Source organism: Amycolatopsis sp. CFH S0740 (genome assembly GCF_004522315.1).
Taxonomy (GTDB): Bacteria; Actinomycetota; Actinomycetes; order Mycobacteriales; family Pseudonocardiaceae; genus Amycolatopsis; species Amycolatopsis nivea.
In genome coordinates this window covers 562,096-604,305 of record NZ_SDLS01000002.1, presented here as the reverse complement: position 1 = coordinate 604,305, position 42,210 = coordinate 562,096, and the positions used below count along the sequence as shown (strand labels likewise).

Here is a 42,210-nt window from a genome sequence, read left to right as displayed (position 1 = left end):
CCAACTTCTGCCGACGAATTTCTGACGCAGGACACTAGCCATACTGCGTTGGTTGGGGTTTGGGTTCGTTTGTTGATGTTGTGCCAGATCTTCGAGCCCGGGATCGCGCCGTCGCGAGCGAAGGCATAGATCATGCGGGAGTTCGCGGTCACGGAGGCCATGCCGCAGAACAGTTGGGCGCCGATGCAGATCAGGAGCAGGAATTTTCCGGTCACCGCGCCGGTCGCGTCGATGAAGATCTGGGCTGGCGGGACGCCGGTCGCCGAGTTGACGGCTCCGTCGTAGTCCTGGATCGCGAACGTCAGGCCGATCAGCAGGATCCAGCCCGCGACCAGGGACACGAGGATCGAGTTGATGATTCCGCGCGGGCCCGCTTTCGCGGCGTTCTTGGTTTCCTCCGTCATGTGCGCCGAGGCGTCGTAGCCAGTCAAGGTGTACTGCGCCAGCAACAACCCGAGCAAGAACACGTACGGCGCGGAACCCCAGCCGGTTTGGTTCACGAAGCTGCCGAAGACGAACGACGCTTCCTGATGCTTCGCCGGCACGAACACGAGTACGCCCACGATCACCAGCACGCCAACCAGATGCCACCACACGCTGACGCTGTTCAGCACCGCCACCACTCGCACGCCGAAGGTGTTCAGCACCCCGTGCACGACAAGAATGATGGCCAGCAACAGAATCGTGTGACCCGGCGTCGCGCTGAAGCCCCACTGCAGATCGAGGAACGCGTTGAGGAAGAGCGCGGCTCCGAAGTCGATGCCCGCGGTGACCGCGATCTGCCCGATCAGGTTGAACCAGCCGGTGAACCACGACCACGCCGGGCCGTTGCGGGTCGCCAGTTTCGCGGCCCAGTAATACAGTCCGCCCGCGGTCGGGTAGCTCGAGCACACCTCCGCCATGCCAAGCCCGACCAGCACCACGAACAGCCCGACCAGCGGCCAGCCCCAGATCATCGCCGCCGGGCCGCCGGTTTTCATGCCGAAGCCGTACAGCGTGAGGCAGCCGGACAGGATCGAGATGATCGTGAACGACACGGCGAAGTTCGAGAACGCCGACATCGTGCGTTTGAGTTCCTGCGCGTAGCCGAGCGCGTGCAGGCGAGCGCTGTCTTCGTCGGGTTGTCCGGTCTGCTGGTCGGAGACATCCATCGGGCACCCACCTGAAAGGTATGCGGACAGACCATTGAGAGTGCGCAGAAGTTAGCCCTCTCCGTTCACGGGTGTCAAGGTTTCGCTGGTCGCTGGGCGGAAGCTCCTCCGAACGGCGCAGGGCGGTCCGGGTCTGAGTGATCAACATGAGTCCAGTATCTCGAACGAATGTTCGAGAGAGCATCACTCGAACCGGTCGTCTCTGGGGTGACTGAGCGCGCAGGCCATGATCAGCGAGTGAGCGCCGAAGAGCTGGTCGCGATCGAGCTGGCCGACGAAGAACGCGAAGTACTGCGTCGCGGAGTGAATGAGTGGCGTGGGCCAGCACATTGCACTGAGGCGCTTGCCGTGGCGATGGGCTTCCGGAACGTGGCTGATCTGCACGAAGAAGGAAACCATCTGCATGCGGCGCTCACCGCGCACTCCATCGGCACGACGATTGAACAGCCGCGAAAAAGCCCGCCGGAGACGCGAAGGTCCCCGGCGGGCTGGGAGAAACGAAGAAAAACTCAGCGACCAGCGAAGTCCCGCACCGATTCCAGCGCAGTATCCGGCTGGTCGGCGAAGAATCCGTCGACCCCGGCCTTCAGGAACGCCGCTTCCTCCGCGAACACGTTGCCGAACGCGCTCGGGCTCGCCGAGGAGCGCAGGTTCGCCGGAAGGAACGGGTTTTCGTTGCGGAAGGTGTAGGGCTGCACCTCAAGACCGGCGCGGTGCGCGTCGGCGATCAGGGTGGTCGGCTTGCCGAGGTTGTCCTGCGCGTCGCGCGGGATGATCTGGCCCTTCTCCGGGCCGAGGTACTTCGCGTACTTCGCGATCTCGCGCAGGCCGGCGGGCGTGATCAGGTCGGCGTACGTGCGCTTGTCGCCCTTCGCGACGAAGTCGGCGGGAGCGCCCTTCGCCTCGGTCAGCTGCAGCAGCGGAACCCGCACCTGCTTGTGCAGCTCCTGGAGGTTCGACACCTCGAACGACTGGATGATCACCGGTGCGTTCGGCCGGTTCAGGCCGTTGCGGTTGAGGATCGACACGAGCTTCGGTTCGGTCGGGTTGCCGATCGAGCTGAAGTACGTCGAGTGCTTGACCTCCGGGTAGGTGCCCAGCGTCCGGTGCAGTTCGTGGCCGAGTCGCCGGGTCAGGTCGAGCACCTCCTGGTAGGTGGCGATCCGGTAGCGGCCGTCGTAGAGCTGGTTGTTCGGCCGGTTCTGCGGGATCCGCTCCTTGGCGTAGAGCGTCTTCAGCTCGGCGAGGGTGAAGTCCTCGGTGAACCAGCCGGTCATCTTTGTTCCGTCGATGACCTTCGTGGTCTTGCGCGAGGCGAACTCCGGGTGGGCCGCGACGTCGGTGGTGCCGCCGATCTCCGGCTCGTGCCGGGCGACGAGCTGGCCGTCCTTGGTCGGCACCAGGTCGACGTCGACGTAGTCCACGCCCATCCGGTAGGCGAGTTCGTACGACGCGAGCGTGTGCTCCGGGCGGTAGCCGGGCGCGCCCCGGTGTCCGACGATCACCGGGCCATCGTGCCGGGGACCGTGCGCGGCCGCACCCGCGGCCGTCTCCTCGCTCGCGGAGGCCGGGCCGATCGCGAGACCCGCGACGCCGAGCAGGGCCAGACCGGACAGGGCGAGCACGCCGAGGCGTTTGCGCTTCATGGGGGACCTTTCTCTACCGGGCGATCCGCAGCTCGCCACGACTACCGCGTCACCCTCACCGCCGCAAGCGTCGGGCGCGCGGCACCAGCCGGACGGGCGGTTGACAACCGGGTAAACGGTGGATGGCGGGCGAATCCGGACACCCGGGCGACCGGCGCCGGACCAGTCGTCCATCTGGTCCGGGCCGGGGTCGCGGACGGCGCGCTGCCGCGGCGCGACACGCACCGTTACGCTGTCCGGCGTGCGCGTACTGGTAATCGGCTCCGGCGCCCGGGAGCATGCACTCGTCCTCGCGGTGGCAGGCGACCCCGCGGTCACGGCGCTCGCTTGCGCCCCCGGCAATGCCGGCACGACTGCGGTCGCGGAGCAGCTCGGGGTCGAGCTCGCCGAGCCGGAGGCCGTCGCTGCCCTGGCCAAGGAATGGAAGGCCGATCTCGTCGTGATCGGGCCGGAGGTGCCGCTCGTCGCGGGCGTCGCCGACGCGGTGCGCGACGCTGGCATCGCCTGCTTCGGACCGTCTGCCGCGGCTGCGCGCATCGAGGGGTCGAAGGCGTTCGCGAAGGACGTCATGGCGGCCGCGAAGGTGCCGACAGCCCGCAGTGAGGTCGTCGACACTCCCGCGCGCCTCGACGCCGCGCTTCAGCGCTTCGGGCCCACCTGGGTCGTGAAGGACGACGGTCTCGCCGCCGGCAAGGGGGTGGTCGTGACCCAGGACGTCGAGGTCGCGCGCAAGCACGCGCTGATGCTGCTCGACGGCGGGCACCCGGTCCTCCTGGAGTCCTTTTTGGACGGCCCGGAGGCCTCGCTGTTCTGCTTCGTCGACGGCCGCACCGTGGTGCCGATGCTGCCCGCGCAGGACTTCAAGCGCGTCGGCGACGGCGACACCGGCCCGAACACCGGCGGCATGGGTGCCTACGCGCCGCTGCCGTGGGCGCCTGCCGACCTGGTGGACGACGTCGTCGCGCGGGTCGTGCAGCCGGTGGTGGACGAGCTCGCCGACCGGGGCAGCCCGTTCTCCGGCCTGCTCTACGCCGGTCTCGCGCTCACCTCGGAAGGCCCGCAGGTGATCGAGTTCAACTGCCGCTTCGGCGACCCCGAGACGCAGGTTGTGCTGGCGCTGCTGCGTACGTCGCTGGCGACAGTGCTGAACGCGACGGCCACCGGGAAGCTGGCTGAGCTACCGCCGCTGGAGTGGTCGGGCGGGGCCGCGGTCACCGTCGTGATCGCTGCTGACGGGTACCCGGGCAAGCCGCGCACTGGTGACGTCATCACCGGCGGAGAGATCGAAGGCGTGCTTCACGCGGGTACGCGGCGTCGCGACGACGGTGCGGTGATCTCGGCTGGCGGACGCGTGCTGTCCGTCGTCGGCACTGGTAAGACGCTTAAGGCGGCGCGTAAGCACGCGTACGAGACTGTCGAGCGCGTACACCTCGCTGGCTCGCACCATCGCACCGATATCGCACTGCGCGCGGCCAACGGGGAAGTAAGCGCTCCCGTCTAAGCAGCTTCTCCACGAAGTTCGCCTCGGGTTCACGCGCCGGTTGGTAGCCTCGAAACGGGTCCGTACGGTCACTGTCCGTATCACGGGAGGGGTTAGCGCATGCCGGGAAGCACACCGCTCACCGACCTGGCTTCGTCGGTTCCGGCAGCGCCGGGTGTGGCGGACATCGTGGTCGAGCCGGCGAAGCTGCTCGAGGTCGCGCGAGTGGTCGACGAGCAGGTCAGCGCGCTCGAAGACAAGCTCCTCACGCGGCTGGGCGAGTTGCGCGTCGACACTCCTTCGTCGGACACGGTGAGCGTCAACGCGATGGCTGCGTGGAACACCGTGGTCGCCGAAGGTGATCAGTCGTACGCCGCGCAGGTGCGCGCGTACGTCGCCAACCTGCACAAGCTTGTCGGACAGCTGCGCGAAGCAGCGAAGACGTACGAGGCCAGCGACGCGGACAAGGCTGCGGCGTTCGGGGACCGCGGTGCGCACGGCATCCACTAAGCCGCTCCTCGCCGTCGTCGCGGTGCTCGGGGTCGCGGGCTGCTCGTCAGGCGAGCAAGGCACCGCGTACCCCGTACAGCCCGCGATGAGTTCCCTGGCGCAGCAGACGAAAGCGGCCGCATTGCCGCCGAGGCCGTCGGACTTGCCGATCGCCGGTACCGATCCGTGCGACCTGCTGGGCCAGGCGCAGCTCGACCTGCTGAAGGTCACGAGCGTGCCGCGCAAGGCCGCCGACCCGAAGGACGGGCCCACCTGCGTGTTCGATTCGGACAAGACCGAGCCGTTCCACGCGCTGCACCTGCGGATCGTCAACGCGGACGTGCAGGAGTGGCTCACCGGATCGCGGCGCAAGAACAGCATGACCACCGCGGCCACCAGCGTCGAGGGCTATCCGGCGATCACGAACTACCGCGCGGCGGGCACCCCCGCTGACTGCGAGGTGCTCGTCGGCGTCGCCGCGGGACAGACCATGGCGGCACAGGAGTTCGCGGTCACCGCGGGCGCGTTCAGCCAGCCGCAGTTGTGCGACATCGCCACCCAGGCCGCCGGCCTGGCCGTGCAGGGCCTGAAGAACCGGACCTAGGGAGGGCGCGTGGAGATCTCCGAACTCGCGGGCAGGATCCGCGACCACCGTTTCGACGGGTGGACCGACACCGCCATCGCCGACGAGATCGAGAAGTTCGGCACCGGCGACGGCATCGCCAGCATCGCCACCGCGGTCGAGGCGCTGCGGGAAATCGCGACCGCGCTCGCGAGCACCGACCACACGCTGCGCGACCAGCTCGCGAAGCTCGGCGTCGAATGGCAGAGCCAGGCGGGCGGACAGGCCGGGCAGGTGCTGTCGGACCAGGCTGGCTTTTCGCAGGACGCGATGCAGAAGGTCACGCACACCGCGGAAATGCTTTTCGCGCAAGGGGAAGCGTTCAACCGCACCAAGTACAAGCTGCCCGACCCGGCCGCGGTGCGCAAAGGCGCGGAGAGCCTCACGCTCGTCGATTCGGTGGCGAGCTTCCTCGGGTTCGAGACCGATCACGCGGCTCAGGTGCAGGCGGCGGACAACGCGCGCGGCCAGGCGGTCGAGGCGTTGAACGCCTACGCCCAGCAGAGCGGTGAAAACCTGCTGTCCACCGAACCGTTGAGCCAGCCGCAGTCGCTCGCGATGGCCCAGCCCGGCAGCGGTCCGAGCCCGGTTGACCGCGCGGCCGCGGCGGTCGAGGTGACGCCGGACGGTCAGGTGCAGCCCGCCGCGGCGTCGGTGAAATCGCAGTACGTTCCCCCGCCGCCACCCCCGGCCCCGCCGGTCGTGGATCCGCCGACGCCCGCGTACGGCACGGCTTCGCAGGCACCGGCTCCTCGGCCGGTCGCGCCGGTGGTCGCGGCCAGCTACGTGCCGCCGTCCTCGCCGCCTCCTGCGGGCTGGGAGACGGGACCGGCACCGCACGGCAATCCGCCGCGCTCGGTCGGTTCGACCAACGGGCCGGGAATCCCCAGCGCGCCAAGCACTTCGGGTGGTTCCGGCGCGACACGGGTTCCGGGCGGGCCCGGGCAGTCCGGCACATTCCTGCCGACTGGTCCGCGTGGGACGAGCAGCGGATCCGAGAGCGGTCCGGTTAGCCGCGGAACCGTGGGCAGTTCCGAAAGTCTTGGCGGCACAAGCGGATCCGGTCGTTCGGCGTTCGGCGGTCAGGGCGGAAACCTCGGCGGTGCCGCGGGCGGCAGCTATCCCGCTGGCGGGCAGGAAAACCAAGCGCTGCAACGAGGCCGTCTGGTCGGCAGCGTCCCGCAGGCACCGGTGCCGCCCGTCGCCGAAACCCCCGGCAACGCCCCGGCCCCGCGTGCGGGAGGCGCGTCTGCCGGAGAAATCGGAGCAGGGGCCGCTGCTTTGGGCGCGGGAGTGGCCGGTGGCGCGCTTTCCGGCGACCGCGAACGGCAAGGCCGCGGGCAAGACGGTCAGCCGAAGGGCCCGGTCCGGCCGTTGCCGGTGGACGAGCTTCCCGAGGAAGAAGCCGTCGCGCTGCGGAAAGCCGAGCAGATCGCGCCGAAGTCGGGTGGCGGCGACGCCAAGTACCTCTCCGAAGCCGCGCCGCAGGAAAGCGACGACGAGCACGTGCGCCGCTTCGGCGTCGACGACAAGGACCTGTTCGCCGACGGCCGGATGGTGACGCGCGACGTCCTCGGCGACGGCACGGGAGACGTGCGCCGGCCGTGAATCTGGTACTGACCGCCCTCGAATTCGATGTGCTGTGGGAATCGCTTGACCTGGGCGGGCGTCCGGCCGCGCTCGCGGTTCCGTCGCCGGGACGCACGCACACCGAACGGGCCGAACTGATCGAGTCCGTCTGGGATTCGCTCGCGCAGCGACGGCTGGCGCGCGGCCGCCGTCCTTCCGGGACGGTGCTCGACCAACTGCATTTGCTGGCGCGTCCGCGGGAAGCTCTGGACGTCTGGGTGTGGGCGGACCGCGAGATCCGCGGCCGTGCGGTGAGCCGGGGCAGCCAAGCCGTGCTCGCGGTGGTCGACCGGGACGAGGTGTGGCTGATCCCCGCCGACGCCAGCGCGCTGGCCGACGCCGCGGTGACGGTGGCCGGATCGCTCGACCCAGGCGTCGGCCAGTCGGTCTCGGTACCGCACAGCACGCTCGTCGCCGCCGACGCGGCTGCCGCGGGTGATCCGAAAGCGCTGGTCACGGCCTTGGAAGACCGGGGTGTGGCGTTGTGGGAAGCGCAGGAACTGGCGGGCATGCTGATGGGACAGGCAGCCCGCGGCCAGTTCTGCGCGGAACGGGTCCTGCGGGACGGCACGGTGCGCCGCTCGCCGCACGTGGCGGCGTTCTACGACACCGATTCCGGGCGGTATCTGTTCCAGCTCACCGACGATTCGGACGGACACACCTGGGCGACGGTGAGCCCGGCGGACAACGCGGTGCTGGCGGAGCGGGTGCGGGAGTTGCAAGCCGCGATTTGACGCTTTCGGCTGACCGTTTTCTCCCGTTTCGACCACGTGCTAACCCGGTTCGGGGGTTCGCGGCCCGAAGTCGGACAGAACTGCACACGGCACGCGTCCGAAGTCTTAGAGTAAGCAGGGGAACCGAACCGGTCAGAGGAACGTCCGAACTGGTCGGGAAGCGAGTGTCGCGAAGGGGATGACGAACGGTGCCTGTCTACGACCCGGATTCCATGGCCATTGCCGCCAGGAACGTGGAGAAGCTGAAGGACGAGTTCGAAAAGTCCAAGAAGCACCTCACCGGCGTTGACGACGAGCCGGAAAGCCCGTTCGGCACGATGGGCGGCTCCAAGGACGTGCACGGCGCGGTCGGCACGTTCAAACAGGGCGTGCACAGCGAGTTCGACGCGGCCGGGAAGCTGATGGAGGCGACCAGCTTCATCATCAAGAAGGCCGCGGGGCTGATCCAGGAGACCGATCAGGTCCACAAGACCGACCTGACCGTCCACGAAGACCGCTGAGCAGGCACGAGGGGGCAAGAGCATGGCGCTGATCGACTACCCGCCGAACTGGAACGGCGTGGTCGAAAAAGCACAGAAGGTCGACAAGATCAACCCGGACGCGATCAGCAAAGCCGGGCAGCAGTTCAGCGACGCCGCGAAGCAGGCGGGCGACCACAGTGCCGCGCTGAACAATTCCACGAAGTCGTTGGCAGGCGGGGTGTGGGAAGGTCCGGCTGCGGACTCTTTCGTCGAGTACGTCACGCAGATCACCAAAGCGGGCGACAAGGTGCAGGGGCATCTTGACGAGGTCGGCAAGGACCTCACCCAGCTGTCGAGCGACCTCGGCGGGATCAAGAGCAAGGTCACCGAGGCCTTCAACACCGCCAAGTCGAACATCGACAAACGCATCAAGGAAGAGTCGGACAAAGCGCAGAAGGCGCAGGCTGCCGAGGCGGCGTACGCCAACGACAAGTCGGACAAGAAGGGCCCGCCGCCCAGCCCGACGTCGGCGAAGATCATCTCCGACGCGAACGAGGCGAACCAGAAGGACGCGACCAATGCCGAGCAGACCATCGACCCGCTGCTGAAGCAGGCCGACGACATGGTCAAGAAGTCCCAAGACCTGATGAAAACCCAGATCGAGGGCGGCTATTCGAAGGTCCCGCTCCCCAACTCGGACGGCACCGTTCCGCAGAGCACCGGCGGTCTGCACACCGGACACGGCGGCGGAGGTGGCGGCGGGGGCGGTCACCACGGCGGCGGTGGCGGTGGTGCCAGCGGTGGCGGCGGCGGTCTTGGCCCGAGCGGCGGTCCGCCCTCCTCGCCTCCGCCTGGCAACGTTCAGCAGTGGATCCAGGAAGCGATCAAGGCACTGCAGGCCGCGGGCGTGAACGTGACCGACGCGGACATCAAGAACATCTGGGCGATCATCCAGCACGAGTCCGGCGGCAATCCGAACGCGATCAACAACTGGGACTCGAACGCCGCGGCCGGGCATCCGTCCAAGGGGCTGATGCAGTGCATCGACTCGACGTTCAACGCGCACAAGCTGCCCGGGCACGACAACATCTACAACCCGGTCGACAACATCATCGCCGGCGTGCGGTACTCGCTCGACCGGTACGGCTCGATGTCCAACGTCCCGGGCATCGCGGCGATGGCGCACGGCGGCGCGTACCGCGGTTACTGACGGCACACCCCGCACGCGGTTCCGCCGGTTAGCCTGGCCGCATGGTCGACATCGGTGCTTTCGGCGGGCCCGCGTTGCGGGCAGGCGTGCCTCCTTTCCACGTGATGGACGTGCTGTCCGCGGCGCAGGCCCGGCAGCGCAGCCACGGCGACCTGATTTCGCTGGCCGCCGGGCAGCCGTCCGTGCCCGCTCCGGCGGCGGTGCTGCGGGCGGCACAGGAAGCGCTGGGCAAGCACACCCTCGGCTACACCGAACAGCTCGGCATTCCTGAGCTGCGCGAAGCCGTCGCCGGGCATTACCGGCGCACCTACGACATCGACGTGTCCGCCTCCGACGTCGTCATGACCACCGGTTCGTCCGGCGGGTTCCTGCTGTCGTTCCTCAGCGCGTTCGATCCCGGCGCGCGGGTCGCGATGGCTCGTCCTGGCTACCCGGCGTACCGGAATCTGCTGAACGTCCTCGGCTGCGAGGTCGTCGAGTTCGCGACCACGGCCGAGACGAATTTCCAGCCGACCGTCGAGCAGCTCGACCGGCTCGGGCCGATCGACGGGCTCATCGTCGCGAGTCCCAGCAACCCCACCGGGACCGTGCTGCCGCCGGGCGAGCTGGCCGCGATCTCCGGCTGGTGCGCCTCGCACGGCGTGCAGTTGATCAGCGACGAGATCTACCACGGCATCTCGTACGGCAAGCAGCTCGATTGCGCCTGGCAGTACGGCCGGGAAGCGCTGGTCCTCGGCTCGTTCTCGAAGTACTTCGCGATGACCGGCTGGCGGCTCGGCTGGATGCTGGTGCCGCAGCGCCTGCACCGCGCGGTCGACGTCCTCACCGGCAACTTCACCATCTGCCCGCCCGCGGTTTCGCAGTACGCGGCCGTCGCGGCGTTCACGCCGGAGTCGTACGCCGAAGCGGACGCACACGTCGAGCACTACCGGCGCAACCGCGACCTGCTGTTCGCCGGGCTGCGCGAGATCGGTCTCGACAAGCTCGCCCCGGCTGACGGCGCGTTCTACGCCTACGCCGACGTCTCCGACCACACCACCGACAGCCTGAGCTGGTGCCAGCGCTTGCTCGCCGACACCGGCCTCGCGATCACCCCGGGAATCGACTTCGACCCGGTCGACGGCGGCCGCTACGTGCGGTTTTCCTTCGCGGGCGCGACCGAGGACGTGACCGAAGGGCTGCGCCGGCTCGGCGGCTGGCTGGGGTGAATCCGGTCAGGGGAACCCGGAGATGTCCCTGAACGTTGGGCCAGCGTAGAGAGTTTCCGTCGCACGGATGGCACGCTGGAGGGCACCGGGCCGACGTGGCGCGGAAACGGCATCGGAGGAGCCATGTTCTGGAAGATCGTCGGAGCGCTCGTCGTGGCCTGGATCGCCTTCATGGTGATCGGGTCCGTGATCGGCTTCCTGTTCAAGGCCGTGCTGTGGATCGGCATCATCGGCGGGGTGCTGTTCCTGGGCACAGCGGCTTACGGGGCGATCACCGGGAAGAAGCAGTCGAAGCGCATCAGCCGCTGACCGGCGCCGAACCATACTGAGCAGACGAGACGGCTCCCGCGCCGGGAAGGTGCGGGAGCCGTTCGCCGTTCAGGCCAGTGCGGCGCGGGCGGCCTCGGCGCCGTCCCACAGGTGTCCGCGGATTCCGACCGCGCGGGCGCCGTCGATGTTGACCTGGCGGTCGTCGAAGAACAGGCACTCGTCCGGTTGGGCACCCAGTTTGTCCAGCAGCAGCTGGAAAATCTCGGCGTCCGGCTTGGCGACCTTCACGTCGCCGGAGAACAGCGTGTGCTTGAACAGCTTCGACCACTCCTGCTCGCGCACCCAGACGCCGAACGCCGACGGCGCGTTCGAGAGCAGCGCGAGCGAGGCGCCGGCGTCGGACAGCGACTGCAGCAGGTCGAGCGATCCCGGCGCGAGCTGTCCCCAGCCCGCGACGTCGAGCGCGGTCAGCTCGGCCGACAGCGCGTCGTCCACCTTCGCGCCCAGCTGGTCGCCGATCGACGTCCAGTACTCCAGGTCAGGGCAGCCGCGGTCGTACGGATCGCGCACGCTCCAGTACACCGGCTCGAACGTCTCGAGCGAGACGCCCATCGCGGCGGCCAGCTTCGGCACCGCGGCGGTGCGGAGGCTGAGCACCTCGCCGTAGTCGAACACGATCCAGTTGGTCACCCGAGTCCCCCAGGGTTTCAGGCGCCGGCTTTGATCCGGCGCAGTGCTTCGGCGATGTCGGCGGACGACAGGTCGCGGTGCGTCACGAACCGGACCTTGCCCGCCATGGGCAGGGCCTGGATGCCGAGCGAGCCGAGCCAGTTCAGCGCGGTCGGCACGTCAGGCACCCCGGCCAGAACGATATTGGTGTCCGGCGCCGGCACGTCCCAGCCGTGTTCGGAGAGGCCGTCGGCCAGCCGTTTCGCGAACTCGTGCGTCTCGGCCAGCTCGTCGACGCGGTCCAGCGCGACCAGGCACGCCGCGGCGAGCACCCCGCCTTGACGCACGCCGCCGCCGAGCATCTGCCGCATCCGGCGGGCCTGCTCGACGAACTCGACGCTGCCCGCGACGACCGAGCCGACCGGCGCGCCGAGGCCCTTGCTGAAGCACGCCGACACCGAGTCCACGCCGACCGTCAGGGCGGCGGGCGGCACCTGCAACGCGACCGCCGCGTGCCAGATCCGCGCGCCGTCGAGGTGCACGGTGAGCCCGGCCTGCTTCGCGACCGACAGCAGTTGCGCGTGCTCGTCGGGCGGAGTGACCGCGCCGCCGGCCGCGTTGTGCGTGTTCTCCAGGCACAACAGCGTGGTGCGGAGCGTGAAGTACGGGCCGGGGTTGCCGATCGCCGCTTCGAGCGTTTCCGGCAGGCACCGGCCGGGGCCCGCGTCGTGTTCGAGGATGTCCGGCATGCCGCCGGCCAGCCAGGCGGCCGAGCCGAGTTCGTTGACGAGCACGTGCGCGCCGCGGGTGGCGAGGAACCGGTCGCCTCGTCGCAGGTGGACGCTCAGCGCGATGAGGTTCGCCATCGTCCCGCTCGGCGTCCACAGCGCCGCGGGCATCCCGAGCGTCTGCGCGGCCCGGCGTTCGAGTTCGGCGATGGTCGGGTCGGTGCCGATGACGTTGTCGTCGACCTCGGCCTCGGCCATGGCCGCGCGCATGATCGCGTCCGGGCGGGTGACGGTGTCGGAACGGAAGTCGATCAGCTGCCCAGTCATGGTCACAGTCCGATCACATCACACAGGTGGGCGCGGCATCAATGCGGCGGGGGGTGGAACGTTTCCGGCCGGACGTGCAACCGTGGACGCCCCCGGATCCGTCCCTTCACCGGACATGGCCAGAGCGGAGCTGCAAAGCGCGTGGACCAGCGCGACGAACAGGAGTTCGCGGAGTACTTCGCCGCGAGGAGGGACGCCGTGCGCCGGACTGCCTATTTGATGTGCGGGGATTGGCACAAAGCCGACGACCTCGCGCAGACGGCGTTCGTCGCGTTGCACCGGAGGTGGAAGAAGATCAGAGACCGCGCGGCGACCGACGCGTACGTGCGCAAGACGCTCGTGCGCGCGGTCATCGACGAATCCCGCCGTCCGTGGCGGCGGGAGCGGCAGACCGAGGTACTGCCCGAACCTGTCGACGACAGTCCCGGGCTCGCCGAACGCGTCGCGACTCGCGAGGACTTGCTCGCGGCGCTGAAGGAAGTGCCGCCGAAGCAACGGGCGGTGCTGGTGCTGCGGTTCTTCGACGGACTGGACGTCGGGGCCGCGGCGACGGCGCTGGGCTGCAGCGAAGGCAACGTGAAGAGCCAGACGGCGCGCGGGCTGGCGAATCTGCGCCAGGTGCTGGAACGGGAGGTGGAGACCAATGGATGAGCGGGAAGCCGAGACGTTGTTCTCCGCCGGTCCCGGCGAGGTGCCGCCTCCGACGTTCTCGGTGGACGACGTGGTGCGCCGTTCGAAGCGCGAGACGCTGCGCCGGCGCAACCGGATCACCGTCGGCGCGGCGGCCGTGGTCGTGGCCGCCGGGTTCGGCACCTGGGGAATTGTGGGTATTTCGAGCGAGAAGTCCGATTCCAGCGCGAATTCCGTAGCCGCGCCGGTGCAACCCGGTGGGTCGGCGGCGCGTCCTTTCAGCAATGGGGATGACTTCCCGGGTCAGCCGTCTCGGCAGGGAGCCGGCGAAACCGGGAGGACCGGCCCTCGGGTCGAAGGCACCTCCGGGTGCGGACGGGTGGACTGGGAGCTCGCCACTGCCCTCGCTGGCGAGCTCCCAGGCCACTTGAATGCCGCGCAGGCTTCCCCAGGCAGCGTTTGTACGACGTCGTCGCGCGGCGCCGGGTTCCCGCTTCCGGACGGGACGATCGGCGCGGCGGTGTTCGCTCGCGGCACTGCAGTGAACGTGCCCACGCAACCGGCCGGAGCCGTCACCGTGCGTCAGCAAACCGGCAGCGGCGGAACTCTCGTGCTGGTCAGCGTGCCGGGGACTTCCGGGCATCCGGCACCGTACGCAACCGACCTCGCGCGCTTCGCTGCTTCGCTGGCCGCCCGGTTCTGATCGGCGGCCACCGGAGCGGCTGGCAGAATAACCGGACATGACGGCAGCAGCCACCACTCCCAAGGGCGAGCGACGACGGGCCGCGCTCGTCGAAGCCGCCGCTGAGCTGCTGGTCGAGGGCGGCTTCGACGCCGTCCGGCACCGCGCGGTCGCCGAGCGGGCGGGCCTGCCGCTGGCGTCCACGACGTACTACTTCGACTCGCTGGAAGAGCTCGTCACCGCCGCGGTGGAGCACCACGGGCAGACCGAGCTGGCGAACGGGCGACGGCAGCTCGAGGACCTGACGACCCGGAACCGGGGCGTGCAGGCGACCGTGGAACTCGTGCTGGACATGCTGCTCGGCCCGCAGAGCGGCGATCCGGAAGCCGACGCCGAGGCGGTCCTGCTGCGCTACGAACGCCTGGTCGCGACCGGGCGGCGGCCGTATCTGCGCCCGTTGATGCGGACGCTGTCCCAGCAGCTCAACGAACTGCTGACGGAGATCTTGGCCCGTTCCGGGACGCCGGTGGCCAAGGACGAACTGGACCGGCTGGTCGCACTGGTCGACGGGGCCGTGGTCAACGCGCTGATCGCGGTCGACCCGGCTCCGCGCGCCGCGGCCGGGCGGATGCTGCGGACCGCGCTCGCTGAGACCGTCCACTGAGGACTGTTACTCCGGATAGGCCGCCGTGGCGCGGATTTCGATCAGCAGTCCCGGGCTGGCGAGTCCGCTGACGCCGATCATCGACCACGCCGGGTACGGCTCGGCGGTCACGAGGCGCTTCTTGGCTTCCAGGAAACCGGGCAGGTGCTGGTGGATGTCGACGTGGTAGCTCGTGATGTCGACCAGCGCGGAGAGGCCGAGTCCTTCCAGACGAAGGATTTCCTCGATCCGGCGGAGCGCGATCTCGGTCTGTTCCTCGATGGTTTCCGCGATCTCTCCGTCCGGGCGACGGCCGATCGTCCCCGCGATGAAGAGGTGGTTGCCCGCGCGGACGGCGGCTGAGTAGCCGAAGCGGCTGAAGGCTGAGGCCCCGGACGGGCCGAAAACCTCGGAGTCCTCGGGGATTTTGACGGCGTACATGGTGGATCCCTTTCTCAGATGCCCCAGCGCGACGTGCGCGAGGCGCGTTCCAGCCGGGTTTCGCCATCGGCCGCGCGTTCCCGCAAGAAATCAGCGGGGACGGACGGGACTGGCGCGTTCTTCGGATTCTTCGCGGCCTGCGCGACGATCGCGTCGGTGAGCGAGCGGACCATCTCGAGCCGCGGGTAAGCGGCGTGGATCGCCACGCCCTCCTCGTCGGTGACGGCCGAGAGGTACTCGGCGCCGACCGGGCCGCCGAAGTCGACGGAGACCCCGGCGCGGACGAGCACGCACAGCGGACCACGGCGTTCCGCGATGCCCGCGGTGGTGTGCAAGGCGATGGCTTGCCAGACCTCGTCGGCGTCCGCGGTGGAAATCCCTTGCTTTGCCAGGAAACCAGCCGCTCGGTCGGCGCCTTCGACCTCGAAGCGTTCCACGTGCGGACCGTCCGGTGCGACGCCGATGTCGTGCATCACGCACGCGGCGAACAGCAGGTCGTCGGCATAGCCGGACACCGCCAGCCGGTCGGCGACCAGCCGCGCGAACAGGTAGGAGCGGACGCTGTGGTTGAACACTGACTGCGATTCCACCGGGCGGACGACCTCGAGGACGGCGTCCGCCAGCGGAGTCGCGGGCAGCGCGACCACCGGGTCCGAAAGGAGTTCGGTCATGCCTTCAAGCCTGGACCGCACCGCTCTGACCTGGCGAGTGGCAAGTTTGCCGTACTTCGATAGAATCTTGCCATGACGGTGCATCGGGTCGCGGTGCTGGCGCTCGACGGGGTCCTCCCGCTGGACCTGGCGATTCCGGCGCAGGTGTTCCAGGTCCGGCCGCAAACGCACTACGAGATGTCACTGTGCGCGCTCGGCCCGACGGTCGCGACCAGCGCCGGGTTCGAACTGGCCGCGGAAGGCGGGATCGAGGAGCTGCGCGCGGCGGACACGGTGATCGTGCCGGGGTACGACCCGATCGGCGAGACGCCGGAAGCGGCGGTCGAGCTGCTGGCCAAGGCCCGCGATCGGGGACGGCGGGTGGTGTCCATCTGCACCGGTGCGTTCGCGCTGGCCGTCGCGGGAGTGCTGGACGGCCTGCACGCCACGACGCATTGGGAATATATCGACGAATTCGAGCGGGCATACCCTTCGGTCCAGGTCGACCGGGATGTGCTTTACGTCGACGAGGGCGACGTGCTCACCTCAGCGGGCGTGTGTTGCGGCATCGATCTGTGCCTGCACATCGTGCGCCGCGATTTGGGTGCGGCGGTCGCCAATCGGATCGCACGTGGTCTCGTCGCCGCTCCGCATCGCGAAGGCGGTCAGGCCCAGTACGTGCCCGCGCCGCTCGCGGACGCTGGCGACGCTTCGCTGTCCGCCACGCGCGAATGGGCGTTGCAGCGGCTGGACGAATCGCTCAGCATCCGCCTGCTCGCCCGGCACGCGGAGATGTCGCAGCGGACGTTCCTGCGCAGGTTCGCCGAGGAAACCGGGACCACGCCGTTGCAGTGGCTGCTCAACGCCCGGCTCGGCAAAGCGCGCGAACTGCTGGAAACCACGGACTATTCGGTGGACCGGGTCGCGCGGGACTGCGGTCTCGGCACTCCGGCCAACCTGCGGCTGCACTTCCGGCGGACCCTCGGGACCACGCCGACCGCCTACCGCCGCGCGTTCACTTCCTGACCCGACCGCTTCGCGTCGGCGGCGGATTTCACCAGCAGCTCCAGCATCGCGGTCTCCGCGCCGACCGGGTCGTGCGCGGCGATGGCGTCGAGCACCCGGCGGTGACTCGGTACCGGATCGTCGGTGGGACCGGCGCTGTGGACGAGTTTGTCCCGCTCCGCCAAGCCGATCGCGATGACGCGTTCGATCTGGAGCAGGAAGTTGTTGTGCGCGGCGGTCAACAGGCTGCGGTGGAACGCGAGATCCGCCTCGACGCTCGCTTCCGGATCCGGTGCTTCGACCATTGCGTCGAGAGCGGATTCAAGCGCGGCAAGGTCTTCGGCGGTCGCACGTTCGGCAGCCATCCGCGCCGCCGCGGGCTCGACCACGGCGCGGACCTCGGCCAATTCGTCCAGCAGGCCAGCGTTTCCGCGTGCGGTGGTTTGCCAGCGCATGACGTCGGCGTCGAGCAGCTGCCAGCTCTCGCGCGGTTGCACGTAGGTGCCGTGCTTCTGCCGCGCGCCGATCATTCCCTTTGCTGCCAATACCTTAAGCGCTTCCCGCAGTGCGGTGAGGCTGATGTCGAGCTCCTCGCGCAGCGCGGGAAGGTCCAGCACCATGCCCTCGGGCCATTCGCCGGACAGAATGCGCGCGGCGAGTGTTTCCACGGTCTGTCCGTGCAGGCCGCGAGGGCGTTGGTCGGTCACCGGAGCGGGAGTACGCACGTCGGGGAGCCGGTCGGATACTTCCGGACGTTTGCGTTTCCCAATTCCTTCAACGGGAAAGCGGAAACGACATCGTCCTTGAAGGCGGCGGTGTAGCAGGTTCCGTCCGCTACCGCGAAGTTCCACGGGAACGAACCGCACGGCTGATCGGCCGTCGCGCGCAGCGGGGTCCCGGCGAACGACGTGATGCATTCCGGGCCGCGATTCGACAGGTAGATCCCGGAGTCGAGCACTTCCAGGTGCGCCACCAGGGATTCGCCGCCGGCCGCCGTCGCCGGGGTCGCCGCGACGAACTCGAACGCTCCCGGCGAAGTCTCGCGCATCGTGATCAGCTCGCCGGACAATTCCCCGGCCACGTAAGCGATTCCGTCCGCGCCGCGCACGAGCTGTCGCGGTCCCGTGCCCGGAGGGAGCGACGAGACGGCCAGCGGAGTTAGTTTTCCTTCGGGAGACAACTTGTAGCTGCGGATTTCGTCGGTGCCCAGATCGACGGCGCTCACCACCGAACTGTCCGCCGACGACACGGCCATGTGGACGTGCGGACCTTCCTGCCGGTCGGCGCGCGGTCCGCTTCCGGTGTGCTGCACCAGGTCCGTGCGTCCGTCGATCCGGCCGTCCTCGCGCAGGGCGAACACCGCGAGGCTGCCGCCGCCGTAGTTGGCGCACAACAGAAACCGGCCGTCCGGCGTCACCGCGAGATGGCACGGGCTGGCCCCGCCGGATTCGACCACGTCGAGCGCGACTAGCCCGTCGGAGACCGAAACGGAGGTGATCTCGCCGTAGCTCGTCTCGTTGGTCGCGTACACCATCGGCAGCGCGGGATGCTGGGTCAGCCAGGTCGGCGACACCATCGGCAACGTCGAATCCGCGGTCAGTGCGTTGCCGGAGCGCCGGAAAACCGCGATTCCCGTGCCGTTCCCGCCGGTTTCGGCGGTACGGCAGCCGACGAGTACGACGTCGCTCACGAGCTCTCCCTCACCAGTGCGGCCACTCGGGCCCGGATGTCCTCAGCGGATCCACGGGTCAGCGCCGACCCGATCCCGCAGGCGACGGCGCCCGCGTCGAGCCAGCGTGGCACGTCCTCGGGAGCGATTCCACCCGTCGGCACGAGCGGGGCTTGCGGAAGCGCGGCGCGCACGTCCTTGATCCACTGCGGGCCGAGCGCGGACGCGGGGAAAACCTTTACGGCATCAGCACCTTCCTCCATCGCGCGCACGATTTCGGTGACCGAACCGGTGCCGGGCAGCGCCGCGACGCCGTACCGATGAGCGGTACGCAAGACCTCGGTGTGCAGCGACGGGGAGACGAGAAACCGGGCCCCTGCCCGGATCGCGGCCGTCGCGGACGACTCGTCGAGCACCGTGCCGGCCCCGATGGTGGCGTCCGGATAGGCGGTGCTCAGCTCCTCGATCGCGACGAGCGCGCCCGCGTTGGTGAGCGGGACTTCGACCGACTTCAACCCGGCGTCGAGCACTGCCCGCGCGGCGGCGACGGCCGAGGCGGCGTCCGCCGTCCGCACGATTCCGACGACGCCCTGACGCACCGCTTCGCGCGTGATCTCCCACCGGTATCCCATGGCGGCCAGCCTAGCAGGCAAATTATAAATTACTAATTATTCTTGACTGTGGCTCGAGCGCCCCGGCATGCTTGCGAACCATGCGCACCGCCGTGGTGACCGGCGCGGCGTCCGGAATCGGAGCCGCGACCGCCCGTCAGCTCGAAGCCGACGGCTACCGGGTGATCGGCGTCGACCTCGCTCCCGTGTCCGGCGGCGTGCGAGGCGACGTGACGGATGACGAGACGTGGCAACGAGTTCTCGATCTGGCGGGCGAAGTCGACGCCGTGGTCAGCAACGCGTACCTGCCGACTTTGGGCCCACTGCACGAAACCGACCGCGCGCAATGGCAACGGCAGCTCGACGTGAACCTCACCGCGTCGTACCTGGCCGTCCGGGCCTGCCTGCCCTCGCTGCGCTCTCGGCGCGGCTCGGTGGTGCTGGTTTCCTCGGTACACGCGCGATTCGGGCTTCCCGGACATCCGGCGTACGCGGCCAGCAAAGGCGCATTGGTGTCTCTGGCGCGGCAATTGGCGGTGGAGTACGCGCCGGAGGTCCGGGTGAATTCGGTGCTTCCCGGTCCGGTCGAGACCGAGGCCTGGGACCGGATCAGCGCGGAAGACCGCGAACGCAGCGCCCGCGCGACACCGGCCGGACGGCTGGGCGACCCGGCCGAAGTCGCCGCGGTGATCGCGTTCCTGCTCTCGCCCGCGGCTTCGTTCGTGACGGGGGCGGACCTGACCGTCGACGGCGGCTGGTCGGCCGCGAAAGATTCTGCTTAGGAGACAAGGTGCAGATCACCGGGATCGAAACGTTCCTCGTCGCGCCACGCTGGTTGTTCCTCAAGATCAGCACCGACGAGGGCATCGGCGGCTGGGGTGAACCGGTCGTGGAAGGCCGCGCCGGGACCGTTCGCGCGGCCGTGCACGAGCTGGCCGAGCTGCTCGTCGGGAAGGATCCGCTGCGCATCGAGGACCACTGGCAGGTGCTGCGCCGAGGCGGCTTCTACCGCGGCGGCCCGGTGCTCTCCAGCGCGCTGGCCGGGTTCGACCAGGCGCTGTGGGACATCGCGGGCAAGGCCCGGAACGCGCCGGTGCACGAGCTGCTCGGCGGTCCGGTGCGCGACCGCGTGCGGGTGTATTCGTGGGTCGGCGGCGACCGTCCGGCGGGGATCTTCGACGCGGTGTCCGCGCAGGTAGAGCGGGGTTTCACCGCGGTGAAGATGAACGTCGCCGGTCCGCTCGGGCCGATCGCCACGCCCGCCGAGGCTCAGGCGGCGCTGGCCCGCGCGAGGGAGGCCAGGGAGGCGCTCGGACCCGACCGGGACCTGGCGATCGACTTCCACGGCCGCGTCTCGCCCGCGATGGCGCGGCGGCTGGTGAAGATGCTCGAAGAAGTACAGCCGATGTTCGTCGAGGAGCCGGTGCTGCCGGAACTGCCCGCCGACGTGGTGGCGTCGGTGGTCGAGGCTTCGACGGTGCCGATCGCGCTCGGGGAACGGCTGTTCTCGCGCTGGGAGTTCAAACCGGTGCTGGACGCGGGCGTCGCCGTGGTGCAGCCGGACCCGTCGCACGCGGGCGGCATCTCGGAGCTGCGCCGGATCGCCGCGCTGGCCGAGGTGTACGGCGCGAACCTGGCCCCGCACTGCCCGCTCGGCCCGATCTCGCTGGCCGCCGCGATGCAGGTCGCGTTCGCGACGCCGAACTTCCTCATCCAGGAGCAAAGCCTCGGCATGCACTACCACGACGGCCACGAGCCGGTCGCCTATCTCGCCGACGACGCGCTGTTCCGCTTCGTCGACGGCTGCGCCGCACGCCCGACCGCCCCCGGGCTCGGCATCGAGGTGGACGAGGAAGCGGTCCGCCGCGCGGACGAGACCGGACACGCCTGGCGGTCGCCGGTGTGGCGGCTGCCCGACGGCAGCTTCACGGAGTGGTGAGGTGTCGGCGGTGTCGCTTCCGATCGCGTGCGCGTTCAGGAAGTCGCCGACACCGGCCGGTCGGCGTGGTGGCTGAGACCTCCGCGATACGCGAGCGGTGACGAGCAGGACGGGTTGGCGATGCCGGTGCAAGACCCGCGTCGACGGTTGCGCCACGCCCCCGGGCTCGGCATCGAGGTGGACGAGGCCGCGGTCCGCCGCGCGGACGAGACCGGACACGCCTGGCGGTCGCCGGTGTGGCGGCTGCCCGACGGCAGCTTCACGGAGTGGTGACCGCCCCGCTGACCTGCGCAGGTATCGTGGCCGCGTGACGGACAAGCCCCGCATTCCGAACGTGCTCGCCGCCCGCTACGCCTCGCCTGAGCTGGTGGCGCTCTGGTCGCCCGAACGCAAGGTCGTGCTCGAGCGGCGGCTGTGGCTCGCCGTGCTGCGGGCCCAGGCCGAACTGGGCGTCGAGGTGCCCGACGGCGTCCTCGACGACTACGAGCGCGTGGTCGAGCAGGTCGACCTCGACTCGATCGCCGCGCGCGAACGCGTCACCCGGCACGACGTGAAGGCCCGGATCGAGGAGTTCAACGCCCTCGCCGGGCACGAGCACGTGCACAAGGGCATGACCTCGCGCGACCTCACCGAGAACGTCGAGCAGCTGCAGCAGCTGCGGTCGCTGGAACTGGTCCGCGGCCGCGTCGCCGCGGTGCTGTCGCGGCTGGCCGCGCTGGCGGTCGAGCACTCCGACCTGGTGATGGCCGGCCGCTCGCACAACGTCGCCGCGCAGGCGACCACCCTCGGCAAGCGCTTCGCGACCGCCGCCGACGAGCTGCTCGTCGCGTTCTCCCGGCTGGACAACCTGATCGAGCGCTACCCGCTGCGCGGCATCAAGGGCCCGGTCGGCACCGCGCAGGACATGCTCGACCTGCTCGGCGACGAGTCCACTTTGGACCAGCTGGAATCCCGGATCGCCGAGCACCTCGGCTTCGGCAACCGGTTCGTCAGCGTCGGCCAGGTGTACCCGCGTTCGCTCGACTTCGACGTGCTGTCCACTGTGGTCCAGCTCGCCGCCGCGCCGTCCAGCCTCGCCAAGACGATCCGGCTGATGGCCGGGCACGAGCTGGTCACCGAGGGCTTCAAGCCTGGCCAGGTCGGGTCGTCGGCCATGCCGCACAAGATGAACACCCGCTCGTGCGAGCGCGTGAACGGGCTCGCCGTGGTGCTGCGCGGCTACCTGTCGATGATCGGCGAACTGGCAGGCGACCAGTGGAACGAGGGCGACGTCTCGGATTCCGTGGTGCGCCGCGTCGCGCTGCCGGACGCGTTCTTCGCGCTCGACGGCCTGCTCGAAACCTTCCTCACCGTGCTCGGCGAGTTCGGCGCGTTCCCGGCCGTGGTCGAGCGTGAGCTTGATCGCTATCTCCCGTTCCTCGCGACCACGAAGGTGCTTATGGCGTCGGTGCGCCGGGGCGTCGGGCGTGAGACGGCTCACGAGGCCATCAAGGAGAACGCCGTCGGGGTCGCCCTCGCGATGCGCGAACGCGGCGCGGAGAACGACCTCCTCGACCGTCTCGCAGCCGACGAACGCCTCCCGCTCGACCGCGCTGACCTGGACGAACTCCTCGCCGACCGGATCTCGTTCACCGGCGTGGCCCCGCGTCAGGTCGAAGAAGTCGCGGCGCGCGTCGAGGACGTGCTCAAGCGGTTCCCGGACGCCGCGGCGTACGCGCCGCAGCCGATTCTGTGAGTGCGCGCACGTCGTCCACGTGCTGAGACGGCATTACTCGATCGGGCGAAGCTTTTAGTCTTCGTGCCGAACCCGGAAGCGCCAGGCCGCCACCCCGCGGCCTGGCGCTTCTTGTCTGCGCACGCCGGATATTCAGGAAGAAGTCATGAGAAAGATCCTCAGCACGCTCGCCGTCGTAGTCGCCGCCACCGCGGGCCTCACGGCGTGCGGATCCTCGGACGCTTCCGGGGAAACCCTGCGCGTCGGCACCCTCACCGACGCCCCGCCCAGCATCTACCTCGAAAACGGCCAGTTCACCGGGTACGACAACGAACTGCTGCGGGACATCGCCAAGCGCGAGGGCTTCCAGGTCGAGTTCGTCGGCACCGAGTTCTCCGGCTTGCTCGCCAAGGTCGCCGGCGGCCAGCTCGACATCGGCAGCTCGACGATCTCCGCGACGGCCGCGCGCAAGAAGACGGTGGCGTTCAGCAACGGCTACGACACCAGCTACACCACCGTCGTCAGCAAGAAGGGCGCCGCGCTGCCCGCCGCGAACTCGTTCGCGGGCAAGCGGGTCGGCGTCGTGCAGGGTTCGGTGCAGGACGAGTTCGCGGGCAAGCTCGCCGGTGCGCAGGTGGTCCGGTTCCCGGACTACAACGCCGGTTTCGCGCAGCTGAAGACCGGCGGTCTCGACGGCTGGGTCGTGCCGAAGGACATCGGCCAGAAGTACATCGACCAGAACCCGGCGATTCCGCTCGAATTCGGCTACACCGTCGCGGACAAGGACACCCCGTCCGCCTTCGCGGTCGCCAAGTCGAACCCGGAGCTGCTGAAGAAGATCAACGACGGTCTCGCCAAGGCGATCGCCGACGGCACCGCGGCCCGGCTGCACGCGCAGTTCTTCAAGCAGGCTCCGGTCGCGAAGGAGCTGGAGAAGGGCGGCCCCGGCCTCCCGGTGGCGAACTCCTGATGCGCGGGCACACTGGTGGCATGAAGAAACTGATCGTCACCGCCTTCGCGGCGGCACTGGTCGCCGGTCTCACCGCGTGCGGTGGCGACGCGGGCGAGACCCTGCGAGTCGGCACGCTGAGCGATTCCCGGCCCAACGCCTACCAGGAGAACGGCCAATTCACCGGCTTCGACAACGAGCTGCTGAAGGATATCGCCTCGAAAGAAGGCCTGAAGCTGGAATTCGTAGCGACCGATTTCTCGGCGCTGCTCGGCAGCGTCGCGAACGGCCGGTTCGACATCGGCAGTTCGGCGATCGCGCAGACCGACGAGCGCAAGAAGACGGTGGCGTTCAGCGATCCGTACAACTACCAGTCGCTTGGCATCGAGGCGAAGGCGACCGCGGGCATCACCGAGGAGAACTCGTTGACTGGCAAGCGGATCGGCGTGGTGCAGGGCACGGTATCGGACACCTGGCTCGCCGCGAACGCGCCGAAGGCACAGGCGGTCCGGTTCCCGAACGACGCGGCGGCGCTGAGCGCACTGAAGTCGGCGGCGATCGACGGCGCGGTGTTCGACCAGGTGTCCGCGGAGGATTACGCGAGCAAGAACCCCGAACTGAAGGTCACGAAGGCGATCACGACCAGCATCCCGCACGGATACGCGGCGCGGAAGGGCAACACCGAGCTGCTGGGCAAGCTGAACGACGGCATCAAGAAGGCCGTCGCGGACGGCACCTGGGCGAAGGTGCACCAGCAGTTCGAGCCGAGCATTCCGGTTCCCGCGGATTTCAAGACGAAGTAGCCTGATGGATCAGTTTTTCGACACTTTCCTCAACTGGCAGTACATCTGGGAAGTTTTCCCGGACCTGCTCAAGACCGGCCTGCTGAACACCCTGATCCTGTCGGTGGCGGCGGCTATTATCGGGACCCTGCTCGGCATGGTGCTCGCGGTGATGGGCCTGTCCACCAAACGCTGGCTGCGCTGGCCCGCGCGGGTGTACACGGACATTTTCCGTGGCCTGCCCGCGATCCTGACGATCCTCGTGATCGGCCAGGGCGTCGGCCTGCTCGCTCGCGGCCTGGTGGGCAACAACCCGTACCCGCTGGGCATCGCCGCGCTGAGCCTGATCGCCGCCGCGTACATCGGCGAGATCTTCCGGGCGGGCATCCAGAGCGTCGACAAGGGACAGCTGGAGGCGAGCCGCGCGCTCGGCATGAGCTACACCAAGGCGATGCTGCTGGTGGTCATCCCGCAGGGGGTGCGGCGAGTGCTGCCCGCGCTGGTGAACCAGTTCATCGCGCTGGTGAAGGACTCGACCCTGGTGTACTTCCTCGGTTTCCTTACCTCGCAACGGGAACTGTTCCGTATCGGCCAGGACCTGGCGGCCAACACCGGCAACCTGTCGCCCCTGGTCGCGGCGGGCGTGGTCTACCTGGTGATCACGGTTCCGTTGACGCACCTGGTGAACTACATCGACAAGCGGCTGCAGACCGGTCGAAAGGTGACCACGGAGACCAAGGAAATGATCGCGGGCGGGACGGTATGAGTACAGCGATTCGTTCGTCCTCGGTGGAACTGAAGGACATCCACGTCCGATTCGGGACGCTGGAAGTCCTGCGCGGGGTGAACCTGAATGTGCCGAGCGGCAGCACCACGTGCGTCATCGGCCCGTCCGGTTCTGGGAAATCGACTCTGCTGCGCTGTGTGAACCGCTTGCAGGAGCCGGACAGCGGCGACCTGCTGCTGGACGGGGAAAGCGTCATCTCCTCGGATCCGGACGCGCTGCGCCAGCGCGTGGGGATGGTGTTCCAGCACTTCAACCTGTTCGGACATCGTTCGGTGCTGGACAACATCGTGCTCCCCCTGCGCAGCGTACGCGGTCTGTCCAAAGAGGACGCCGTGGAAGTCGCCCGAGCGCGGCTGGCGGAAGTCGGACTCGCGGACAAAGCCCCGTACCGCCCGGCCGCGTTGTCCGGAGGCCAGCAACAGCGGGTGGCGATCGCCCGTGCGCTGGCGATGGAACCGGAAGTGATGCTCTTCGACGAGGCGACGAGTGCGCTGGACCCGGAGTTGGTGAAGGGCGTCCTGGACCTGATGGCTGGGCTGGCTTCGCGGGGCCTCACGCTGATCGTGGTGACGCACGAGATGGGCTTCGCCCGCAGCGTGGCCGACGAGGTCGCGTTCATGGACGCTGGGCGGATCGTGGAGCAGGGGACGCCGCAGCAGATGTTCGAGGCACCGGCTAGTCCTCGGTTGCAGCAGTTCTTGTCGCAGGTGTTGTAAGTCGCCGAGCCTGCCGCGCGGTGCCGAAGTACGTGAGGGGAACCCTGAGGGAATCAGATTCCCTCAGGGTTCCCCTCACGCACCTTCGCCAGAGCGGAGTCGCACAACCCGTCTCGCGGATGGCTGCGACGCCCACTCCCCTTCGGACGAACAGGTACCGTGAACCTCATGGGGACGATCTCGCGGCTCACGTATTACCCGGTCAAAGGCTGTGCCGGCACGACCGTCCAGACCGCCGACGTGACCCCGGCCGGTCTCGCGCACGACCGCGAGTTCATCGTCACCGCGGCCGACGGCGACTTCCGCAGCCAGCGCCGCTTCCCCGTCATGGCCGCCATCCGGCCGCGCCTCCTGGACGGCGGTGCTCGCCTCGCCCTGTCCGCGCCCGGCGTCGAGGACCTGACCATCGAGGTCCAGAAGGACGGCCGACGGCACCCCGCGGCCACCTTCAACTGGACCGGCGAGGGCGTCCACCAGGGCGCCGACGCCGCGGAGTGGTTCTCCACCGTCGTGGGTCAGCCGTCCGTGCTGCTCGGCGTCACCCCGGAGCATGACCGCGTCACGAGCGGTGAGACCCCCGGCACTGCGCGGTTCGCCGACGGGCACGCGGTCCTCGTGATCTCCGAGTCCTCTTTGGACCACCTGAACGAACGAATCGCCGAGCGCGGCGCCGAACCCGTGCCGATGGACCGCTTCCGGCCGAACCTCGTGATCCGCGGCTGGGCGGAACCGCACGCCGAGGACTCCGTCCGGCGGATGGAAGCCGGCGGGGCCGAGTTCGCCTACGCGAAGCTGTGCGTGCGCTGCGCGGTGCCGATGGTCGATCAGGAAACCGGCAAGCGCTCCGGTCCGGAGCCGATCCGCTCGCTGGCGGCGTACCACCGCGACCCGGACGGCGGCGTCCTCTTCGGCATGAAGGCGGCGGTGACCCGGCCCGGTCAGCTGGCGGTCGGCGACGCGGTGATGGTGCATTCCTCGGTCGGCCCGATCCGCAGCACCGAAGCCGCCGAACCGCCGTTGACCGCGACGGCCAGCTTGCCCGCCGAGTCGGTGTAGACGAGGTTCGCGCCGCGCGGCACGTCGGCGAAGGTCCGGCCGATCGTGGCGGACACCGCGACGTGCTCGCTGTGCACTGTCACCTCACCGGTCAAGCCGGTTAGTTCGAGGTCGGCGGGGGCGGCGGCGAGCTGGACGTTGCCGAAGTGGTCGACGGTCAGCACGTCCGACACGAGCTTGCCGGGAAACGCCGCGATCAGCGGCTCTGGCAGGCGCACCAGGTCGCGGATGGCGGGCCCGAAAGAGCCGGGGTGTGCACCGAGAGCGAGCTTCGCCGCGACGGGAGCGAAGATGTCTCGGCCGTGAAAGGTCGCGGACGTCGGCGTGCGCACGTCGATCACGTACGCCGCGTACACGCCGCCTAGCGCCTCTGCGGCAGGTAGAAGCAGACCGTTGTCCGGGCCGACGAGGATGCCGTGCGTCGCGACCACCACGATGCCGCGGCGCTCAGTGCCGACGCCTGGGTCGACGACAGCGAGGTGTACGGCCTTAGGCAGCGACGGCACGGTCTGCGCGAGCACTGCCGCGCCTGAGCGCACCTGCTGCGGCGGGACGAGGTGCGTCACGTCGAGAACGCGTACGTCGGGCGCGATGCCCGCGATGACCCCGTGGCAGGCGGCCACGAAGCCGTCGTGCAGCCCGTAGTCGGAGGTGAACGAAATCCAGCGGTAGGCCATGACCTGCATCATCCTCGCTGTAGCGGTGCTCGGGTTAGGGTGCAGCAGTGACGACGCTCGCCGATTACCCGAAGATCGCCGCCGGAAAAGTCCGGGACCTGTACGCGGTCGGGGACGACCACCTGCTGCTGGTCACCTCGGACCGCATCTCCGCTTACGACTTCATCCTGGACACGCCCATCCCCGACAAGGGCCGCGTGCTCACGGCGATGAGCGTGTTCTGGTTCGAGCAGCTGTCGGACCTGGTCCCGAACCACCTTGTCGCGTACGACGACCCGCGCATCCCTGCCGAGGTACGCGGGCGCGCGCTGCTCGTACGCCGTCTCGACATGCTTCCGGTCGAAGCTGTCGCGCGCGGGTACCTCACGGGGTCCGGGTACTCGGACTATCAGCGTACGGGCGCAGTGTGCGGCGTAGAGCTGCCTGAAGGGCTCGTGGAGGCATCGAAGCTGCCGTCGCCGATCTTCACGCCCGCGACGAAGGCGGCGTTCGGCGAGCACGACGAGAACGTTTCGTTCGACGCAGTGGTCGCGACTATCGGCGCGAAGCGCGCGGAGGAGCTACGCGAGGCGACGCTCGCGGTGTACCGCCGTGGCGCGGAAGTGGCGGCGAAGCGCGGAATCCTGCTGGCGGACACGAAGTTCGAGTTCGGAGTGGACGAGACGGGCGCGCTGGTGCTGGCGGACGAAGTGCTGACGCCGGATTCGTCGCGGTACTGGCCGGCGGAGGGGTACGAGCCGGGAAGGGTGCAGCCGTCGTTCGACAAGCAGTACGTGCGCAATTGGCTGACGGGGCCGGAGTCGGGTTGGGAGAGGGCGTCGAACGTACAGCCGCCGCCGTTGCCGAGTGAAGTGGTGGAGGCGACGAGGGGAAGGTACGTGGAGGTGTACGAGAGGCTGACGGGGTTGTCGCTGGAGGACTGGCTGTAGGCCGAGGAAGCAGCAGAGGGCCCAGGGAGAGAACCCCGAAAACTGTCGGCACCCCCTGACACACTGCAACCATGACCACACCGTACGCAACACCGCGCGCGAGGGCATTGGGCCTGGAGTTACGCGCGGCGCGGGAGAGAAGAAGACTGGGTGTAAGAGAGTTGGCCCGGTTGCTGGGGATGACGCCTGGTTTCGTGACGAACTGGGAAAGAGGACTGCGGCTGCCGAAGCCGGAGGACATCGGAGCGGTACTGGCGCACTGCAGGGTGATCGGGCCGGATCGCAGGCGAATAGTGGAGATGGCGCGAGGAGCGCGAGAGCAGGACTGGATAGACGGCGGCGGAGAAGAGCCGTACCTGGAATGGGAACGCACGGCGGAGGCAGTGTTCGGCTGGGAGCCGGAAGTGGTGCCGCCGCTGTTGCAGACGAGCGGGTACGCACGAGCGCTGTTGTCGAGCACTGCGGGCGTTGCGGCGGACGAAGTGGACGCGCGCGTAGCCGAGAGACTGTCGCGGCGCGCGGTGCTCGATTCGGGCGCGCGGTGTGTGCTGGTGCTGGGGGAAAGGGCGCTGCACAAGAGGATCGGCGACGCGGACGCGATGGCGGAGCAGCTGTGGCATCTGCGCGAGCGGTTGGCGGAAGGCAAGGCCGAGGTGCGAGTTGTCCCGGCGGGCCGCCGTCCCGATCTGGGCAGGGCGTTCACGATTTTCGATTTCGCGGACCTGCCCTCGATCGTCCACGAGCGGTTGCTGCGGGAGAGCGCCAGCAGCTCGAGTCCGGCGCGGGTGGCGAAATACCGCGAGGTGGCGGAAACGCTGCTGGAGCTGGCCCTGCCGAAACCCGAGACGGATGCCCTGCTGGAGTCGGCGCTACGGAAATTGTCGGTGCCGTAGGGCAGAGTGGGTGCCGGTGAAAGGAGCGGCATGAGCCGAGCTTTGGTGTTGGGCGGCGGTGGCGTCGCCGGGATCGCGTGGGCGACCGGATTGCTGACCGGGCTGGCGGAAGCGGGCCAGGACGTAGCCGATGCCGACGTGCTGATCGGCACGTCAGCAGGCGCGGCGGTGGCGGCACAGCTGGGCAGCGGATTGCCGCTGCCGCAGTTGTACGCGCGGCAAACCGATCCGGCCTTGCAAGCGGCGGAGATCGCGGCCGAGTTCGACCCGGAAAAGTTCGGCGAGGAGTTCGCCGCGGTGCTGGCTGGCGGCGGCACCGCGGCGGAAACCCGCCGGGCGATGGGAAAGTATGCCCTGGCCGCGGAAACCGTCCCGGAACCACGACGCCGCGCGGTGATCGAATCCCGTCTGCCGTCCCACGAGTGGCCCGAGCGCGCGGTGAAAATCGTTGCGGTGGAAGCGGAAACCGGTGAACCAGCGGTGTTCGACAGCTCGTCCGGCGTCTCGCTGGTCGCCGCGGTGGCGGCAAGCTGCGCAGTGCCCGGAATCTGGCCAGCAGTACCGATCAACGGCGGTCGGTACGTCGACGGCGGCGTCCGTTCCGCCTCGAATGCCGACTACGCAACAGGTTTCGCCCAGGTGACAGTGGTCGTCCCCATGGGTGCGGCGGAGCCATTCCCGACGGAACGGCCGTTCGACCAGGTACTGGTGAACCTGCGCTCGGCAGGAGCGAAGGTAGCGGTCTTGGAACCAGACGAGGCTTCCGTCGCGGCGATCGGCCCGAACCCACTGGACCCGGCAACCCGATCCGCAGCGGCGGCGGCCGGGTTGGCACAGGGACAACGGGGAGGGGTGGTGTGGGAGTGAGGCCACTCCACCACGTGACAGCTGGCTGCTGACCTCGGCAAGCCGCTTCCCGGCCCAGGCCGGTTGCTGCCGGTTGGGTGATGGGGCGGAGCCTGAGCTGCGCTGGCTCTCGGCGGGTTTCCGGTCTGGCGCGGGTTGGTTCGCTGCGCGTTTGCGGCGGGCGCGGAGCCCTGGCCTGCGGACCGCCCATTCCGGTCTGGGCTGGTCGCGGCCAGGTCCGGGTCGGCGCGGAGGCGCATTGGGCTGACTTTTGTCAAGCCCTGCCATCGTCGGCGCGGACTTGTCGGCTTCGAGCCCTCCGGAGTCCGCACTCCGCAAGGGTGAGCCGATTCGTCATTAATCGTTCACCACCCACGCCGACCGATGCCGGGTAGCGATTGCGTTCGCGCGGTAGCAGCGGGTGAAAGTCAGGTGCGCCCCGAAAAGCCAACCCCGCGGACGCCGCCGTCCTGGCACACTGGGGTTCGTGCTTCTGCTCATCAGCGGCAGCCTGCGGGCCGGTTCGGTCAATGCGGCTGTCATCGCTACCGCGGCTGGTTTTACGGCGTCCACTGTGTACGGTGGGCTCGCTGGGCTGCCGCACTTCAATCCGGACTTTGACCGGGATCCGTTGCCTGGCGAGGTTGTCGCGTTGCGGGAGGCGATCGGGGCGGCGGACGGTGTCCTGTTTTGCACCCCGGAATACGCCGGTGGCCTGCCGGGTTCCTTCAAGAATTTGCTCGACTGGACGATCGGCGGCGGGGAGATGTACGGCAAACCCGTCGCGTGGATCAACGCATCCTCGGTCGCCGCGCCGACTGGGGGTGCGGACGCGCATGACTCTCTCCGCAAAACCCTCACCTACGCGGGCACTCGCATCGTCGACGACGCTTGTGCTCGGATTCCGATTCCCCGCCAAGCTGTCGAGAACGGATCCCTCATCGATCCCGACCTGCGAGGGCGGGTCGCGGTCGCGGTGCGGCGGCTCGTGGAGGCGGCCAAACCGGTCAATCCGTGAGTCGCTGAGCCCAGTCGAGGAAGCTGTCCCGTTCGGCACCGGTCAGTACTGCGGCGGGCGGGGTGTTCGGGAGGGCTAGTACTACGGCGTCTTTCGGCAGGTCGCGGACCTGTTCTTCGGCAAGGGATGTCGGTGCCGCCGCTGAAGCGCGGAACAGGAAGGCCAGTGGGCCGGGGCCTAAAGACTCCACGATTTCGACGCGGCCGCGGCCGAAATCGCGTAGTTCCCCGGGTAGGACAGAGGCCTGTAGGGAACCTGCGGACAGGAGGATTGCGGGCCGCGGTTTTCCTGGGAGGGTGCCTGGTTCGGCGCGTAATTCGCTGCCGTTCCAGGGGGTTGCTGGAACCACAAGTCTTCGTCGCCACATGGCCATGGCGTGCAGGCTAACGCGAAAATCGGTGGCACTGCGGCATTTGCCCGGTTAGCGTCCGCAGGCGTGAGTTACGAGCATCCTCTCGCTTACCTCATCGGGATCGAAGGAGCGGCGTTGCTCCGCGCGTTCACCGGCGAGCACGATCGCGAGTTTGTCGAAGCGCGGCTGGCCGAGATTCGCGCGCTGCTGGCTGACGAGGACCTGGCCCACGGCGTTGAGGTAGCCCAGCTCGCGCCTAGAGACGCTTACGCTCGCTGGGCTGCCGCGTATGACTCCGGCGAGAACGCTGCGTTCGCTGACGAGCCTCACGTCGCGGCGATCCTTGACGCGATTCCGCCGGGTCGGGCGCTTGATGCTGCCTGCGGCACGGGGCGGCTCACCCGGCTGTTGGTCGAGCGCGGTCACCACGTGGTCGCCGTCGACGGTTCTCCGGAGATGCTCAGCCATGCCAAGGCCGACTCGACTTTCGTTGCTGACCTGCATGAACTTCCGGTCGATGACGGTTCGCAGGACGTCGTGCTCTGCGGTCTCGCGCTGTCGCACGTACCGGACCTGGCACCGGTGATCGCGGAGTTCGCTCGCGTCCTCGCTCCGGGCGGGCATCTCGTCCTTTCCGACGTGCATCCCGAGCAGGTCCAGCGCGGATCGATCCCGTCCGTGCGCACGGCCGACGGCGACCCGGCTCGGGTGCGGACGAGTCATCATCGCGTCGGTGATTACTTGCGTGCATTCTTTGCCGCCGGTCTCGCGCCGGTGAGCTGTGCGGAGCCGATTCCAGCCCTAACCGAACCGCGCCACGTGCCTGGTGGTGGGCCGTGGGATCTCTGGCCGTGGTCGTTGAACGGCCTGGTGCCGGACGCGTTGGCCGCGGCGGCGAAGGACGTGCCGTCGATGCTCATCTGGCACTGCCGCAAAGGCGCATAAAACCCAGCGGTGACTGTCCGCCGCGTAAGTCTCACTCGCAGTTCACGGAGCGGTCAGGCGGTCGCCACACGGCTGCGGCGCAATGGTGGCGTGGATGCTCGCCTGCTGGTCTCGCTGTCCGGGGTCACCACGCGCACGCTGCACCGTTGTGCGCATCTGGCGGCCGAACTCGAACGTCGGCATGTTCCGCTGTCGATCCTGCATGTCGCGCGCACCGAGGACGGGCCCGTGACAGCCTGGGTCCGTACGCGCGCCGCAGCGGGTGACTCGGTGTTGCTCAACGGCTACGACCACCGCATCCCGCCGACGCATCGCGCCGTGCACCTGGGGCGTAAGGCCGAGTTCGCCGTGCTTCCCGCGCACGAAGCGCGGCTTCGGCTCATCGCTGCGAAGGCCGCCCTCGACGCGACCGGCGTGACTGTTGACGGCTTCGCGCCGCCGCGTTGGCTGGCGTCGGCTGGCACTGTGCAGGCATTGCGGGAGCACGGCTTCACGCTGTGCGCTGACCAGAACGCCGTACGGGACCTGGTGACCGGCGAAATCCGGCGCGCGCGGGTGCAGGACTTCACGAGTCAGTCGCACCGTACGGAGACTGTCCGCTGCTTCGCGCTCGTACTCGCCTCCGCGCGGGCCGCGCGCCGAGGCGGGCTCGTGCGGCTTGGCATTGACGCCGCTGACCTCAGCCGCCCCGGCTTGCGGCAGGCGTTGCTGGACGCGGTGGACGTGGCCCTCGAAAACCGGGCCTTCGGGAGCACCTACGGCTCCCTGCGCCACACCGCTCCCGCGTCGCCCTAGACCTCCGTCGCGACGCCTCGCTCCAGCGCCTTCACCTCGGTGCCTTCCGGGGCGAGGTTCTGGAACAGCCCGTAGTGCATGTTCGCCGCCGCGTTGGCCAGCACCGCCTCGTGGATCGGCACCGAACGGTGCGGCGCGACCGCACGCAGGAAGTCCACCGCTTCGCCGGCCTTCAGCCACGGCGCCCCGGTGGGCAGGCCGAGCACGTCGACCTTCTGCTCGGGCACGAAGAGCGAGTCGCCCGGGTGGTAGAACGCGCCGTGGTCGACCAGGTAGCCGATGTTCGGGATCACCGGGATGTCGGCGTGGATCACCGCGTGCTCGCCGCCGGTGACCGACACCGAGGTGCCGCCGATCTCGAACGCGTCGCCGGGCTTGGCGACCTCGAACTCCAGGTGCAGCTTCTCGACGGCCTCGGCCGAGCCAGGGTCGACGATCAGCTTCGCGCCCGGGTTCGCCTTGAGCAGGCCGGGCAGCCGTTCGACGTCGAGGTGGTCGAAGTGCTGGTGGGTGATCAGCACCGCGGACAGTTCGCGCTCGTTCTCGAAGCCGGTGGAGAACGTGCCAGGATCGAGCAGAATCCGCTCCGCGGCGGTCTCGAGCAGTACGCAGGAATGTCCGAAATGGACGATCCGCATCAGGTTTTCTCCTTACCAAGATCGGTCGGTTCAACCCTACGCTCGTGGCCTGGTCCACGAGGGCGTCCAGCGAGGACTCCCGGTCGGAGGACTTTCCGCGCCAGTTCCGGGATGCCATGCTGGCGGGAAGCCCGGGCAACTGTTGGCAGAGTGTCAGCAACCTCGTAGCCTGGGGGTTCACCGAGACGGGGAGACGCCGATGACCGCGGTCCAGCCGAAGCCGACGCCCGTCGGCGAGACGTTCGATTCGCTCAGCCCGGCCACCGACGAGGTCGTCGGCACCTACCCGGTGCACACGGCCGATGAGGTCAGCGCCGCCGTCGAGCGGGCGAGGGCGGCTGCGCGCTGGTGGGACGGTCTCGGTTTCGCCGGGCGCGCGGAGCGGCTGCAGCGCTGGAAGGGCGTGCTGACCCGGCGGCTGCCGCAGTTGTGCCAGGTCGTGCGCGACGAGACCGGCAAGCCGATCGCGGACGCCCAGCTCGAGAGCGTGCTGGCGATCGAGCACATCGCGTGGGCGGCGAAGAACGCCCGCAAGGTGCTCGGCAAGCACCGCCGGTCGTCCGGCCTCCTGATGGCCAACCAGGCCGCGACCGTCGAGTACCTCCCGCTCGGCGTCGTCGGCGTGATCGGGCCTTGGAACTATCCGGTGTTCACCCCGCTCGGCTCGATCGCGTACGCGCTGGCCGCGGGCAACGCGGTGGTCTTCAAGCCGAGCGAGTACACCCCGGGTGTGGGTAAGTGGCTGGTGGACGCGTTCGCTGAGATCGTGCCGGAGCAGCCGGTGCTGCAGCTGGTGACCGGGTTCGGCGAGACCGGGGCCGCGCTGGTCGGCTCCGGGGTGGACAAGATCGCGTTCACCGGTTCCGCGGCCACCGGGAAGAAGATCATGGCCGGGGCCGCGAACACGCTGACCCCGGTGGTGATCGAGGCGGGCGGCAAGGACGCGCTGCTGGTGGACACGGACGCGGACCTCGAGGCGGCGGCTGATGCCACCGTCTGGGGCGCGTTCTCGAACTCCGGTCAGACCTGCATCGGCGTCGAGCGCGTCTACGTGCACGAACGCGTGGCCGACGAGTTCGTCGCCAAGGTGGTGGAGAAGGCGAAGAAGGTGCGCGCCGGCTCGGACGAGGACGCGCAGTACGGGCCGATCACCATGCCCTCGCAGCTGTCGGTGATCCGCGGGCACATCGAGGACGCGCTGAAGCGCGGCGGGAAAGCGCTGGTCGGCGGCGTGGAGAGCGTCGGCGACCGCTACGTGCAGCCGACCGTGCTGGTGGACGTGCCGGAGGACTCCGAGGCGGTGCGCGAGGAGACGTTCGGCCCGACGGTCACCATCGCCAGGGTCCGCGACATGGACGAAGCGGTGGAGAAGGCCAACGCGACCAAGTACGGGCTGGGTTCCACGGTGTTCTCCCGGGCGCGCGGTGCCGAGCTGGCGTCGCGGCTGCGTGCGGGGATGACCGCGGTGAACGCGCCGCTGTCGTTCGCCGGGATCGCGTCGCTGCCCTTCGGCGGCGTCGGCGACTCCGGGTTCGGCCGCATCCACGGCCCGGAAGGGCTGCGCGAGTTCGCCCGCCCGAAGGCAGTGGCCCGGCAGCGGTTCACCGCGCCGCTCACGCTCACGTCCTTCTCCCGCAAGGAATCCACGGACGCGCTGGTCGCCAAGCTGGTCACCGTCCTGCACGGCAAGCGTTAAGGAGCACTGTTGCCCGGCTTCGGCGATTTCCAGCACGAGATCTACTTCGCCGGATTGTCCGGCCGCGTTCCGGACCTGCCGATGTCGTACGCGGAACTGGAAACGCGTGCGGCTCAGGCGCTTCCGCCGTCCGTACTGTCCTATGTGGCCGGTGGGGCCGGCGACGAGCGGACCCAGCGCGGGAACGTCGAGGCATTCGAGCGCTGGGGCCTGGTCCCGCGGATGTTCGTGGGCGCGAAGGAACGCGACCTGTCGGTGGACCTGTACGGGATGAAGCTGCCGTCGCCGCTGTTCCTCGCGCCGGTCGGGGTGATCGGCCTGTGCGCGCAGGACGGCCACGGCGACCTCGCGACCGCGCGGGCCAGCGCCCGAACGGGCGTGCCGATGGTCGCTTCGACACTGAGCGTCGACCCGATGGAAACGCTCGTCCCGGAACTGGGCGACACTCCGGGCTTCTTCCAGCTGTACACGCCGACTGACCGTGACGTCGCCGCCTCGCTCGTGCAACGCGCCGAGGCGGCGGGCTTCCGCGGCATCGTGGTCACGCTCGACACCTGGGTGACCGGCTGGCGGCCGCGCGACCTGTCGACGGCGAACTTCCCGCAGCTGCGCGGGCATTGCCTGGCCAACTACTTCACCGACCCGGTGTTCCGGAAACGGCTCGGCAAGGCTCCGGAGGACGACCCGGCGGCCGCCGTCGGACTGTGGGCCCAGCTTTTCGGCAACCCGCTGACCTGGGAGGACCTGCCCTGGCTGCGCTCGCTGACCAAGCTTCCGCTGCTGGTGAAAGGCATCCAGCATCCCGACGACGCCCGCCGCGCCATCGACGGCGGGGTCGACGGGATCTACTGCTCCAACCATGGCGGACGGCAGGCCAACGGCGGTCTCCCGGCACTGGACTGCCTTGCCGAAGTGGTCGATGCCTCCGGCGGCACGCCGGTGCTGTTCGACTCCGGCGTGCGCTCCGGAGGCGACGTGGTCAAGGCGCTGGCCTTGGGCGCGACGGCGGTAGGCGTCGGCCGCCCGTACGCCTGGGGGTTGTCGTTGGCTGGTGAGGACGGCGTTGTCCATGTGCTGCGTACCTTGCTCGCTGAAGCTGACTTGATCATGGCTGTGGACGGCTATCCGACCCTGGCCGACCTCACCCGCGAAGCGCTGCGGCGAGTCGGCTAGACGCTTACGCGGGCAGGAAGTACCCCTCGCTCTCGTCCCACGGGATGTCGAAATCGTCGAGGTGTACGTGCCACTGCGCGTCCGGAAGGGTGCGGCGCAACTCGGTCACTGAGCCCAGCACGTGTTCGAGGATCGGCATGACCCGGTCGAGATCGAGCGGCATCTTGGTGGACCCAGCCACGATCGCGTCCGGCTCGACTTCCGAGTACAGGAAGAGAGATTCCTCGTCTGGGTAAGGAAAAGACGACTGGCGTGTGGTGACGACGCGTTCGACAGCGGCGGTCTCGGAAGCGGTGAGCGCGGTCGCCCGGCTCGCGGTGTAGTAGAGGGAAGTGCTCATGGGCCCGACTGTAACGACGGGGTCCGACAATTCCGGGAAAACAGTCATCCGGAACAGCCCACCCGCCCGTCGAGCAGGCAGCTACAATCGCCGCCCGTATGTGGTTTCAAGGAAAGTCCGGGCGGATCCTCGCCTGGTTGTCCGCACTCGGCGCGGTAGCCGTCGTCGCGGGCATCGCGGCCGTCATCAGCAGCTTCAACCCGGTTGACCTGCAGGTCTACCGCTTCGGTGCGGACGCGGCCGTCCAAGGCGGCGACCTTTACGGCCCGCTCCCGACCACCACAGCCGGGTCGATGCTGCCGTTCATCTACCCGCCGTTCGCCGCGATGCTCTTCTCGGCCCTGGCGCTCCCGCCGCTCTCGATCGCGTCGGTTCTGCTCGACGTCCTCTCCGCCGCGTCGCTCTGGGTGGTCTTGTACACCACGGTCCGCCACCTGTGGCGCAACTGGAATCGCCAGTCCACGGCCGTCGCCGCGTCCGCGCTCACCGTTGCGGCGCTTGCCTTCGAGCCCGTGCGCTCCACCATCGGCTTTGGACAGATCAACCTCGTCCTGATGGCACTGGTCGCCGTGGATTGCCTGGCGCCCAACCCTCGCTGGCCGCGCGGAATCCTCGTCGGCCTGGCCGCCGCGATCAAGGTGACGCCCGCTGGTTTCCTCCTTTTCTTCCTGCTCGCCAAGGATTTCCGCGCCGTCCGCAACGCCCTGCTCACCGGTGCCGGAGCGACCTTGCTCGGCTTCCTGATCGCCCCGCGCGCGTCCGCCGAGTACTTCTTCGGCGGCGGCCTCACCGGTGCCGACGGCTTCAGCGGCTCGCCCTACGCGACCAACCAGACCATCCAAGGCGCCCTCAACCGCCTCGCCCTGCTGCCGCCGGCCCACGACCTGCTGTGGCTGGCGTTGTCCGCGTTCGTCCTGGTCGCCGCCGTACTTGTCATGCGGCGCGTCGACAGTTCGCTCGGCTTCGTCGTCAACGCGGCCGCGGTGCTCGTCCTGTCCCCGATTTCCTGGTCGCACCACTGGGTTTGGGTGGTGCCCGCGACGCTCATCCTCGCCGCGCGCGTCCGCACGCTTCGCGCCGCCGCCGCGTTGGCCGCGGGCGCGTCGGTTTTCATCGCCGCGCCGCACACTTTTGTGCCCTCCAGCGGGATGCGGGAACTCGCGTGGGAACCGTGGCAGCACCTCGTCGGCGACGCCTATGTCCTTCTCGGCTTGGGTTTCCTTGCCTGGCAACTGTTCGCGGTGCAGTTCGCCCGGGTCCCCGAACTCGAACGGGTCGGTTAGGCGGAACCGGGCCAAACCAGCGTCACCAGGTCCCGGCCGGACGACCCGAGATCTGGTGGCATCTCCGGATCTATCCCCATCTCCAGCAGGGCTCGCTCGACCTCGCCGGCAGCGTCGGCAGGCAAGCACAACCGCCGCCGTACGACGTCCACTGTGGACGCGAACTCCGCGTACTCAGGCTCCGGCGGCCGCCGCCATTCCACGACTTCCGGCTCGATCCCCACTTCCGCGAGCGCCGCGAGACAGTCCCCGGCAGTCGGTCCAGCCGGTCGCTCGATGCCGTGAAACCGTTGCCACAAGGGATTAAGCTCAGTCAACGGATGCCGCGCGGCCGTCTCGACCACGACCCGCCGCCGCGCCGCCGCGGTGAGCGCCGCGGCGAACGGAGCCAGGTCGGGGACGTTGTAAACCACGTTCCCGCACACGACAACGTCCGCCACGCCGGCTTCGTCGGCGAGATCGGGCCACCGGCCGGGCAACAGCCGATGCTCCACGCCCGCGGCCCGCTCGGCAAACGCCGCGAGCAGCTCGTCGTCGGTGTCCAACGCCGTCACCGCGGTGACGTTCGACCGGCCGACCAGGGGCAGACTCGCCGCCCCGGCCGCCGCGCCGATGTCGAGCACCGTGCCTGGCTCCTGCAACGCTTCGGCGGCCAGTTGATAGGTCGCCCCGATCGGCGCGGCGATCTGCTGATCGGCTCGCCGCAGGAACACCTCGCGCGGCAGGACCCACGGCGATTCCGGAGGGTGCACGGTGTCCGGAATCGCCCAGGCGGCAAGGAGATCCCGCCAGGTTGACAGAGCGGTCATCGAGCCCGAATCAGATCAGCCGCCTTTTCCGCCACCATGATCGTCGGCGCGTTCGTGTTTCCGCGCGGCACCACGGGCATCACCGAAGCGTCCACCACCCGCAGCCCCGTAACCCCGCGCACCTTGAGATCCGGGTTGACCACCGCGTGCTCGCCGCTGCCCATCGCGCACGTGCCGACCGGGTGGTACAGCGTCTGCGTGTTCTGCCGGACATGCTCGGTCAACGCCTCGTCCGACAGCTCATGCGTCGCCGGCAGGAACGGCCGGTCCAGGAACTTCGCCAGCGGACCCGACCGTCCGATCTCGATCAGCGACCGCAGAGCGGACTTCACCGATTCCAGATCGATCGACTCCGCGTAGTAAGCCGGGTCGATTTCGGGCTTCCACAGCGGATTCGCCGACTTCAGCCGCAGCCGCCCGCGGCTCGCGACGTCGACCAGCGTGGCCGCCGACGTGAAGCCCGGACACGTGGGCTCGCGCATTCCGTTGTCGTAGAACAACGTCGGGGCCACGTGGATCTGCATGTCCGGCGCGGCCAGCCCGTCGCGGGTCGAGTAGAATGCGCCCGCCTCGCCGATGTTCGACGCGAGCGGGCCGCGTTTGGTCAGCTGGTAGCGCACCAATCCGGCGGGCGTCGCGGAGTCCGCGATGTCGGTCGTGCCCTTCGTCGACCAGATCACGCCGACCGCCGGGTGGTCGTGCAGGTTGTCGCCGACGCCGGGCAGCGCGGCGACCACGTCGATGCCCAGTTCGCGCAGATGCTCGGCCGGACCGACGCCGGACAGCATCAGCAACTGCGGCGAGTTGATCGCCCCGCCGGACAGCAGCACTTCGGCGTCCGCCCGGACCGTCGTCGGCACGCCCTTGTCGAGATAGGACACCCCGACCGCTCGGGTGCCCTCGAAAACCACCCGCGTGACCTGCGCGTTCGTCCGCACGGTCAGGTTCGGCCGCGACAACGCGGGTCGCAGGTATGCGTCCGCGGTGGACCAGCGGCGGCCGCGCTTGCAGGTGACCTGGTAGAGCCCGGCCCCCTCCTGCGACTCGCCGTTGAAGTCGTCGGTGTGCTTGAGCCCCCACGCGACCGCGCTGTCCACCCACGCGTGCGACAGCTCGTGGGTGAACCGCCGGTCCTCGACGTGCAGCGGGCCGTCCGTGCCGTGCAGCGGCCCGCCGAGGCGCTGGTTGCCCTCGGCGCGCTTGAAGTACGGCAGCACGTCGTCCCAGCCCCAGCCGGTGGCTCCGTGCGCATCGCGCCAGCCGTCGTAGTCGGCGCGGTTGCCGCGGATGTAGATCATCGCGTTGATCGACGAGCAGCCGCCGAGCATCCGGCCGCGCGGCCAGTACTCCCTCTTGCCGGTGTGCTTCTGCTCGACTGTCTCGTAGTTCCAGTCCCACTTCGTCTTGAACAGCGACGCGAACGCCGCCGGGATCCGGACCTCGTCCGCGGTGTCCTCGCCGCCGGCCTCGAGCAGCAGCACCCGCGCGGACGGGTCCTCGCTCAGCCGGTTCGCCAGCACGCAGCCCGCGCTGCCCGCGCCGACGATCACGTAGTCGAAGGAGTCCTGCTCTGGCACGCTGCCTCCCGGTGGTGTTGACACCCTGTCAACGACACATCATGGCGCAGGTCACGCTACGCGCAAGTCGCCGGAAAACCGATCAGTCAGAAGTGGCATCGAAGACGGTGACGCACACGCCGTCCGCCGCATCGTCGTCGGTCTCCACCCGGCCCTCTCCGGTCACGTCGTCCACCTTGGTGTCGAGGTGCACGATGGTCCGGCCCGCGGAGGTCAGCACGTCCGTCTTGCGCGGGGTGAGCTTGGTTTCGCCGTAGATCCACTGCTGGGTGCCGTTGCGAGTGGTGTCCTGGCACATGACCGACAGCGCCGCCGGGATGTCTCGCGCGTTGACCGCGTCGATGAACCTGGTCGCGGCGTCCGTGCCGTTCTTCACCGGGGGCCGCGGCTTCGGATCCGTCGACAGGCTGGCCAGCGGAGCCGGTTCGCCACCCGATTTGGTGTCGCGCACACACCAGCCTTTGTCGCTGGGGATGATCGCGATCCCGTAGGTGAGGTCGCCGGCGGTGATCGTCGCCGCGCGCTCCTGCTGGCCGGTCAGATGCACCGCGTTGCTGATCTTCGCGTCGCCCTTCGCGCTCCGGAAGGTCTGCTCGGCGGTGTAGGACCGCTTCGACCGGATCCTGCACCACAGCTCATTCAGCCCGGTCTGCTCGGTGATCGAGTTGGCGACCGACTGGGCCAGCTGCTCCGGCGTTCCCTGCGACGTCGTGTCCAGCTTCTCCTTGAAGAAGCCCGGCGTCACCCAGCTGCTGAAACTGCCCAGGCGGCGGCCCCTGCTGCGGTCCGCGCGGCGGATAAGGGCCCTGCTGCGGATACGGGCCTTGCGGCGGGTGGTTCACGTCTCCCCCTCGATACCGGTCTGTCTGCCGAGCAGGCTGGTGAAGTACGCTTCCCGTGCACCCACGACCTGCAGAAATAAGGAGCAGCCAGCCGTGGCTCGAGTCGTTGTCGACGTCATGCCCAAACCCGAGATCCTCGACCCGCAGGGCCAGGCGGTGGCGCGCGCGCTGCCGCGGCTCGGCTTCTCCGGGGTCGCCGACGTGCGCCAGGGGCGGCACTTCGAACTCGAGGTCGACGACGACGTCGATGACGAGACGCTGGCCAAGATGGCCGAGGGCTTCCTCGCCAACCCGGTGATCGAGCAGTGGACCATCCGGCGGGTGGAGGCGTGAGCGCCCGCATCGGCGTCATCACCTTCCCCGGCACGCTCGACGACGGCGACGCCGCCCGCGCGGTCCGCTACGCCGACGCCGAGGCGGTTTCGCTCTGGCACGCCGACGACGACCTCAAGGGCGTCGACGCGGTCGTCGTCCCCGGCGGCTTCTCCTACGGCGACTA

At 69.0% G+C, this 42,210-nt stretch carries 50 protein-coding genes (1 of these 50 only partly in view); 33 read left to right on the top strand and 17 right to left on the bottom strand.

Going from position 1 to position 42,210, the window contains the following annotated elements; genetic code table 11:
• From EIZ45_RS06235 to EIZ45_RS06225, 3 genes are all read right to left on the bottom strand, one after another.
• A partial coding sequence (locus EIZ45_RS06235; RefSeq protein ID WP_134736032.1) for an amino acid permease occupies nucleotides 1–1,151 on the bottom strand: 1,151 nt, incomplete at its 3' end.
• Between the two features lie 183 nt (nucleotides 1,152–1,334).
• On the bottom strand, nucleotides 1,335–1,556 hold the full coding sequence (locus tag EIZ45_RS45975) for a hypothetical protein (protein ID WP_167756349.1): 222 nt from the start codon (nucleotides 1,554–1,556) through the stop codon (nucleotides 1,335–1,337).
• Nucleotides 1,557–1,660: 104 nt separating this feature from the next.
• Nucleotides 1,661–2,797: a glycerophosphodiester phosphodiesterase gene (locus tag EIZ45_RS06225; RefSeq protein ID WP_043834738.1), complete on the bottom strand. Its 1,137-nt coding sequence runs from the start codon at nucleotides 2,795–2,797 to the stop codon at nucleotides 1,661–1,663.
• 241 nt (nucleotides 2,798–3,038) lie between these two features.
• Between EIZ45_RS06225 and purD the strand changes: the two genes are divergently transcribed.
• The 9 genes from purD to EIZ45_RS06180 all read left to right on the top strand — a co-directional run bounded on the left by purD (nucleotide 3,039) and on the right by EIZ45_RS06180 (nucleotide 10,939).
• Nucleotides 3,039–4,298, top strand: coding sequence for a phosphoribosylamine--glycine ligase (gene purD / locus EIZ45_RS06220; protein WP_037808770.1), 1,260 nt, complete (start codon nucleotides 3,039–3,041; stop codon nucleotides 4,296–4,298).
• Between the two features lie 99 nt (nucleotides 4,299–4,397).
• Nucleotides 4,398–4,787 (top strand): PE domain-containing protein, encoded by a 390-nt coding sequence (locus tag EIZ45_RS06215; RefSeq protein WP_037354127.1) that lies wholly within the window; start codon nucleotides 4,398–4,400, stop codon nucleotides 4,785–4,787.
• Complete coding sequence (locus tag EIZ45_RS06210; RefSeq protein WP_051172556.1) at nucleotides 4,768–5,370, top strand: DUF3558 domain-containing protein; 603 nt, start codon at nucleotides 4,768–4,770, stop codon at nucleotides 5,368–5,370. The genes EIZ45_RS06215 and EIZ45_RS06210 overlap by 20 nt, the downstream gene beginning before the upstream one ends.
• A 9-nt stretch (nucleotides 5,371–5,379) precedes the next feature.
• Nucleotides 5,380–6,996 carry a PPE domain-containing protein gene (locus EIZ45_RS06205; protein ID WP_134670284.1) on the top strand — a complete coding sequence of 539 codons (1,617 nt, stop codon included), beginning with the start codon at nucleotides 5,380–5,382 and terminating at the stop codon, nucleotides 6,994–6,996.
• Complete coding sequence (locus EIZ45_RS06200) at nucleotides 6,993–7,751, top strand: ESX secretion-associated protein EspG (RefSeq protein WP_037808765.1); 759 nt, start codon at nucleotides 6,993–6,995, stop codon at nucleotides 7,749–7,751. The genes EIZ45_RS06205 and EIZ45_RS06200 overlap by 4 nt, the downstream gene beginning before the upstream one ends.
• Nucleotides 7,752–7,939: 188 nt before the next feature.
• On the top strand, nucleotides 7,940–8,251 hold the full coding sequence (locus EIZ45_RS06195) for a hypothetical protein (RefSeq protein WP_037808762.1): 312 nt from the start codon (nucleotides 7,940–7,942) through the stop codon (nucleotides 8,249–8,251).
• Between the two features lie 22 nt (nucleotides 8,252–8,273).
• The gene (locus tag EIZ45_RS06190; protein ID WP_134670282.1) at nucleotides 8,274–9,422 is read left to right on the top strand and encodes a transglycosylase SLT domain-containing protein; all 1,149 of its coding nucleotides are present in this window, start codon (nucleotides 8,274–8,276) and stop codon (nucleotides 9,420–9,422) included.
• Nucleotides 9,423–9,463: 41 nt separating this feature from the next.
• Nucleotides 9,464–10,630 carry a pyridoxal phosphate-dependent aminotransferase gene (locus EIZ45_RS06185; protein WP_037808760.1) on the top strand — a complete coding sequence of 389 codons (1,167 nt, stop codon included), beginning with the start codon at nucleotides 9,464–9,466 and terminating at the stop codon, nucleotides 10,628–10,630.
• Between the two features lie 123 nt (nucleotides 10,631–10,753).
• Complete coding sequence (locus tag EIZ45_RS06180) at nucleotides 10,754–10,939, top strand: hypothetical protein (RefSeq protein ID WP_043834731.1); 186 nt, start codon at nucleotides 10,754–10,756, stop codon at nucleotides 10,937–10,939.
• Between the two features lie 69 nt (nucleotides 10,940–11,008).
• On the opposite strand, the gene EIZ45_RS06175 is transcribed toward EIZ45_RS06180, so the two are convergent.
• Nucleotides 11,009–11,590: an HAD family phosphatase gene (locus tag EIZ45_RS06175; protein WP_134670280.1), complete on the bottom strand. Its 582-nt coding sequence runs from the start codon at nucleotides 11,588–11,590 to the stop codon at nucleotides 11,009–11,011.
• Between the two features lie 17 nt (nucleotides 11,591–11,607).
• Nucleotides 11,608–12,624, bottom strand: coding sequence for a low specificity L-threonine aldolase (locus EIZ45_RS06170; protein WP_043834727.1), 1,017 nt, complete (start codon nucleotides 12,622–12,624; stop codon nucleotides 11,608–11,610).
• Nucleotides 12,625–12,765: 141 nt separating this feature from the next.
• Between EIZ45_RS06170 and EIZ45_RS06165 the strand changes: the two genes are divergently transcribed.
• The 3 genes from EIZ45_RS06165 to EIZ45_RS06155 are packed head-to-tail and all read left to right on the top strand — an operon-like array spanning nucleotide 12,766 to nucleotide 14,600.
• Nucleotides 12,766–13,275: a SigE family RNA polymerase sigma factor gene (locus EIZ45_RS06165; RefSeq protein ID WP_037808752.1), complete on the top strand. Its 510-nt coding sequence runs from the start codon at nucleotides 12,766–12,768 to the stop codon at nucleotides 13,273–13,275.
• Complete coding sequence (locus EIZ45_RS06160) at nucleotides 13,268–13,957, top strand: hypothetical protein (protein ID WP_134670278.1); 690 nt, start codon at nucleotides 13,268–13,270, stop codon at nucleotides 13,955–13,957. The genes EIZ45_RS06165 and EIZ45_RS06160 overlap by 8 nt, the downstream gene beginning before the upstream one ends.
• 37 nt (nucleotides 13,958–13,994) lie before the next feature.
• Entirely contained in the window at nucleotides 13,995–14,600 is a 606-nt protein-coding gene (locus tag EIZ45_RS06155) for a TetR/AcrR family transcriptional regulator (protein WP_134670276.1), read from the top strand.
• 6 nt (nucleotides 14,601–14,606) lie between these two features.
• Here the strand turns inward: EIZ45_RS06155 and EIZ45_RS06150 are convergent, their stop codons facing one another.
• Together EIZ45_RS06150 and EIZ45_RS06145 are read right to left on the bottom strand one after the other, a co-directional pair.
• Nucleotides 14,607–15,020 carry a RidA family protein gene (locus EIZ45_RS06150; protein ID WP_134670274.1) on the bottom strand — a complete coding sequence of 138 codons (414 nt, stop codon included), beginning with the start codon at nucleotides 15,018–15,020 and terminating at the stop codon, nucleotides 14,607–14,609.
• A 14-nt stretch (nucleotides 15,021–15,034) separates the two neighbouring features.
• Nucleotides 15,035–15,691 (bottom strand): HD domain-containing protein, encoded by a 657-nt coding sequence (locus tag EIZ45_RS06145; RefSeq protein WP_043834719.1) that lies wholly within the window; start codon nucleotides 15,689–15,691, stop codon nucleotides 15,035–15,037.
• A 72-nt stretch (nucleotides 15,692–15,763) separates the two neighbouring features.
• Between EIZ45_RS06145 and EIZ45_RS06140 the strand changes: the two genes are divergently transcribed.
• Complete coding sequence (locus EIZ45_RS06140) at nucleotides 15,764–16,696, top strand: GlxA family transcriptional regulator (RefSeq protein ID WP_134670270.1); 933 nt, start codon at nucleotides 15,764–15,766, stop codon at nucleotides 16,694–16,696.
• On the opposite strand, the gene EIZ45_RS06135 is transcribed toward EIZ45_RS06140, so the two are convergent.
• Genes EIZ45_RS06135 through EIZ45_RS06125 form a run of 3 tightly spaced genes read right to left on the bottom strand, consistent with a single transcriptional unit; the run spans nucleotide 16,672 to nucleotide 18,976 of the window.
• Nucleotides 16,672–17,382 (bottom strand): FadR/GntR family transcriptional regulator, encoded by a 711-nt coding sequence (locus EIZ45_RS06135; RefSeq protein ID WP_134670268.1) that lies wholly within the window; start codon nucleotides 17,380–17,382, stop codon nucleotides 16,672–16,674. The two genes, EIZ45_RS06140 and EIZ45_RS06135, sit on opposite strands and share 25 nt — an antisense overlap.
• Nucleotides 17,379–18,365, bottom strand: coding sequence for a beta-propeller fold lactonase family protein (locus EIZ45_RS06130; protein WP_134670266.1), 987 nt, complete (start codon nucleotides 18,363–18,365; stop codon nucleotides 17,379–17,381). Before EIZ45_RS06130 ends, EIZ45_RS06135 begins: the two co-directional genes overlap by 4 nt.
• Nucleotides 18,362–18,976, bottom strand: coding sequence for a bifunctional 4-hydroxy-2-oxoglutarate aldolase/2-dehydro-3-deoxy-phosphogluconate aldolase (locus tag EIZ45_RS06125; protein ID WP_134670264.1), 615 nt, complete (start codon nucleotides 18,974–18,976; stop codon nucleotides 18,362–18,364). The genes EIZ45_RS06130 and EIZ45_RS06125 overlap by 4 nt, the downstream gene beginning before the upstream one ends.
• 80 nt (nucleotides 18,977–19,056) lie before the next feature.
• On the opposite strand from EIZ45_RS06125, the gene EIZ45_RS06120 reads away from it, so the two are divergent.
• The 9 genes from EIZ45_RS06120 (at nucleotide 19,057) to EIZ45_RS06080 (ending at nucleotide 26,898) form a co-directional block, all read left to right on the top strand.
• A complete protein-coding gene (locus EIZ45_RS06120) occupies nucleotides 19,057–19,737 on the top strand; it encodes an SDR family NAD(P)-dependent oxidoreductase (RefSeq protein WP_134670262.1) in 681 nt (226 codons plus the stop codon).
• A gap of 8 nt (nucleotides 19,738–19,745) precedes the next feature.
• Complete coding sequence (gene dgoD / locus EIZ45_RS06115) at nucleotides 19,746–20,894, top strand: galactonate dehydratase (RefSeq protein ID WP_134736031.1); 1,149 nt, start codon at nucleotides 19,746–19,748, stop codon at nucleotides 20,892–20,894.
• A 27-nt stretch (nucleotides 20,895–20,921) separates the two neighbouring features.
• The gene (locus tag EIZ45_RS46715; RefSeq protein ID WP_134736030.1) at nucleotides 20,922–21,167 is read left to right on the top strand and encodes a hypothetical protein; all 246 of its coding nucleotides are present in this window, start codon (nucleotides 20,922–20,924) and stop codon (nucleotides 21,165–21,167) included.
• 34 nt (nucleotides 21,168–21,201) lie between these two features.
• The gene (gene purB / locus EIZ45_RS06105; RefSeq protein ID WP_043834707.1) at nucleotides 21,202–22,629 is read left to right on the top strand and encodes an adenylosuccinate lyase; all 1,428 of its coding nucleotides are present in this window, start codon (nucleotides 21,202–21,204) and stop codon (nucleotides 22,627–22,629) included.
• Between the two features lie 145 nt (nucleotides 22,630–22,774).
• On the top strand, nucleotides 22,775–23,578 hold the full coding sequence (locus EIZ45_RS06100) for an ABC transporter substrate-binding protein (RefSeq protein WP_134662151.1): 804 nt from the start codon (nucleotides 22,775–22,777) through the stop codon (nucleotides 23,576–23,578).
• 20 nt (nucleotides 23,579–23,598) lie between these two features.
• Complete coding sequence (locus tag EIZ45_RS06095) at nucleotides 23,599–24,360, top strand: ABC transporter substrate-binding protein (RefSeq protein WP_134662150.1); 762 nt, start codon at nucleotides 23,599–23,601, stop codon at nucleotides 24,358–24,360.
• A 4-nt stretch (nucleotides 24,361–24,364) separates the two neighbouring features.
• The gene (locus EIZ45_RS06090; RefSeq protein WP_037808725.1) at nucleotides 24,365–25,105 is read left to right on the top strand and encodes an amino acid ABC transporter permease; all 741 of its coding nucleotides are present in this window, start codon (nucleotides 24,365–24,367) and stop codon (nucleotides 25,103–25,105) included.
• Nucleotides 25,102–25,842 carry an amino acid ABC transporter ATP-binding protein gene (locus EIZ45_RS06085; RefSeq protein WP_134662149.1) on the top strand — a complete coding sequence of 247 codons (741 nt, stop codon included), beginning with the start codon at nucleotides 25,102–25,104 and terminating at the stop codon, nucleotides 25,840–25,842. The genes EIZ45_RS06090 and EIZ45_RS06085 overlap by 4 nt, the downstream gene beginning before the upstream one ends.
• A 168-nt stretch (nucleotides 25,843–26,010) precedes the next feature.
• Nucleotides 26,011–26,898, top strand: coding sequence for an MOSC domain-containing protein (locus EIZ45_RS06080; protein ID WP_167756348.1), 888 nt, complete (start codon nucleotides 26,011–26,013; stop codon nucleotides 26,896–26,898).
• On the opposite strand, the gene EIZ45_RS06075 is transcribed toward EIZ45_RS06080, so the two are convergent.
• Nucleotides 26,781–27,575 (bottom strand): S-adenosyl-l-methionine hydroxide adenosyltransferase family protein, encoded by a 795-nt coding sequence (locus tag EIZ45_RS06075; RefSeq protein ID WP_081684958.1) that lies wholly within the window; start codon nucleotides 27,573–27,575, stop codon nucleotides 26,781–26,783. The genes EIZ45_RS06080 and EIZ45_RS06075 overlap by 118 nt on opposite strands.
• A gap of 47 nt (nucleotides 27,576–27,622) precedes the next feature.
• Here EIZ45_RS06075 and EIZ45_RS06070 point away from each other — a divergent pair, with 47 nt between their 5' ends.
• The 4 genes from EIZ45_RS06070 to EIZ45_RS06055 all read left to right on the top strand — a co-directional run bounded on the left by EIZ45_RS06070 (nucleotide 27,623) and on the right by EIZ45_RS06055 (nucleotide 31,261).
• On the top strand, nucleotides 27,623–28,504 hold the full coding sequence (locus EIZ45_RS06070) for a phosphoribosylaminoimidazolesuccinocarboxamide synthase (protein WP_134662147.1): 882 nt from the start codon (nucleotides 27,623–27,625) through the stop codon (nucleotides 28,502–28,504).
• Nucleotides 28,505–28,575: 71 nt separating this feature from the next.
• The gene (locus EIZ45_RS06065) at nucleotides 28,576–29,397 is read left to right on the top strand and encodes a helix-turn-helix transcriptional regulator (protein WP_134662146.1); all 822 of its coding nucleotides are present in this window, start codon (nucleotides 28,576–28,578) and stop codon (nucleotides 29,395–29,397) included.
• A gap of 30 nt (nucleotides 29,398–29,427) precedes the next feature.
• Complete coding sequence (locus tag EIZ45_RS06060) at nucleotides 29,428–30,264, top strand: patatin-like phospholipase family protein (RefSeq protein WP_134662145.1); 837 nt, start codon at nucleotides 29,428–29,430, stop codon at nucleotides 30,262–30,264.
• A gap of 472 nt (nucleotides 30,265–30,736) precedes the next feature.
• On the top strand, nucleotides 30,737–31,261 hold the full coding sequence (locus EIZ45_RS06055) for an NADPH-dependent FMN reductase (protein ID WP_370318123.1): 525 nt from the start codon (nucleotides 30,737–30,739) through the stop codon (nucleotides 31,259–31,261).
• On the opposite strand, the gene EIZ45_RS06050 is transcribed toward EIZ45_RS06055, so the two are convergent.
• Nucleotides 31,251–31,451, bottom strand: a complete 201-nt coding sequence (locus EIZ45_RS06050; protein WP_134662143.1) for a hypothetical protein — start codon at nucleotides 31,449–31,451, stop codon at nucleotides 31,251–31,253. The genes EIZ45_RS06055 and EIZ45_RS06050 overlap by 11 nt on opposite strands.
• A 186-nt stretch (nucleotides 31,452–31,637) precedes the next feature.
• Here EIZ45_RS06050 and EIZ45_RS06045 point away from each other — a divergent pair, with 186 nt between their 5' ends.
• Together EIZ45_RS06045 and EIZ45_RS06040 are read left to right on the top strand one after the other, a co-directional pair.
• Nucleotides 31,638–32,558 carry a class I SAM-dependent methyltransferase gene (locus EIZ45_RS06045; RefSeq protein WP_240690562.1) on the top strand — a complete coding sequence of 307 codons (921 nt, stop codon included), beginning with the start codon at nucleotides 31,638–31,640 and terminating at the stop codon, nucleotides 32,556–32,558.
• 90 nt (nucleotides 32,559–32,648) lie between these two features.
• On the top strand, nucleotides 32,649–33,353 hold the full coding sequence (locus EIZ45_RS06040) for a DUF2334 domain-containing protein (RefSeq protein WP_205669821.1): 705 nt from the start codon (nucleotides 32,649–32,651) through the stop codon (nucleotides 33,351–33,353).
• Here EIZ45_RS06040 and EIZ45_RS06035 read toward each other — a convergent pair.
• Nucleotides 33,350–33,991 carry an MBL fold metallo-hydrolase gene (locus EIZ45_RS06035; protein WP_134662142.1) on the bottom strand — a complete coding sequence of 214 codons (642 nt, stop codon included), beginning with the start codon at nucleotides 33,989–33,991 and terminating at the stop codon, nucleotides 33,350–33,352. The two genes, EIZ45_RS06040 and EIZ45_RS06035, sit on opposite strands and share 4 nt — an antisense overlap.
• Before the next feature lie 199 nt (nucleotides 33,992–34,190).
• On the opposite strand from EIZ45_RS06035, the gene EIZ45_RS06030 reads away from it, so the two are divergent.
• Together EIZ45_RS06030 and EIZ45_RS06025 are read left to right on the top strand one after the other, a co-directional pair.
• Nucleotides 34,191–35,687, top strand: a complete 1,497-nt coding sequence (locus EIZ45_RS06030; RefSeq protein ID WP_134662141.1) for an aldehyde dehydrogenase family protein — start codon at nucleotides 34,191–34,193, stop codon at nucleotides 35,685–35,687.
• A gap of 9 nt (nucleotides 35,688–35,696) precedes the next feature.
• On the top strand, nucleotides 35,697–36,860 hold the full coding sequence (locus tag EIZ45_RS06025; protein ID WP_134662140.1) for a lactate 2-monooxygenase: 1,164 nt from the start codon (nucleotides 35,697–35,699) through the stop codon (nucleotides 36,858–36,860).
• 4 nt (nucleotides 36,861–36,864) lie between these two features.
• Here EIZ45_RS06025 and EIZ45_RS06020 read toward each other — a convergent pair whose 3' ends face one another.
• Complete coding sequence (locus EIZ45_RS06020; protein ID WP_134662139.1) at nucleotides 36,865–37,200, bottom strand: hypothetical protein; 336 nt, start codon at nucleotides 37,198–37,200, stop codon at nucleotides 36,865–36,867.
• Nucleotides 37,201–37,298: 98 nt separating this feature from the next.
• Between EIZ45_RS06020 and EIZ45_RS06015 the strand changes: the two genes are divergently transcribed.
• Nucleotides 37,299–38,483 carry a glycosyltransferase 87 family protein gene (locus EIZ45_RS06015; protein WP_134662138.1) on the top strand — a complete coding sequence of 395 codons (1,185 nt, stop codon included), beginning with the start codon at nucleotides 37,299–37,301 and terminating at the stop codon, nucleotides 38,481–38,483.
• Here EIZ45_RS06015 and EIZ45_RS06010 read toward each other — a convergent pair.
• The 3 genes from EIZ45_RS06010 to EIZ45_RS45970 all read right to left on the bottom strand — a co-directional run bounded on the left by EIZ45_RS06010 (nucleotide 38,480) and on the right by EIZ45_RS45970 (nucleotide 41,614).
• The gene (locus tag EIZ45_RS06010) at nucleotides 38,480–39,292 is read right to left on the bottom strand and encodes a bifunctional 2-polyprenyl-6-hydroxyphenol methylase/3-demethylubiquinol 3-O-methyltransferase UbiG (RefSeq protein ID WP_134662137.1); all 813 of its coding nucleotides are present in this window, start codon (nucleotides 39,290–39,292) and stop codon (nucleotides 38,480–38,482) included. The two genes, EIZ45_RS06015 and EIZ45_RS06010, sit on opposite strands and share 4 nt — an antisense overlap.
• Nucleotides 39,289–40,869 carry a GMC family oxidoreductase gene (locus EIZ45_RS06005; RefSeq protein WP_134662136.1) on the bottom strand — a complete coding sequence of 527 codons (1,581 nt, stop codon included), beginning with the start codon at nucleotides 40,867–40,869 and terminating at the stop codon, nucleotides 39,289–39,291. The genes EIZ45_RS06010 and EIZ45_RS06005 overlap by 4 nt, the downstream gene beginning before the upstream one ends.
• A gap of 82 nt (nucleotides 40,870–40,951) precedes the next feature.
• Complete coding sequence (locus EIZ45_RS45970; RefSeq protein ID WP_051728637.1) at nucleotides 40,952–41,614, bottom strand: hypothetical protein; 663 nt, start codon at nucleotides 41,612–41,614, stop codon at nucleotides 40,952–40,954.
• A 190-nt stretch (nucleotides 41,615–41,804) separates the two neighbouring features.
• On the opposite strand from EIZ45_RS45970, the gene purS reads away from it, so the two are divergent.
• Nucleotides 41,805–42,044, top strand: a complete 240-nt coding sequence (gene purS, locus EIZ45_RS05995; protein ID WP_037808692.1) for a phosphoribosylformylglycinamidine synthase subunit PurS — start codon at nucleotides 41,805–41,807, stop codon at nucleotides 42,042–42,044.
• On the top strand, nucleotides 42,041–42,210 hold the 5' end (the start) of the coding sequence (gene purQ, locus EIZ45_RS05990; RefSeq protein WP_037808690.1) for a phosphoribosylformylglycinamidine synthase subunit PurQ. Its footprint extends 508 nt past the window's final position; only the first 170 of its 678 coding nucleotides appear in the window; its start codon is at nucleotides 42,041–42,043; the stop codon falls past the right edge of the window. The genes purS and purQ overlap by 4 nt, the downstream gene beginning before the upstream one ends.

Bases quoted from the DNA above. Each gene is read 5' to 3' on its own strand.
- EIZ45_RS45975 (WP_167756349.1), bottom strand. From the start codon at position 1,556: ATGCAGATGGTTTCCTTCTTCGTGCAGATCAGCCACGTTCCGGAAGCC.
- EIZ45_RS06225 (WP_043834738.1), bottom strand. From the start codon at position 2,797: ATGAAGCGCAAACGCCTCGGCGTGCTCGCCCTGTCCGGTCTGGCCCTG.
- EIZ45_RS06215 (WP_037354127.1), top strand. From the start codon at position 4,398: ATGCCGGGAAGCACACCGCTCACCGACCTGGCTTCGTCGGTTCCGGCA.
- EIZ45_RS06190 (WP_134670282.1), top strand. From the start codon at position 8,274: ATGGCGCTGATCGACTACCCGCCGAACTGGAACGGCGTGGTCGAAAAA.
- EIZ45_RS06185 (WP_037808760.1), top strand. From the start codon at position 9,464: ATGGTCGACATCGGTGCTTTCGGCGGGCCCGCGTTGCGGGCAGGCGTG.
- EIZ45_RS06180 (WP_043834731.1), top strand. From the start codon at position 10,754: ATGTTCTGGAAGATCGTCGGAGCGCTCGTCGTGGCCTGGATCGCCTTC.
- EIZ45_RS06170 (WP_043834727.1), bottom strand. From the start codon at position 12,624: ATGACTGGGCAGCTGATCGACTTCCGTTCCGACACCGTCACCCGCCCG.
- EIZ45_RS06160 (WP_134670278.1), top strand. From the start codon at position 13,268: ATGGATGAGCGGGAAGCCGAGACGTTGTTCTCCGCCGGTCCCGGCGAG.
- EIZ45_RS06155 (WP_134670276.1), top strand. From the start codon at position 13,995: ATGACGGCAGCAGCCACCACTCCCAAGGGCGAGCGACGACGGGCCGCG.
- EIZ45_RS06150 (WP_134670274.1), bottom strand. From the start codon at position 15,020: ATGTACGCCGTCAAAATCCCCGAGGACTCCGAGGTTTTCGGCCCGTCC.
- EIZ45_RS06145 (WP_043834719.1), bottom strand. From the start codon at position 15,691: ATGACCGAACTCCTTTCGGACCCGGTGGTCGCGCTGCCCGCGACTCCG.
- EIZ45_RS06140 (WP_134670270.1), top strand. From the start codon at position 15,764: ATGACGGTGCATCGGGTCGCGGTGCTGGCGCTCGACGGGGTCCTCCCG.
- EIZ45_RS06125 (WP_134670264.1), bottom strand. From the start codon at position 18,976: ATGGGATACCGGTGGGAGATCACGCGCGAAGCGGTGCGTCAGGGCGTC.
- EIZ45_RS06120 (WP_134670262.1), top strand. From the start codon at position 19,057: ATGCGCACCGCCGTGGTGACCGGCGCGGCGTCCGGAATCGGAGCCGCG.
- EIZ45_RS06100 (WP_134662151.1), top strand. From the start codon at position 22,775: ATGAGAAAGATCCTCAGCACGCTCGCCGTCGTAGTCGCCGCCACCGCG.
- EIZ45_RS06095 (WP_134662150.1), top strand. From the start codon at position 23,599: ATGAAGAAACTGATCGTCACCGCCTTCGCGGCGGCACTGGTCGCCGGT.
- EIZ45_RS06090 (WP_037808725.1), top strand. From the start codon at position 24,365: ATGGATCAGTTTTTCGACACTTTCCTCAACTGGCAGTACATCTGGGAA.
- EIZ45_RS06085 (WP_134662149.1), top strand. From the start codon at position 25,102: ATGAGTACAGCGATTCGTTCGTCCTCGGTGGAACTGAAGGACATCCAC.
- EIZ45_RS06080 (WP_167756348.1), top strand. From the start codon at position 26,011: ATGGGGACGATCTCGCGGCTCACGTATTACCCGGTCAAAGGCTGTGCC.
- EIZ45_RS06075 (WP_081684958.1), bottom strand. From the start codon at position 27,575: ATGGCCTACCGCTGGATTTCGTTCACCTCCGACTACGGGCTGCACGAC.
- EIZ45_RS06065 (WP_134662146.1), top strand. From the start codon at position 28,576: ATGACCACACCGTACGCAACACCGCGCGCGAGGGCATTGGGCCTGGAG.
- EIZ45_RS06060 (WP_134662145.1), top strand. From the start codon at position 29,428: ATGAGCCGAGCTTTGGTGTTGGGCGGCGGTGGCGTCGCCGGGATCGCG.
- EIZ45_RS06035 (WP_134662142.1), bottom strand. From the start codon at position 33,991: ATGCGGATCGTCCATTTCGGACATTCCTGCGTACTGCTCGAGACCGCC.
- EIZ45_RS06030 (WP_134662141.1), top strand. From the start codon at position 34,191: ATGACCGCGGTCCAGCCGAAGCCGACGCCCGTCGGCGAGACGTTCGAT.
- EIZ45_RS06020 (WP_134662139.1), bottom strand. From the start codon at position 37,200: ATGAGCACTTCCCTCTACTACACCGCGAGCCGGGCGACCGCGCTCACC.
- EIZ45_RS06015 (WP_134662138.1), top strand. From the start codon at position 37,299: ATGTGGTTTCAAGGAAAGTCCGGGCGGATCCTCGCCTGGTTGTCCGCA.
- EIZ45_RS06010 (WP_134662137.1), bottom strand. From the start codon at position 39,292: ATGACCGCTCTGTCAACCTGGCGGGATCTCCTTGCCGCCTGGGCGATT.